Source organism: Marinobacter daqiaonensis (assembly GCF_900115285.1).
GTDB lineage: Bacteria > Pseudomonadota > Gammaproteobacteria > Pseudomonadales > Oleiphilaceae > Marinobacter > Marinobacter daqiaonensis.
Map to the genome: position 1 here is coordinate 698,326 of NZ_FOYW01000001.1, position 57,671 is coordinate 755,996.

The 57,671-nt window shown below is 59.9% G+C and carries 47 protein-coding genes, 1 tRNA gene and 1 pseudogene (1 of these 49 running past the window's edge); 21 read left to right on the forward strand and 28 right to left on the reverse strand.

What is annotated here, in order from left to right; genetic code table 11:
- Positions 1–100: 100 nt before the first annotated feature.
- A complete protein-coding gene (locus BM346_RS18495; RefSeq protein WP_455236431.1) occupies positions 101–541 on the reverse strand; it encodes an AMIN-like domain-containing (lipo)protein in 441 nt (146 codons plus the stop codon).
- 328 nt (positions 542–869) lie between these two features.
- Here BM346_RS18495 and BM346_RS03225 point away from each other — a divergent pair, with 328 nt between their 5' ends.
- The gene (locus BM346_RS03225) at positions 870–2,945 is read left to right on the forward strand and encodes an NAD(+) synthase (RefSeq protein WP_092008847.1); all 2,076 of its coding nucleotides are present in this window, start codon (positions 870–872) and stop codon (positions 2,943–2,945) included.
- Positions 2,946–3,319: 374 nt separating this feature from the next.
- Positions 3,320–3,850, forward strand: coding sequence for an outer membrane protein assembly factor BamB family protein (locus BM346_RS03230; RefSeq protein ID WP_092008848.1), 531 nt, complete (start codon positions 3,320–3,322; stop codon positions 3,848–3,850).
- A 1,329-nt stretch (positions 3,851–5,179) separates the two neighbouring features.
- On the opposite strand, the pseudogene BM346_RS18435 reads toward BM346_RS03230, so the two are convergent.
- A pseudogene (locus tag BM346_RS18435) lies at positions 5,180–5,254 on the reverse strand (PEP-CTERM sorting domain-containing protein); the annotation flags it as partial.
- An 857-nt stretch (positions 5,255–6,111) separates the two neighbouring features.
- On the opposite strand from BM346_RS18435, the gene BM346_RS03250 reads away from it, so the two are divergent.
- Positions 6,112–6,330 (forward strand): hypothetical protein, encoded by a 219-nt coding sequence (locus BM346_RS03250; protein WP_092008851.1) that lies wholly within the window; start codon positions 6,112–6,114, stop codon positions 6,328–6,330.
- Here BM346_RS03250 and BM346_RS03255 read toward each other — a convergent pair.
- From BM346_RS03255 to BM346_RS03300, 9 genes are all read right to left on the reverse strand, one after another.
- The gene (locus tag BM346_RS03255) at positions 6,321–7,526 is read right to left on the reverse strand and encodes an efflux RND transporter periplasmic adaptor subunit (RefSeq protein ID WP_092008852.1); all 1,206 of its coding nucleotides are present in this window, start codon (positions 7,524–7,526) and stop codon (positions 6,321–6,323) included. The genes BM346_RS03250 and BM346_RS03255 overlap by 10 nt on opposite strands.
- A gap of 8 nt (positions 7,527–7,534) precedes the next feature.
- Positions 7,535–9,898, reverse strand: coding sequence for an ABC transporter permease (locus BM346_RS03260; RefSeq protein ID WP_092008853.1), 2,364 nt, complete (start codon positions 9,896–9,898; stop codon positions 7,535–7,537).
- Complete coding sequence (locus BM346_RS03265) at positions 9,895–10,620, reverse strand: ABC transporter ATP-binding protein (RefSeq protein WP_174805189.1); 726 nt, start codon at positions 10,618–10,620, stop codon at positions 9,895–9,897. Before BM346_RS03265 ends, BM346_RS03260 begins: the two co-directional genes overlap by 4 nt.
- Positions 10,621–10,866: 246 nt before the next feature.
- The gene (locus BM346_RS03275; protein WP_092008855.1) at positions 10,867–11,754 is read right to left on the reverse strand and encodes a crotonase/enoyl-CoA hydratase family protein; all 888 of its coding nucleotides are present in this window, start codon (positions 11,752–11,754) and stop codon (positions 10,867–10,869) included.
- Positions 11,755–12,048: 294 nt separating this feature from the next.
- Positions 12,049–12,789 (reverse strand): type 2 periplasmic-binding domain-containing protein, encoded by a 741-nt coding sequence (locus BM346_RS03280; RefSeq protein WP_092008856.1) that lies wholly within the window; start codon positions 12,787–12,789, stop codon positions 12,049–12,051.
- 393 nt (positions 12,790–13,182) lie between these two features.
- Positions 13,183–13,728, reverse strand: coding sequence for a PEP-CTERM sorting domain-containing protein (locus tag BM346_RS03285; protein WP_092008857.1), 546 nt, complete (start codon positions 13,726–13,728; stop codon positions 13,183–13,185).
- A gap of 823 nt (positions 13,729–14,551) precedes the next feature.
- Positions 14,552–15,226, reverse strand: coding sequence for a DUF389 domain-containing protein (locus tag BM346_RS03290; protein WP_139229896.1), 675 nt, complete (start codon positions 15,224–15,226; stop codon positions 14,552–14,554).
- 11 nt (positions 15,227–15,237) lie between these two features.
- Positions 15,238–16,056, reverse strand: coding sequence for a hypothetical protein (locus BM346_RS03295; protein ID WP_139229897.1), 819 nt, complete (start codon positions 16,054–16,056; stop codon positions 15,238–15,240).
- Between the two features lie 80 nt (positions 16,057–16,136).
- Positions 16,137–16,487 (reverse strand): hypothetical protein, encoded by a 351-nt coding sequence (locus tag BM346_RS03300; protein ID WP_092008860.1) that lies wholly within the window; start codon positions 16,485–16,487, stop codon positions 16,137–16,139.
- Positions 16,488–16,845: 358 nt separating this feature from the next.
- Here BM346_RS03300 and BM346_RS18195 point away from each other — a divergent pair, with 358 nt between their 5' ends.
- From BM346_RS18195 to BM346_RS03310, 3 genes are all read left to right on the forward strand, one after another.
- Positions 16,846–17,391, forward strand: a complete 546-nt coding sequence (locus BM346_RS18195) for a hypothetical protein (protein ID WP_227663043.1) — start codon at positions 16,846–16,848, stop codon at positions 17,389–17,391.
- Positions 17,392–17,462: 71 nt separating this feature from the next.
- Complete coding sequence (locus BM346_RS18200) at positions 17,463–17,879, forward strand: hypothetical protein (protein ID WP_227663044.1); 417 nt, start codon at positions 17,463–17,465, stop codon at positions 17,877–17,879.
- A gap of 222 nt (positions 17,880–18,101) precedes the next feature.
- Positions 18,102–18,377: a hypothetical protein gene (locus tag BM346_RS03310; RefSeq protein WP_139229898.1), complete on the forward strand. Its 276-nt coding sequence runs from the start codon at positions 18,102–18,104 to the stop codon at positions 18,375–18,377.
- 92 nt (positions 18,378–18,469) lie between these two features.
- Here the strand turns inward: BM346_RS03310 and prpF are convergent, their stop codons facing one another.
- The 5 genes from prpF to BM346_RS03335 form a co-directional block, all read right to left on the reverse strand.
- A complete protein-coding gene (gene prpF, locus BM346_RS03315) occupies positions 18,470–19,648 on the reverse strand; it encodes a 2-methylaconitate cis-trans isomerase PrpF (protein ID WP_092008862.1) in 1,179 nt (392 codons plus the stop codon).
- 170 nt (positions 19,649–19,818) lie between these two features.
- Complete coding sequence (acnD, locus tag BM346_RS03320) at positions 19,819–22,431, reverse strand: Fe/S-dependent 2-methylisocitrate dehydratase AcnD (RefSeq protein ID WP_092008863.1); 2,613 nt, start codon at positions 22,429–22,431, stop codon at positions 19,819–19,821.
- A 184-nt stretch (positions 22,432–22,615) separates the two neighbouring features.
- Complete coding sequence (gene prpC, locus BM346_RS03325; protein ID WP_092008864.1) at positions 22,616–23,746, reverse strand: bifunctional 2-methylcitrate synthase/citrate synthase; 1,131 nt, start codon at positions 23,744–23,746, stop codon at positions 22,616–22,618.
- 44 nt (positions 23,747–23,790) lie between these two features.
- Positions 23,791–24,678: a methylisocitrate lyase gene (gene prpB, locus BM346_RS03330; RefSeq protein ID WP_092008865.1), complete on the reverse strand. Its 888-nt coding sequence runs from the start codon at positions 24,676–24,678 to the stop codon at positions 23,791–23,793.
- 293 nt (positions 24,679–24,971) lie between these two features.
- Entirely contained in the window at positions 24,972–25,652 is a 681-nt protein-coding gene (locus tag BM346_RS03335) for a GntR family transcriptional regulator (RefSeq protein WP_092008866.1), read from the reverse strand.
- 344 nt (positions 25,653–25,996) lie between these two features.
- Here BM346_RS03335 and galU point away from each other — a divergent pair, with 344 nt between their 5' ends.
- Positions 25,997–26,842: a UTP--glucose-1-phosphate uridylyltransferase GalU gene (gene galU / locus BM346_RS03340; protein ID WP_092008867.1), complete on the forward strand. Its 846-nt coding sequence runs from the start codon at positions 25,997–25,999 to the stop codon at positions 26,840–26,842.
- Between the two features lie 19 nt (positions 26,843–26,861).
- On the opposite strand, the gene BM346_RS03345 is transcribed toward galU, so the two are convergent.
- Both BM346_RS03345 and BM346_RS03350 read right to left on the reverse strand, forming a co-directional pair.
- Positions 26,862–27,278, reverse strand: a complete 417-nt coding sequence (locus tag BM346_RS03345) for a helix-turn-helix domain-containing protein (protein ID WP_092008868.1) — start codon at positions 27,276–27,278, stop codon at positions 26,862–26,864.
- Positions 27,279–27,339: 61 nt separating this feature from the next.
- A complete protein-coding gene (locus BM346_RS03350) occupies positions 27,340–28,119 on the reverse strand; it encodes an enoyl-CoA hydratase-related protein (protein ID WP_092008869.1) in 780 nt (259 codons plus the stop codon).
- 158 nt (positions 28,120–28,277) lie between these two features.
- Between BM346_RS03350 and BM346_RS03355 the strand changes: the two genes are divergently transcribed.
- Positions 28,278–29,093: a RibD family protein gene (locus BM346_RS03355; RefSeq protein WP_092008870.1), complete on the forward strand. Its 816-nt coding sequence runs from the start codon at positions 28,278–28,280 to the stop codon at positions 29,091–29,093.
- Here the strand turns inward: BM346_RS03355 and BM346_RS03360 are convergent.
- Genes BM346_RS03360 through BM346_RS03375 form a run of 4 tightly spaced genes read right to left on the reverse strand, consistent with a single transcriptional unit; the run spans position 29,041 to position 33,346 of the window.
- On the reverse strand, positions 29,041–30,021 hold the full coding sequence (locus BM346_RS03360; protein WP_092008871.1) for a lysylphosphatidylglycerol synthase transmembrane domain-containing protein: 981 nt from the start codon (positions 30,019–30,021) through the stop codon (positions 29,041–29,043). The genes BM346_RS03355 and BM346_RS03360 overlap by 53 nt on opposite strands.
- Positions 30,018–31,934 carry a glycosyltransferase family 4 protein gene (locus tag BM346_RS18360; protein WP_092008872.1) on the reverse strand — a complete coding sequence of 639 codons (1,917 nt, stop codon included), beginning with the start codon at positions 31,932–31,934 and terminating at the stop codon, positions 30,018–30,020. The genes BM346_RS03360 and BM346_RS18360 overlap by 4 nt, the downstream gene beginning before the upstream one ends.
- Positions 31,921–32,319 (reverse strand): 6-pyruvoyl trahydropterin synthase family protein, encoded by a 399-nt coding sequence (locus BM346_RS03370; protein WP_092008873.1) that lies wholly within the window; start codon positions 32,317–32,319, stop codon positions 31,921–31,923. Before BM346_RS03370 ends, BM346_RS18360 begins: the two co-directional genes overlap by 14 nt.
- 37 nt (positions 32,320–32,356) lie before the next feature.
- Entirely contained in the window at positions 32,357–33,346 is a 990-nt protein-coding gene (locus BM346_RS03375) for a zinc-dependent alcohol dehydrogenase (RefSeq protein ID WP_092008874.1), read from the reverse strand.
- Positions 33,347–33,458: 112 nt separating this feature from the next.
- Here BM346_RS03375 and BM346_RS03380 point away from each other — a divergent pair, with 112 nt between their 5' ends.
- The 4 genes from BM346_RS03380 (at position 33,459) to BM346_RS03395 (ending at position 36,070) form a co-directional block, all read left to right on the forward strand.
- Positions 33,459–34,196, forward strand: coding sequence for a CDP-alcohol phosphatidyltransferase family protein (locus BM346_RS03380; RefSeq protein WP_092008875.1), 738 nt, complete (start codon positions 33,459–33,461; stop codon positions 34,194–34,196).
- 13 nt (positions 34,197–34,209) lie between these two features.
- Positions 34,210–34,833, forward strand: coding sequence for a YceI family protein (locus BM346_RS03385; protein WP_092008876.1), 624 nt, complete (start codon positions 34,210–34,212; stop codon positions 34,831–34,833).
- Positions 34,834–34,924: 91 nt separating this feature from the next.
- Positions 34,925–35,917, forward strand: coding sequence for a DMT family transporter (locus BM346_RS03390; protein WP_092008877.1), 993 nt, complete (start codon positions 34,925–34,927; stop codon positions 35,915–35,917).
- A gap of 76 nt (positions 35,918–35,993) precedes the next feature.
- A tRNA-Val gene (locus BM346_RS03395) sits at positions 35,994–36,070 on the forward strand.
- Between the two features lie 230 nt (positions 36,071–36,300).
- Here BM346_RS03395 and BM346_RS03400 read toward each other — a convergent pair.
- Both BM346_RS03400 and BM346_RS03405 read right to left on the reverse strand, forming a co-directional pair.
- Positions 36,301–37,983 (reverse strand): class I SAM-dependent methyltransferase, encoded by a 1,683-nt coding sequence (locus BM346_RS03400; protein ID WP_092008878.1) that lies wholly within the window; start codon positions 37,981–37,983, stop codon positions 36,301–36,303.
- A gap of 96 nt (positions 37,984–38,079) precedes the next feature.
- Complete coding sequence (locus tag BM346_RS03405) at positions 38,080–38,718, reverse strand: metallophosphatase domain-containing protein (protein ID WP_092008879.1); 639 nt, start codon at positions 38,716–38,718, stop codon at positions 38,080–38,082.
- A 280-nt stretch (positions 38,719–38,998) separates the two neighbouring features.
- Between BM346_RS03405 and BM346_RS03410 the strand changes: the two genes are divergently transcribed.
- Complete coding sequence (locus tag BM346_RS03410; protein WP_092008880.1) at positions 38,999–40,084, forward strand: phosphotransferase family protein; 1,086 nt, start codon at positions 38,999–39,001, stop codon at positions 40,082–40,084.
- 24 nt (positions 40,085–40,108) lie between these two features.
- Here the strand turns inward: BM346_RS03410 and BM346_RS03415 are convergent, their stop codons facing one another.
- The 4 genes from BM346_RS03415 to BM346_RS03430 all read right to left on the reverse strand — a co-directional run bounded on the left by BM346_RS03415 (position 40,109) and on the right by BM346_RS03430 (position 49,094).
- Positions 40,109–40,573 carry an acyl-CoA thioesterase gene (locus BM346_RS03415; RefSeq protein ID WP_092008881.1) on the reverse strand — a complete coding sequence of 155 codons (465 nt, stop codon included), beginning with the start codon at positions 40,571–40,573 and terminating at the stop codon, positions 40,109–40,111.
- Positions 40,574–40,685: 112 nt separating this feature from the next.
- On the reverse strand, positions 40,686–43,964 hold the full coding sequence (locus tag BM346_RS03420; RefSeq protein WP_092008882.1) for a carboxyl transferase domain-containing protein: 3,279 nt from the start codon (positions 43,962–43,964) through the stop codon (positions 40,686–40,688).
- A gap of 76 nt (positions 43,965–44,040) precedes the next feature.
- Complete coding sequence (locus tag BM346_RS03425; RefSeq protein ID WP_092008883.1) at positions 44,041–45,747, reverse strand: AMP-binding protein; 1,707 nt, start codon at positions 45,745–45,747, stop codon at positions 44,041–44,043.
- 47 nt (positions 45,748–45,794) lie between these two features.
- Positions 45,795–49,094: a carboxyl transferase domain-containing protein gene (locus tag BM346_RS03430; protein WP_092008884.1), complete on the reverse strand. Its 3,300-nt coding sequence runs from the start codon at positions 49,092–49,094 to the stop codon at positions 45,795–45,797.
- A 223-nt stretch (positions 49,095–49,317) separates the two neighbouring features.
- Between BM346_RS03430 and BM346_RS03435 the strand changes: the two genes are divergently transcribed.
- From BM346_RS03435 to BM346_RS03470, 8 genes are all read left to right on the forward strand, one after another.
- Complete coding sequence (locus BM346_RS03435) at positions 49,318–49,968, forward strand: TetR/AcrR family transcriptional regulator (protein WP_092008885.1); 651 nt, start codon at positions 49,318–49,320, stop codon at positions 49,966–49,968.
- A 71-nt stretch (positions 49,969–50,039) separates the two neighbouring features.
- On the forward strand, positions 50,040–51,110 hold the full coding sequence (locus tag BM346_RS03440; RefSeq protein WP_092008886.1) for an ABC transporter ATP-binding protein: 1,071 nt from the start codon (positions 50,040–50,042) through the stop codon (positions 51,108–51,110).
- The gene (locus tag BM346_RS03445; protein ID WP_092008887.1) at positions 51,107–52,111 is read left to right on the forward strand and encodes an ABC transporter ATP-binding protein; all 1,005 of its coding nucleotides are present in this window, start codon (positions 51,107–51,109) and stop codon (positions 52,109–52,111) included. Before BM346_RS03440 ends, BM346_RS03445 begins: the two co-directional genes overlap by 4 nt.
- 66 nt (positions 52,112–52,177) lie before the next feature.
- On the forward strand, positions 52,178–53,761 hold the full coding sequence (locus tag BM346_RS03450; protein ID WP_092008888.1) for an ABC transporter substrate-binding protein: 1,584 nt from the start codon (positions 52,178–52,180) through the stop codon (positions 53,759–53,761).
- 114 nt (positions 53,762–53,875) lie between these two features.
- Complete coding sequence (locus BM346_RS03455; protein WP_206675737.1) at positions 53,876–54,811, forward strand: ABC transporter permease; 936 nt, start codon at positions 53,876–53,878, stop codon at positions 54,809–54,811.
- On the forward strand, positions 54,808–55,686 hold the full coding sequence (locus BM346_RS03460) for an ABC transporter permease (RefSeq protein WP_092008889.1): 879 nt from the start codon (positions 54,808–54,810) through the stop codon (positions 55,684–55,686). The genes BM346_RS03455 and BM346_RS03460 overlap by 4 nt, the downstream gene beginning before the upstream one ends.
- A gap of 38 nt (positions 55,687–55,724) precedes the next feature.
- The gene (locus tag BM346_RS03465) at positions 55,725–57,371 is read left to right on the forward strand and encodes an AMP-binding protein (protein ID WP_092008890.1); all 1,647 of its coding nucleotides are present in this window, start codon (positions 55,725–55,727) and stop codon (positions 57,369–57,371) included.
- Positions 57,372–57,378: 7 nt separating this feature from the next.
- Positions 57,379–57,671, forward strand: the start of a protein-coding gene (locus BM346_RS03470; RefSeq protein WP_092008891.1) for an AMP-binding protein. Its footprint extends 1,369 nt past the window's final position; the window shows 293 of its 1,662 coding nt (coding positions 1–293); its start codon is at positions 57,379–57,381; its stop codon lies beyond the right edge, outside the window.

Genomic DNA, 57,671 nt, shown 5'->3' on the forward strand with positions numbered 1-57,671 from the left:
GCAGGCTGCAGTAATCGGGTTCGTAGTCCTGCATCGTGATTCTCCCGCACCACAGGTACAAAGGTAACGGCTGACTGGAGCGTAGCGCACAGGCAAGTGGCTATCGGTTGCCATGCCCAACGCCATGGCGCAGCCTGACAACGAGGCGCGGTGGACTGCCCAGCTCAACGACCTGGTAGCGATAGGGCGACTGGACGCCGAAGACCCATGTCACAACAGCCTCGAAATTGCACGTCAGCTCCAGCTCGGAGAGCACGGGCAGATCTGGCCTACGCTCCCGATCGGCGACTGTGGGCTGACCCGCCTCGGTGTACGCCCTCGCCGGGTACAAATGAACCTCGAGCCAGCCATCAACGGCCAGGTGGGTCACCCTGCCGAAGCCGCACTTCCGAACAGGTTGGTCGATGTACTCAGTGTGATACCCCGGGACCCGCTCATCGAATTCAAAAACGACCTGATCGAAGCCTTCGTGGGTGCCGGTACGGATGGCGACGGGTCTCTTTCCTTGAACCCACCGCCGCAGCCGGCCACGGCGAGACAGATGGCGAGCATCGCGGCACTTTTTCGTGGGGTCTGCATACCCCTTCCTTGCTCGACTTGCAGCGTCTTCAGGCTCCCCGGCGACCTGCCTGAGTCGTCAGCCCGATCTGCCAGCTCAACCCCTTCGCCTGAAAATAAGGGCGCGGGAGGGGAAACAAACCCTTCCCGATTTCCCGCTCCCTTCCTCCCATCAACCATGCATCTCGCTCAGACGCCTTTACTTTCAGTGATTCCTGCCCTTCCTCATTCAGTTTACAGGGCTGGATTTGTGGTATCCGCCAAGTCATGCTATTGAACTCTAAAGTTCTCTTCCATGACTGAAAGTGACCATGCAGCAATCATTTAATTCCATATACACCCATGGGTTTATCCGCGCAGCGGTCTGTATCCCCTCCGTGCGGGTGGCCGATCCGCAGTTCAATGCCGAGCGGACCCTGGAGCTGGCCCGCCGCGCCTCTGATCTTAAGGCGGCGATCGCCCTGTTTCCCGAGTTGGGTATTTCAGCCTATTCCAATGATGACCTTTTCCACCAGGACGCCCTTCTGGATGCTACTCTGGAGGCCGTCAGCCGCCTGATTGAGGAAAGCCGGTCGCTGACGCCGGTGCTGCTGATAGGCGCGCCCCTGAGGTTCGAGGGCAAGCTGTTCAATTGTGGTGTGGTGATCCACCGGGGACAGGTGCTGGGCATTATTCCGAAGAGCTACCTGCCCAACTATCGCGAATTCTACGAGAAGCGCCAGTTCAGCGCGGCCCGGGCTGCGGTGGGACAGGAAGTGCGCTTCCTGGGCGAGAAGGTGCCTTTTGGCAATGAGCTGATCTTCAACGCCGTCAATCTCAAGGGTTTCTCCCTGCATGTGGAGATCTGCGAGGATGTATGGACGCCCATTCCCCCCAGCACCTATGCCGCCCTGGCCGGCGCCACCGTGCTGGCCAATCTCTCGGCGAGCAACGCCACCATCGGCAAGGCCAAATACCGTCGCGACCTGTGCGCTTCCCAGTCGGGCAAGTGCATCGCCGCCTACCTCTATTCCGCCGCCGGGCCTGGTGAGTCCACCACCGACCTGGCCTGGGACGGCTACGCGCTGATCTACGAGAATGACGAGATGCTGGCCCAGGCCGAGCAATTCTCGGACGAGGAGCAGGTCATCGCCGCCGATATCGACCTGGAGCGCCTGGCCCAGGACCGCATGCGGATGACCAGCTTCAACGACGTGGTCACCGACCACCGTGACCGGGTCCGGGCCATCCGCCAGATCGATTTCGAATTCCAGGTACCCACCGGAGAGATCGCCCTGATGCGGGACGTGGGCCGCTTCCCCTACGTCCCCACCGATCCCGCGGAGCGCGATGAGCGCTGTTTCGAGGCCTACAACATCCAGATCCACGGCCTGATGAAGCGCATGAACAGCGCAGGCCTGGAGCGGGTGGTCATCGGGGTTTCCGGCGGACTGGATTCCACCCACGCGCTGATCGTGGCCGCCAAGACCATGGACCGGCTCGGGCTGCCCCGCAGCAATATCCTGGCCTATACCCTGCCCGGCTTCGCCACCAGCGACAAGACCCTCGAAAACGCCCTGGGTCTGATGGAGGCGCTCGACGTCACCGCGGAAGAGATCGACATACGACCTTCCTGCATGCAGATGTTCGAAGACCTGGGCCACCCCTTTGCTCAGGGCGAGGAGGTCTACGACGTCACCTTCGAGAATGTCCAGGCCGGCCAGCGCACCTCTCACCTGTTTCGGCTGGCCAATCATCACAATGCCATGGTGCTGGGCACCGGCGATCTGAGTGAGCTGGCCCTGGGCTGGTGCACCTATGGCGTCGGTGACCACATGTCACACTACAATGTGAATGCCTCGGTGCCCAAGACACTGATCCAGCATCTGATCCGCTGGGTGATCAATTCCAGACAGTTTGAGGAAGACACACGCGATATCCTGCAATCCATCCTGGATACTGAGATCTCACCCGAGCTGGTGCCGGCGCCGGAGGACGATCGCGACCGCCCCGTGGACGAAAAGCCCATCCAGAGCACTCAGGACAAGATCGGCCCTTACGATCTGCAGGACTTCAACACCTACTACATCACCCGCTACGGCTTCCGCCCCAGCAAGGTCGCTTTCCTCAGCTACCACGCGTGGAGCGATAAACGGCGTGGCTCCTGGCCGGACCTATTGCCGGTGGAGAAGCACATCGAATACGACCTGCCCACCATCCGCAAATGGCTGGAGGTGTTCCTGTACCGCTTCTTCAAGATCAGCCAGTTCAAGCGCTCCTGCGTGCCCAACGGACCCAAGGTGGGTTCCGGCGGTTCGTTATCTCCCCGCGGTGACTGGCGGGCACCCAGCGACTCGGAGGCGCAGGTGTGGCTGGACGAGTTGCGGAGAAACGTGCCGGAGTACTGAGTTCATGCTGCGCCCACCCCTCCTTTCTGCCTGGGGGCTTCGACCGCTGGACAGGACAAACCTACCGGCGCCGGCGCGAATGGAGCGATGGCGAGATTCTGACACTCGGGAGCCTCTCCTTTCGGCTGTGCCGGTCCTTATTTATTTCATGCGCTCGATATCGCAGGTGCTAAGTGTTCGAAAATGTCGACATTGTTTACACTTCGGTTCCACCGCATTTTTCAACCGCTTCAATCCAGACGTAAAACACATCATGGCGCGGACGTTGCTGAAACTTTGTCCATATCCCGGCTACCGTGTTGGTGAAAGTCATGAACTCCCATTTCTCAGGTTTCAGTCTTCGAGGCTCCAGTCGTTGGCCGGTTTAATTCGTCATGCTGAGTGGGCTGTTGGTGCCATCCGTCACTCAGGCCGGGTTGCTCTGGCAGACCCTGACCGAAGGGGATATTGATTCATCGCCAACCGTGAGTGATGATCATCTTTTTGTCGGGTCCGGCGATGGGTTTATTTACTCTCTGGATGCCTTAACCGGACAGGTCGTTTGGCAATCGGCAACCGGTGGCCCGGTGGACTCCAGCCCGACGCAGAATAATGGATTGCTCTACGTCGGTTCGGGGGATGGCACCTTAAACGCTCTGGACACCCAGACTGGTCAAACTGTCTGGACCACCAACACCGGTGGTGCGGTCGTTTCTTCCCCGGAGGTCGTAGGCAACGTGGTCTACTCCGGTTCGGGTGATGGCTCCGTCTATGCGATGAATTCGGCCACGGGGGAAATTCTCTGGCAAACCCCCACTGGCGGCTCTGTGGACTCCTCACCGACGGTGGTCGACCGCATTGTGTATGTAGGTTCGGCCGATGGCAGCCTCTATGCGCTGGATACCACCACCGGCGCCATCGTATGAGTTACTTCAACCGGTGGCGCGATTAATTCCAGCGCCGCCTTGTACGATGGCTTGGTGTATGTGGGCTCCGGTGACGGCCAACTATATGTAACTATATGTGCTGGATGCGTTGAACGGGCTGGTGGAGCAGACGTTTCAGACCGGCGGCGCCATTGATTCGTCACCGACCATTGCCGGAAATGTGGTGTATTTCGGGTCGGACGACAACATAGTGTATGCGCTGTCCATCGAATCCTCCGTCGATGTGTCTGAGCCGTCAGGCCTGGGCTTGGCAATGCTTTCTACTGCGGCTTTAGTCTTGTCACGACGCCTGCGTTCTGCCCCGTCGAAGGCACTTGGCAGGCGCAGACGATTGGCCGAACACTTCTGTGTCCGAACATAAATCTGTCCCGGTTCCTCCAAAGGCTTTCGATCAGGTCGAAAGAATGAACGGCCTTCACCCGCCAGGTAATCATGACAGGCTTGCCAAAGATCGCTCAGACATTGTTCCTCATGGACAGACACTTCTATAAACCTGCGCCCCATCGGGGCGGCACTTGTTAATTTTCTGTGGCGGGATCAATTTGACCGGCTTATTAGCAATTCAGGTTGTTGTCCACAGGATAATAGCACCTAAGGGCAATGAAACAGCAGCCATTCTAACCGGCCACAATATAAACTCTCTTCTATAAACTGGCGTTGTCTTAGGTTTAGGAACCTGCTTCCAAAGCCCCCATAGATAAAAGTTGAGCGCAACTTCAAAAATGAGAAATACAGTCGCCACCCAAAGTCCAATAAGATTGAAAATGTGCACACTTCCGATAAACCACACGCATACCTGAACATCATGCCCGCTAAAATCCGTGCTGTATTTTGCGTCTAGGAGGCCACCGGTTATGAGCGCGAATACCGAAAGCATCGCAAATCGAAGTGCACTATAGTGCCGAATTGCAGCATGAGTATCTGTAAAATCTCGCAATTTACACTCCGATTGGTTAACACTTGGGCTCAGCGACTGGTTTGGAGGCGCAACGCACCGGAAAGAAACTTGGCTTCGATAAATACGCCAGGCTTTTCACATACTGTCCATCCCGGCACCTGTTCACCTCCAGATAGGGATTTGAACGTGAACATGGTCTAGCCCTCCACCAACAGTAAAGGCAGGGTGATGCATTAAACGGACCATTGAAGGACCCTAAAGAAAATCAATCAGTTGCAAATAGAAGATATCCAGAGTGTAAAGAAAATCGACTCGCCAAGCATGGCCTACCCCAATGGACAGACACCTCTATTCAGCCTTTTTTAATCATAAAAATCCCCGGCAATAGCCGAGGCTTATAAAGATAAAAACTATGACTTTTTCTTTCTCCTGGAAATCCCGATTGCTGCCAGCCAAAGTGCAAGCAGAGCAATTGATGCCGGCTCTGGAACTGATGCCGAAACGAATTGAAGATTGGCCCAGAATTACCGGGCTGGCCCTTATAAAATATTAATCTAGAACTCATATCGTTTGCTGAACCATCTACCAAACCAAGCCAATTCAAGGCAGAATTAAAATATACGGTGCTTGAACCAAAAACAAATTCATCAATACCAAGATTATCTGCAAGAATATAATATTCTACGCCCGCAAGCAGGTCGAAACTCGTTTTTGCGTACCTCGCACCATCTATCGTACCGGCAACAAAGGTACCACTCTTGTACCTTAAGATAACGCAGATGAGCCTACTAAATTCTGGATTGAGCGGTCAAAGATCCCTATATTGTGCGCTGAAGAAATGCCGTCAGACCCGAAATCCCAAAGCCCTAATCCTGTCACAGGTATATCTTGGTTGAGGCTAAATGAGTAGCCTGTAGCATTAGGAAAATCCCCTAAGAATCCTCCTCCGAGATAATCAGCTGCATGTGTTGGTACTGCGTTAGCATTCCCACAAAAACGTTAGCAGAAAATCTTAATTTTTTACAGATTTAACTAAAAAATGTTTTATCAGTAATTACGCCATATCCATTTTTTTACTGATTTTCATACTTTTTAAAGTAAACCCACATACCGTGTCACTAACTTGTGCAAGTTATCTCGACAGGTTTTTACCTAACGCTGGGCTAATCAGCGCCGGCGCGATAGCGGAGGGAACCAAAGGCGGCGCGTTTTTTTGCCTACTGCTCATGGACAGACTCTTCCATCCAAATGACCACAACAGCCTACTAACATGACTCTTGAAGGTTCGCGCCAATGGTGATTCGATAGCGAAAGGAAGTCTTTACCGTTGCTGAGGACTAGCATGTCCCGCCCGGGAGAACAGCAGATTTCGCTAGCCGATACGCCCTACTGCCACGTCGCCTCCCGCTGCGTGCGCCGGACTTTCCTGTGCGGTATCGACCATCAGACGGGCCAAAGCTACGAACACCGCCGCCAATGCATTGAGCAGCATATCCGGATGCTGTCTTCCATCTTCACCGTGGAGCTCTGCGCCTACGTCAACCACTACCATCACTGGTAATCACGCAGGTCCATCTCAACATCCACGCCGCTGGAAATGCGATCGCCGGGATGCGTTATGACCACCTCACCCCCGGAAAGGCCTTCCGTCACCTGGGTCCACAGGCCACTCCGGCGCCCCGTGCTCACGGTTTTCAGAACGGCCCGGCCACTCTCTGAAACAAAAACAGCCCAGCTGTCGTCACGCCGGAACAGGGCACTGGAAGGCACCTGCACCACATCCTCGCCTTCCCACAGAATGAAGCGTGCCTCCACCCGGAAGGCGTCCCCCAGTTCCGGCCACTGCTCCCTGGGTGATGTAATCTCAACCCTCACCGGTACCCGCTGCTCATCAACACCGAGAGCGGACACCCGGGTATAGCCCGCGGGCTCCACGCGGAGCACTCGCCCCTCGAGTTCATCCTCCCGGCCCCAGCGGTCCAGAACCACACGCATGCCGGACTTTACCTGCACGGCGTCCATGGATAGCAGATCCACGCGCACCTCGAGTGTGCTGAGATCCCCGATCTCCAGGATTTCCTCGCCGGCCTGTACCGGCCCCTCGCAACATCGGTAGACACGAGTAACGGTACCGCTGATGGGTGCCCTCACGGCCAGGCTCGGCTGTTCCACCGGGGCGCGCTCGCCATCCGCAATCTCAACCACCGCCCGGGCCGCCTCCAGCTCAAACCTCGCCACTTCAACGGCGTGGCGGGCGGAGCGCTCCGCCGCTCGGGCCGACTCACGCTGACTCCGCCGCCGATCCCGCTCCTCGGCAGAGATCGCGCCTCGCTCATGCAGGCGCTGGGCGCGCTCGTATTCCTTCTGCGCCAGCTCATGCTGCGCCACCCGGGCCTCGAACTCCGCCTCGGCGGCCTTCAGGCGAGCCCGGGCGGCGGACACCCGCTCCCTGGCCTGCTCGCGGGTCCGTGCGTCGAGAGCCGGCGTAGGAAGGGATTCAAGCTCAAACACCGTATCACCGGCCTCAACCCGATCCCCCGGATCGAGCTCGACGCGACGCAGAAAACCACTGATGGGGGCGGAAACATGATGCGGTTCGGGAAGGTGCGTTGCACCCTCATCCTCGACGTACTCGGTGAATGGTCCCCGACGGACCTCGGTAGCACTGACCGGAACCGGCGAGGGTTTAAGGGCGAGAATCAGAAGGCCCACCAGCACAAGGCCCGCGATGCCGATCAGAAGTTGCTTTCGATTCATGGTGGTCTCTACTCAGCGGTTTTCAGTGCATCAATCATATTCAAACGGTAAAGACGTCGCGCGACGAACAGCAGCGACAGGATCGCGGCAAGCAGCACACCCGCCGCGGCAAAAGCGTAGGTCTGATGGGTAATCACGAAGGGCACCCGGAAAAGGTCCATGCTGATGCTCTGATTCAGCAGCCACGCCAGCGCTGTCCCCAATCCCCAGCCGATGGGAATCGACACCAGCGTCAGAATGCCGATCTCACCAATGAGGATCCAAGCCACTTCCGCCCGCGTGAACCCCAGGACCCGCAGGGTCGCCAGCTCCCGGGCACGCTCCGCAAACGCAATGCGCGCGTTGTTGTAGAGCACGGCGAAGGCGATGGAACCCGCCAGCACCAGCACGAATCCCATCATGAACAGCATCGTATGCTCAATGTAAGAACTGATGCTGGCACGCGACTCACTGATCATCCCCACACTGGTGACCAGCGGCATGTCCCACAGGCGGTCGAATAACGCCTCTTCGCGGCTCTCGTCGGTAAGCAGCCAGGCACCGGTCACGGCGGGCCCCTCGCGCAACAGCCGATTCAGTGCGCCGCGCTCCATGTAGGCGCCCATCCCAACCGGCTCATTGACGGTGCCGGCAACCGGCACCGTCAGTGTCCGGCGCTGGCCCTCCATCACCTCCACTTCGACCGTCTCCCCGACCTCAACGCCCAGGTACTCGGCTAGATACCCCGTCAGGAGCAGCCCGTCCGCCGGCAGAGTGATGTCACGGTAAGAGGTGTCGATGAGTCCACGCAGCCCACGACTCGCATTCATACCCTCAATGGCCGTGCGGTACTCCCGGTGCCCGTGCCTGAGTCGGATCGCTACATCCCGAAAGGTCTCTACTGCCTTGACGCCCGGCTGATTCAGGAGGCTGGTCTTAACCTTCGGAGCAACCGTTTCCGAAAAATAGAGATTGGTGTCCGCCTTCTGGACCAGCCGGTACTGGGTATCGATCAGGTGGTCCACCGCACTGAACTGGAAGCTGCCCACCAGAATCAGCGCCCCGGAGAGACTGATGCCAAGCACGGAAAATGACGCCTTCAACCGGTGTCGGCTGAGGTTTCGGATGATGATGCGGGTGGACTGGCTCAGCCAGCCCCAAAGCACCGAACGCTCCAGTGCTGTCTGATGGAAGGCCTCCGGCGCGGGAGGGCGCATAGCCTGGGCGGGCGGCAGCCGTGCAGCCCGGCTCACGGCGCGGAACGTTCCCAGCCCCGCCGCGGCTCCGGCTATGGCGACACCCAGCAGTATCACCCTTGGCTGAAGCCGGAAATCCATGGCCGGAAAGCGAAAATACTCCATGTACATCCTGGCCAAACCGCTGGCTGTCCACCCGCCAAGTACCACCCCAAGGCCACACCCGATAACCACGATCAGAGCGGTCAGGAGGCCGTAATACCATGCAACATCCCGATTGCCGTAACCAAAGGCCTTGAGCACCGCAACCTGCTGCCGCTGCGTGTCGATGATGCGGGCCATCAGTACATTCAGAAGGAACGCGGAGACGCCGAGAAAAATCGCGGGCAGGACCGTAGCGGAAACCCGCAGCTGATCCAGCTCCTGGGACAGAATACGCTGGGAGATCTGATCCTCACGGTTGTAGGCGCCCAATCCACCATAGGGCGCGAGTATCCCATCCACCGCATCCATCACTGGCCCGGCGGATGCCCCGGATTGCAGGCTCAGCACCAGGCGATTGAAGGCCCCGTCCATATCAAAAGAAGCTGCCAGAGCGCGCCGGTTCATCCAGAGAACGCCGAACCGCTCGTAATCCGGCAGCAGGTCACCCGGACCCAGCTGATAGATGAACTCGGGAGACAGGGCCACACCGCTGACGCTGAGGGTCTTCAGGCGTCCATTGATAATGGCGGACAGGCTATCCCCCGCCTGCAGGCCGTGGGCCTCGGCGAAGGGCTCGCTCAACACGACCTGGTCACTGCGCCCGGATTCGGGCAGCGCCCCTTCCCGCAGGTGGAGGCGGTTCAGGTCGGGCTGGCCCCCATTGGGCACGGAAAGCACCTGGCCCCGCACCGGATCACCGAATCCCGGCACTTCCAGCCGCACCGGGGCCTGAACCATGGTCTGAACGAGGTTAACACCCTCAACCTCCCGGATCTGCTCGGAAACACGCTCCGGCGCACGCTTGAGGTCAACAAAGACATGAGCGAAATTGAAGTCCTCGTAGAAGCGATTCCTGGACAGCGATATGGCGTCCAGCGCGGTGACCAGCATGACCAGGGTCATCACCCCCGCCGCAATGACCACGGCAATGGCGGCAACCTGCCCCCTGAGCATGGTCAGGTCCCTGACGAGCTTCAGCCTGAGCGTCCTCACCAGTGAAGCTCGCCCGGCGCCGCGCGCCGTTCGTTCACATGGATACTGGCCACCCGTCCATCACTGAGCTGGATGACCCGTTCCGCCATCTGACCAATTATCACGTTATGTGTAATGACAACCGTGGTAGTCCCCAGCTCCCGATTCACATATTCGAGCGCCTCGAGAACGCGCACCCCGGTTTTCGAGTCCAGAGCCCCAGTGGGCTCATCGCAGAGCAGGACATCGGGACGCTTGGCAATCGCCCTGGCAATGGCAACGCGCTGCTGCTCACCCCCGGAGAGCTGGGACGGAAAGTGGTCCATCCGCCCTTCCAGACCGACCATCGACAGGGCGTCTTCCGGTGTCATGGGGTTGCGGCTGATCTCGGTGACAATGGATACGTTCTCACGGGCGGTAAGACTGGAGATCAGGTTATAGAACTGGAAGACAAAGCCCACATGGTCTCGCCGAAATGCAGTGAGTGCCTTGTCAGAGGCCCGAACCAGGTTCTGATCTCCATACATCGCCTGCCCTTCCGTGGCACAGTCCAGTCCGCCAAGAATGTTGAGAAGTGTGGACTTGCCGGAGCCTGAGGCTCCCAGCATCACGCTGAGCTCACCGGCATACAGATCCAGGTCCACGCCCCTGAGGGCATGGATCTCCATCTCGCCCATCACATACACCTTGGTCAGCCCCCGGGTGGAGAAGACCACCCGCGATGACCCAGTTGAATGCTCCATCATGCCTCCCTGGTTTGCCAGTATGCCCCACCGTCCGGGTATGATGGGCCTGGCGCCATGATTCGAAGCCTCATCTATGACACGCTCATCCTCAAGCTCACCACCCGCTGGCACACCAAAGTGCCGGAGCGCCTTCCGGAAGGCACCGCGCTACTCGACGTGGGTATTGGCGCGACCCCTGCGACATGCCCGCAGCGGACAGACACTTCCTATCCAGATCGTACACTTCCCATCCAGATCACATAATCACTCAAATACCGGCTCATCCCACCAGGGATAGAAAGACGGCATATCGCTCGATACCCGGTTGGGGAATACCGCCGGCCGCTTCTCCAGGAAGGACGTTACGCCCTCACGGGCATCGCCGGACTCCCCGCGCGCCTGGATTGAGCGACTGTCGATACGATGGGCGTACATGGGATGCGGTGCCGCCGACATCCGCCAGAGCATCTGCCGGGTCAGCGCAACCGAGACCGGTGCGGTGTTGTCCGCGATTTCCCGGGCCAGGGCATAAGCCGCCGGAAGCAATTCGCCCGGCTCGTGCACCGAACGCACCAGACCATGCTTGAGCGCCTCCTCGGCCCCGAAGATCCGGCCCGTCATGCACCATTCAAGTGCCATTGGCATGCCTACCAGGCGGGGCAGAAACCAGGAAGAAGCCGCTTCCATGGTAATGCCGCGTCGGGCAAAGACGAACCCGAAGCGGGCCTCGGTGGAAGCGAGCCTGAAGTCCATCGGCAGCTGCATGGTCGCGCCGATACCCACGGCAGCACCATTGATCGCGCCAATGACAGGTTTCAGGCTCTTGTAGATACGCAGGGTGTTGGTGCCTCCCCCGTCACGGTAGACTTCACCCACCTTCAGGGATTCCCGCGAAAGATCCCCGGATCGGGCGTTTCGGTCAAAGGTGGAACCACCCGATGAGAGGTCCGCACCCGCGCAGAAGCCCCGGCCGGCACCGGTGATGACCACCGCTTTGACGTTGTCGTCGGCATCGGTTTCATCAAAAAGCGCCAGCAGTTCCTCCCGCATTGTGGAGTTATAGGCGTTGAGCTTATCGGGACGGTTCAGGGTAATGGTGGCAATCCCCTCGTCTACGGAATACAGGGTGGTTTCAAGCGATGGTATAGGCATGGGCTCTCCTTGGGTGGTAAGTGAAAAGGGGGGATTTCCCCGCAAAAAGAGGTGGTGTACAGATATCCTAGTTGATTCGCTGCGGTCGGACCTTATCAAGGTGTGGGCGCATCACCATGCACCACAAACGACACGGGATAGATGTCCGCAAACCACTCGCTTCGTCGACAGGTAGACTGACCCCGGTGAGGAGTCCATACCTGTCCTTCTTTGGGTTCGGTTTTCACCTTGCTCCTCATGACATGGAGCAAACGGTCTGAGTGTCTTACGAATGGCTTTTTGGCCGCGGCTGCCCTATTTATCCGGCTGAATCGAGACGCGCCGGTCCGGGGGCGGCAGTTTTGGCAGGATGGCCTCCGCGTCAACCTCGTGGGTAGCGAAAAAAGCTTCTGCTGCCTCAATCAGAACCGCCTGGGTTTTGAGGATACCAAGATAGACCGGCCATTCGGCGTCGATCAGTTCCGTGCTGTAATGGTCCGGATCGACTTCAGTCAGCCGTGCCAGAAACCGGAACTCCATTTCGTTCATGACGGTGTAATCGCACCGTTCGTGCAGAAACATGCCCAGCATCTGCTGGGCATTGTACGAGTCATGGCGGACCAGGTCGGTACCGATCCGTCGCTCGAGTCGATCACTGTAGACAAACCATTTGCGCAGACAGATGCTGCCCTGCAGATCATCGAAGGAGTCCGGTTGTCGGGCAGGTTGCGCAAACACACGGTCACGCCAGGTTAACACCGGCCCTACGGCGTGCATCCGGTCCGGCAGCGGCATCCATAGCGGGTTGGCGAAGACCGCGTTGGCTGTTCCATGTTCCAAGGCCCAGGCCTGGCGTTTGCGCGGCATCGGGCGAAAATTGGCTGCGATACCGGTCTGCAGGGCGAACTCATTGATCACCTCGACCAGAATGCCTTTGTCAAGGTTATGACCATAATAATATGGCAGAAAGCCCTCGTCCGAGCCCATAATCTGGAGCGTTTGGGACCAAACTGGAAGAGACCAGAATGCTGCGATGATCAGCAGCCCTATTCTCATTGGATCCTCCTCTCAATGATCGATCGGGGCCGTCCGACGCTTGTCCGACGTTGCCTTGGCCAGATAAAAACACGGAACTTGACTGCTCTTCACCAAACAGCCTGCATCTAACCTAACCTATGGCGCGAGAAACCAGAACACGGAATTTCCAGATTTTGCAGTATTTTTCGGGGAGGAAAGAAGAGCTGAAGTGAGAGTCTGAAAGCGACTCCCTCTCAACTACCTGAATCCTTCATAAGCCTTGGCTATTTCTTTTATCTATGCCTGTCTCTGATATTGTAAAGCGGGGCCCCCACCATAGGCAGGCTCGGGGCCCGCACCTCCCGGGACATCGGCGCTGAATCTCTGCCCCCGTTCTGCTGGAAACAGGCAGTGCTCCGGATGACCAGCTGGCTAGGCCGCTCGCGGAGCGGACAGGGATACTCGGCCCCGAAGCAGTCCTAACGCGGCCAGTCCCAAGGCCAGCAGCAGCAAAGTGCCAGGCTCAGAAACTTCATTTTCCGGTGGTTCCGCGACTGCGGCCACAGCGTCGAATGAATGCCCGAGGTAGGTATACTCCACATCATTTATACCAGGGCCATAGCAGGCTAAATCAAAATCATATATTTCGCAGGTTGTGTCCACCGGGTAGCCGGCCGGGTCGTACCAGTACGCGTAGAACGAAGTGATATTGATGGCCGTTTCATCCTCTCCAATGTAAAGTCCGAGATTCATGTTGTCCGGGAGGACGTCGCCAAAAGGATTGCTGCTGGCGACAACGCCACCAAACGCTTCAAAGGGACCGTAGAAAGGGTCGTAAACCTGATCGTCGAACGTAAAGACAATAGAATTACCGCCGCTGTAGTTAACGGTAAGGCTATTGAGCAAAACGCCGGCTGAGAGCTGGCCCGCGACGCCAAGACTTAAAGCTAACAACAGATATCGAAAGACGTTTTTCATGGGTTCATCCTGAATTTCTTGGTTGTTTTAAAAGAACGGTCAGGGGTGTTAACCGTCCCCCTTCCCAGACGTCATTTCTTGGGGGTTATCCAGATCAGCAAGAAGCAGGCCTTGAAGATTTTTATGTATACATTACAGGTAGTCTGCTAAGCGGGGCTCTACTGATTGTTCTTGGTGTGTATAAAAACCTGACAGGATGTGAGAGCTTTGGGATCGAGCCCTTTAAGCTCTGTGACGTGCCTGTTCTGTTTGATTCTAAAAGGTCATTCCGAGTACTTCAGAGCAGATTAGACCTCCTCGCCATCAGCAAGGAGGCCCTAATCAGAAACCTCTTCTTTTAGAATGCCTGTACCGGGTTTTCCAGTGTCTTATCTATGCCTGTCTTATCTATGCGGGTTCAACCCCGCCAGGGCCGAAACGTATTTCGGCGACCGGTTATGAGTCGTAGAACTCACCAACTTTTCAATGCTCCATTTTCGACAACATGCCCAGATGCCACTACCAATGTCACCACATTGACGGTCATCTCCTGCGAACTGACCTGTGAAGCATGCGCCCACAATCCGATAACGTTTTTGTCTTCACATTTCAGACCGCGCTTCACAATACAGTTTGCTATAGGCATTTGTTCAATTCGCTTTATCGCCCATCTCTTAACGCTTGCGGCATAAGCGCCCATGGGATGGAGCCGAAGGCGCAATGTAAAGGGCGTCGCCGTGCCTGCATTGGTTAGGTTGTCCGGACTCTGTCTTCTGAATATGGTACTGATTGCTTTATGAATGCCTGTCCTCGTTTGGTTTCTTCGTTTAGTTTCCTTAACGCTTTACCCTTCCTTCCAAGTTTTCCATTCTCCCTCGCTGCCATTCGCTTTAGACTCGGCGGCATCGGTCCGGCCCGGCCGAATCGCGACGAGAACAAGCAGACCAAGCGCGATGATCACGAGGATGTTAACCGCAAGGAGCACGAAGCCACCGATTGCGCGGCCAAAATCGCCAGAATACGCCGCGAGTGCGCCGGCGGCGCCCGCAGGAATGAGCGCAATCGCGGCGACGACCCCGATCAGCGCATCCTGCTTGCGCTTGATCACGGCGACCGTGCCCCCGGCCCCGGCGGCCACCGCGGCAATGATGCTGTACCAGCCGGTACGGACACGCTCCTCGAGCAGCGGTTTCGAGACGAGGTTCGAGGCGCTCGGAAGGATGTCAGCGACATTGCACAACCACGTGGTCACAACCGCGGCGGCGATCGCCAGCGCCAGCCCCCCAAACAGCACGAGGAGTGCGCGCCCCGCAGTCCGGGGGTAGCCACCCGCAATGCTGAACGAGACAGCGGCAAGCAGCGGGTAAGCGGGCGCCACGATCATGGCGCCGAGTAGTAGCGGAACCGAATCGGTGAGGAGCGCGATCGCGGCGAGCACGCCGGAAAGCGTCATGAAGATGTAGTAGGCGTAATCGCTCCTGGCTTCGGAGATCACGCCACGGACGAGATGGTCGTGCACGATCGAGGTCCTCACGATGGCGGCTCCAGCGGGACGACTCTCAGTGCGCTGACAAAGAGAGCGTTATCGCGCAACCGCGCGGCCATGTCGGGCGAAACCATCAACAGGTCCTCGATCTCCTGTCGGCTGCGCAGCAACCGGATCACACCGTAGATCCGCACCACCTGGCCTGTGCGGATCGAGGTAACGCCCTCGGCCTGGCGCCGTGTCATCTCACCGAACAGCGTGACCGGTACGCTCGTGCCCTCATCACCAACGAGGAACGTATGATCGCCGAGCACGTCCAGCACCTTGACCCTGTCGAGCACCACCTCACGCGCCTGGAGCGCCTCGGGGTCAAAGACCTCAAACTGCGACACCGCGCTGATCACACGGGGAATCTGCACGCGCTCGCGGATGGGCAGTGGCGCCACGCGAAACGCGCTGATGTAGACGTCATGATCCCGCAGCTTATGTGCTTGGTCCGCGCTCACCGCCCTCTCGTCCACCAGCTCCTCGATACTGCGCAACATCCGGATCACCCCGTAGATCCGGACACGATCGCCCGCCTCGAGTGTCACCGAGCGATCATGCTGCCGGACGGTCAGCTCGCCAAACAGGATTGCGGGTACGGTCTGCCCGTGGTCCGAAATCAGGAATACCCGCTCTCCGATCATTTGATCGATCTCGACGTCCCCAAGGATCACATCCTTCGCAATCAGGTTAGCCTTCACTTTTTCGCCGCCGATTTCGCGCACCGACGTAATCGGGCCCTGATGCGGAAACATGCCGGGACTGCCGATTACAGTGCGCGTGTGATCAAGCGTGTGCGCCCACAACATCAACGCCACAGCCCCCCCGAGAAGGACGAATGCGATGATGAAAAGCTGCCAGGCCGGCGGACCCGGCTTGTTAAGCGGGGGTTCCAATCTCACGACGTTGCCGGCCGCAGGCGTCGGATCAGAGCAGTAGCGGCCGTCGCGAGCCTGTACTCGCTTTCCATAAAAGAGGCAAGCTGCTCTGATATGCCCTCGCCCACTCTCCAGGCCAGGTTGATTGGCGCCGTCAGGGTGGTGCCGCCATGCTTATCGACGCGCTTTACGCTGTTGAAGGCAAAGCCTGGAACGAGGTAAGTCGGGGCCTGAACCGTTTCATCCGCGGATACGCCACAACCATCTTTAAAGAGTTCATTTCGCGTTGCGGCCGGGAGCCCCGCGAGAGTGGACTTTCCAGCCGAAACCGGAGCCTCGAAGAACATGTAAATCGGGTTTTTGGACGACATGTTGTTACCCTTCTTCCCTTCACTTTCATATTAGCACGACATCAGCAGATCCGACCTGCTCGTCTTGATGTCGAATTCCACAGTAAACATGCTCGATATGTTGTGGGAGCCACGCCTACCTCAAACATGACCACATGGTCTGGTTTCTGGCGGGATCTTTAGCAACGAGTATATTTTGGCCTGGTGGGAGGGTAGAACAAGGAAAGGAAGAACAAGGAAAGGACGCACACCTGCCATACCTGCCATCAAAAGTAAGAACATTCCTGTTCGCGGGACCGCCGCTAACAACGACTCTTGAAGGCTACAGCTGTTAATGGTCCGATAGCCAATGGACTCACTATCGTTGCTAAGGACCAGCATGCCCCTCCCACGAGAACAACAGATCTCGCTTTCCGATAATACTCCGTACTACCACGTCGTCTCCCGCTGCGTGCGACAGACTTTCCTGTGCGGTATCGACCATCAGACGGGGCAAAACTACGAGCATCGCCGGCAGTGGATTGAGCAACGAATCCGCCTGCTGTCGTCCATCTTCACCATCGACCTCTGTGCTTACGCGGTGATGTCCAACCACTACCATCTGGTGGTCAAGATCTGCCCGGAAGAAGCCGACGATTGGAGCGATGACGAGGTTCTGGAGCGGTGGACCAGCCTGTTCAAAGGGCCGCCGCTCGTACAGCGTTACCAGTCCGGTGAAGATCTTCACGAGGCGGAGCAGGATTTCGTCAAACGAATCATCAGCGTCTACCGGAAACGACTGACCGACCTGAGCTGGTTCATGAAGTGCCTGAACGAGTCCATAGCAAGGAAGGCAAACCGGGAAGACGACTGCACCGGGCACTTTTATGAGGGCCTTCCATGGCCCTCACCCCTTCGGGGCCAGCCTCCGGCTGTTCCAATTTGATCCAGTCAAATTGGTGGGAGTCGAGATTCAAGTCCCAGGCATTACTATCGGAGCAAGCAGTACTGAGCCGTATGGCCTACGTCGACCTGAATCCGGTCAGAGCAGCGATCGCAGAAACACCGGAGACCTCGGACTACACCAGCATCAAGGAACGACTAGTGCCCCGGTTCAATCTGTCCGACGCAATCCAGGCCCAGAGCGAACAGCTATTCCTGAAGCAGTTTCCGCTGCCCCTGAAGCCGCTACTCCTTTTCGAAGGTGTCGTCAGGAACGAACCACAGCTGGGGATTCTGTTCTCACTGAGCGACTACCTGGAGCTGGTGGACTACACCGGGCGGATCCTCAATCCCAACAAGCGCGGACATATCCCGGAGGATCAACCACCGATTCTGAAACGGCTGGGGCTCAGTACCGACGAGTGGCTTGTCGAAGCCACCGAGTTTGAGGCCCGCTATCGGGATAACCGATGGGCTCACCTGGACCGGTGACGATCCGCAGCCTGATGTAACAACTCTCTCCTTTCCTACACCTTACTGGCGACTGCCAGGGGCGGGACTTGGTCTGAAACCGGCCAAATGGCTGAGTTTTAAGCTCAACCTGTCGCTAATAGCGCATCCTGAGCATTTCGTTCCAATTTACTACCCCTCGCCAACAGCCAGAACCACACACAGGAGCTTCTTCTTTTGGATGTGCCTGTCCTAGATTCCCGTGTGGCAGAAGGCAAGCCCCGTCCGTGTCCGTGGGACGGCGTTGGCGGGCGATTGGTCTGGTATGCATACGCTGTCGCGTTACCGGAATTTTTCTTCAACGATATGAACAACCGGCAGCTGATGACATCGGATGTAAAAAAATATACGACAAGCGCTGACCGGCTCCGGGCCTGGGCCTTCATGATTGCCGGCCACGGTTTCGTGCTTCTCGTGTTCACGGCTGTTATTTTGATTTTGGGTGACAGCCTGTCGCGGGTTCTATCCGGTAGCCCGTGAAAACCAGCCACAAAAAAGCCGCCAGGCCCATGAGGGCAAGGCGGCAACACGTCAGGAGACCAGTCCTGAATCACCTCAAAACCGGAAGGGGCCTAAAACGAATCCCCAGGCACCCTCACCCAACCTTCCATGAGTACCCGCGCACTCCGACTCATAACCGCCTTCTTGGCCGTCCACTCGCCGTTAACTTTTTTAGCCTCAGCCCCAACCTGCAACGTCCCGGAAGGATGCCCAAAGGTCACGGAAGTCCGATCCCCTTCCCCGGCCGCCTCGTTCACCAGCGTGCCAGGCACCGCCGCCGCCGTAGCAATCGCCACAGCCGCCGTCCCCATCATGGCATGGTGCAGTTTCCCCATGGACAGGGCCCGCACCAGCACATCAACCTCACTGGCTTTAATTTCCTTACCGGAAGAACTCACGTAGTCCTTGGGCGCTGAAACAAACGCCACCTTGGGCGTATGCCCCCGGTTAGCCGCTTCCTCAGGCGTCTTGATCAGCCCCATCTTCACCGCCCCATGGGCCCGAATCATCTCGAACTTCGCCAGTGCCTCGGGATCACCGTTAATGGCCGGTTGCAGTTCGGTGCCCTCGTAGCCGATGTCTTCGGCATTCACGAAGATGGTGGGTATGCCGGCGTTGATCATGGTGGCCTTGAAGGTACCCACACCGGGCACCTCCAGCTCATCCACCACATTGCCGGTGGGGAACATGGCACCCTCGCCATCCGCCGGGTCCATGAACTCCACCGCCACTTCCGCCGCCGGGAAGGTGACGCCGTCCAGTTCGAAGTCGCCGGTTTCCTGCACTTCGCCGTTGGTCATGGGCACTTTGGCGACGATGGTCTTGGCGATGTTGGCCTGCCAGATGCGGACGGTGGCGATGCCGTTGTCCGGAATCCGGCTCTTGTCCACCAGGCCGTTGCTGATGGCGAAGGGGCCGACGGCGGCGGAAAGGTTGCCGCAATTGCCGCTCCAGTCCACGAAGGCCTTGTCGATGCCCACCTGGCCGAACAGGTAGTCCACGTCGTGGTCCGGGCTTTCGCTTTTGCTCAGCAGCACGGTCTTGCTGGTGCTGGAGGTGGCGCCGCCCATGCCGTCGATCTGCTTCTCGTAGGGGTCGGGGCTGCCGATCACGCGCATCAGCAGCCTGTCCCGGGCCTCGCCGGGCTGCTGGCAGCGTTCCGGCAGGTCGTCGACCTTGAAGAAGACGCCCTTGCTGGTGCCGCCGCGCATGTAGGTGGCGGGTATTTTTATCTGGGGTATGTTGCTCACTTTCGGGTTACCCTCCAAAGACTGTTTTTAGCCACGGAATCCACGGAAAACACGGAAGAAAAGCGAAAAAAATGGGTGGCGGGTAACCTCGATTCCGGAAGATACCCGCAGCCAAATCCTTTTGTTTTTAATCCTTTTTCCGTGTTTTCCGTGGATTCCGTGGCAAATTATTAAGCCGCGCTGGTGGACTCCAGGAAGTCCTGGGCGAAGCGTTGCAGTACGCCGCCGGCCTTGTAGATCTGGACTTCCTCGGCGGTGTCGAGGCGGCAGGTTACCGGGACCTGTTCGGTGGTGCCGTCCTTGCGGTGGATGACCAGGGTCAGCTTGGCCCTGGGGGCCGGGGTGCCTTCCACGTCGTAGGTTTCGGTGCCGTCGATGTTCAGGGTCTTGCGAGTGGTGCCTGCCTCGAACTCCAGGGGTATCACGCCCATGCCCACCAGGTTGGTGCGATGGATACGCTCGAAGCCTTCCGCGACGATGGCTTCCACGCCCGCCAGGGCCACGCCCTTGGCGGCCCAGTCACGGGAGGAGCCCTGGCCGTAGTCGGCGCCGGCGATGATGATCAGCGGCTGCTTGCGTTCCATGTAAGTTTCGATGGCTTCCCACATGCGGGTGACCTTGCCTTCCGGTTCAATCCGCGCCAGGGAACCCTGCTTCACGTTGCCCTGCTCGTCCCGCACCATTTCGTTGAACAGTTTGGGGTTGGCGAAGGTGGCGCGCTGGGCTGTGAGGTGGTCGCCCCGGTGGGTGGCGTAGGAGTTGAAGTCTTCCTCCGGCACGCCCATTTTGTGGAGGTATTCACCGGAGGCGCTGTCCATCAGGATGGCGTTGGACGGCGACAGGTGGTCCGTGGTGATGTTGTCCGGCAGCACCGCCAGGGGGCGCATGCCCTTGAGGGCCTTCTCACCCATCATGCCACCTTCCCAATACGGCGGGCGACGGATGTAGGTGCTCTGGGGCCGCCAGTCGTAGTTCGGGCTGGTGTCGGCCTGGGCGTCCCGGGTGATGTCGAACATGGGAATGTAGGTGCTGCGGAACTGCTCCGGTTTTACGCTGGCCTTCACGATGGCGTCGATTTCCGCATCATCCGGCCAGATGTCCTTCAGGGTTACCGGGTTGCCATCCTGGTCGTAGCCCAGGGCATCTTTTTCGATGTCGAAGCGGATGGTGCCGGCGATGGCGTAGGCGACCACCAAAGGCGGTGATGCCAGGAACGCCTGCTTGGCATAGGGGTGAATGCGGCCGTCGAAGTTCCGGTTACCGGACAGCACCGCCGTGGTGTAGAGGTCGCGTTCCATGATTTCCTTCGCGATCTCCGGGTCCAGGGCGCCGCTCATACCGTTACAGGTGGTACAGGCAAAGGCCACAACGCCGAAGCCGAGTTGCTCCAGTTCCGGCAGCAGGTTGGCTTCCTCCAGGTACATCTTCACGGTCTTGGAACCCGGCGCCAGGGAGGTCTTCACCCAGGGCTTGCGGGTCAGGCCCAGCTTGTTGGCGTTACGGGCAATCAGGCCAGCGGCCACCATGTTGCGGGGGTTGCTGGTGTTGGTGCAGCTGGTGATAGCGGCGATGATGCACGCGCCGTTCGGCATCTTGCCTTCTTCTTTTTCCCACTCGCCTGCGATACCCCGTTCTGCCAACTCGGAGGTGGGCAGGTGCGCGTGGGGGTTGGAGGGGCCCGCCAGGGTGCGTGTCACTTTGGACAGGTCGAACTTAAGCACGCGCTCGTAGTCAGCGTTCTTCATGCTGTCGGCCCACAGGCCGGTGTGCCTGGCGTAGGTCTCAACCAGGGCAATCTGATCGTCTTCGCGGCCGGTCAGCTTGAGGTAGTCGATGGTCTGGCCGTCGATGTAGAACATGGCGGCGGTGGCGCCGTATTCCGGGGTCATGTTGGAGATGGTGGCGCGATCACCCACGGTAAGGCTGTCAGCGCCTTCACCGTAGAATTCCAGGTAGGCGCCGACCACTCGTTCCCTGCGCAGGAATTCGGTGATGGCCAGAACCATATCGGTACTGGTGATGCCCGGCTGCAGTTTACCGGTCAGCTCGACACCGACGATGTCCGGCAGGCGCATCATGGAGGCGCGGCCCAGCATCACGCTCTCGGCTTCCAGACCGCCAACACCCACGGAAATCACGCCCAGGGCGTCCACCATGGGGGTGTGGCTGTCGGTGCCAACGCAGGTATCCGGAAACGCAACGTGCCTGCCTTCCCCATCGGGGCGGTTCTGGATTACCGGGGACATCTTCTCCAGGTTGATCTGGTGCATGATGCCATTGCCCGGAGGAATCACGTCCACGTTCTTGAACGCGGTCTTGGTCCAGTTGATGAAGTGGAAGCGGTCGTCGTTGCGACGGTCTTCGATCTGACGGTTCTTTTCGAAAGCGTCCTTCTCGAAGCCGGCATGCTCCACAGCCAGGGAGTGATCCACGATCAGCTGGGTGGGCACCACCGGGTTAACCTGGGCCGGGTCACCGCCCTTCTCCTTGATGGCGTCCCGCAGGCCGGCCAGGTCCACCAGGGCGGTCTGGCCAAGGATGTCATGGCAGACGACGCGTGCAGGGTACCAGGGAAAGTCCATGTCCCGTCTGCGCTCGATCAGCTGCTTGAGGGAGTCGGTCAACATCTCCGGATCGCAACGGCGAACCAGCTGCTCAGCCAGGATCTTGGAGGTATACGGAAGTCCGTCGTAAGCGCCGGGCTGGATGTCTTCCACGGCCTGGCGGGTATCAAAATAGTCCAGGTCGGTGCCTGGGAGGTTCTTGCGGTATTGGGTGTTCATCTTGGGGGGGCTCTCTGAGAAAACTTTTATAGCCACGGAATCCACGGAAGGACACGGAAAAAGGACAAAGACAAAAAAGAATCTGGCTGCGGGTACCTTCCCATTTCGCGGTTACCCGCAACCCATTATTTCTTTTTTCGCTTTTCTTCCGTGTCTTCCGTGGTTTCCGTGGCAAATACAGGTTTTAGGGGCGCTCGTCGATGGGCACCCACTTGGAATCCGCCGGGCCGGTGTAGTCGGCGCTGGGGCGGATGATGCGGTTGTTTTCCCGCTGCTCCTTCACGTGGGCGGTCCAGCCGGAGACCCGGGACATCACGAAGATGGGGGTGAACAGCTCCGTGGGGATGCCCATGAAGTGATAGGCGGAGGCGTGGAAGAAGTCGGCGTTGCAGAACAGCTTCTTTTCCCGCCACATGACTTCCTCCATGCGCTCGGAGACCGGGTACAGCACGGTGTCGCCCACTTCGTCCGCCAGCTTCCTGGACCACTTCTTGATGATGGCGTTGCGGGGGTCGGACTCCTTGTAGATGGCGTGGCCGAAGCCCATGATCTTTTCCTTGTTCTCCAGCATCTTCAGCAGGCCTTTCTCGGCCTCGTCCGGGCTGTTGAACTTCTGGATCAGTTCCATGGCCGCTTCGTTGGCGCCGCCATGGAGCGGGCCCCGCAGGGTGCCGATGGCGCCGGTGACGCAGCTGTGGATGTCAGACAGCGTGGAGGCGCAGACCCGGGCGGTGAAGGTGGAGGCGTTGAACTCGTGCTCCGCGTACAGGATCAGGGAGACGTTCATCACCCGCTCGTGCAGCTCGTTGGGCTTCTCGCCGTGGAGCAGCTCCAGGAAATGGCCACCGATGGAGTCGATGTCGCTGTCGGTCTCGATGCGCACGCCCTCGTGGGCAAAGCGGTACCAGTAGGTGATGATGGACGGGAACACCGCCAGCATGCGGTCGATACGGTCATCCTGCTCGTCGAAGTCCTTCTCGGTCTCCAGGTTGCCCAGCATGGAGCAGCCGGTACGCATGACATCCATGGGATGGGCGTCCTTGGGGATCTGCTCGAGGACGGTCTTGAGGGCGTCCGGCAGTCCGCGCAGGCTCTGCAGCTTCTGCTTGTAGCCATCCAGCTCCTTGCGGTTGGGCAGCTTGCCCCGCAGCAGCAGGTAGGCAATTTCCTCGAACTGGGCGTTCTCGGCCAGATCGTTGATCTCATAGCCGCGGTAGGTCAGGCCGGCTCCGGATTTGCCAACGGTACACAGGGCGGTTTCACCGGCAACCTGGCCACGCAGGCCGGCGCCACCAAGTTTCTTTGCTTCAGCCATGGGTCATCTCCTCATCGAATTCGTTCTTGGCGGTCGTTAGTTGTTCAGTTCTTTTTCTGGGCGAAGAGTTCGTCCAGCTTCTGCTCGAAATCGTGATAGTTCAGGAAATCGTACAGCTCGGCGCGGGTCTGCATGATGTCCACCACGTCCTTCTGGTCACCCTTCTCCAGGATGTTCTCGTATACCAGCAGTGCCGCCTTGTTCATGGCGCGGAATGCACTCAGTGGGTACAGGACCATACCGGCGCCGGCTTCGGCAAGCTCTTTCTTGTTGTACAGAGGGGTGGCACCAAACTCGGTGATGTTGGCCAGGATGGGCACGTCCAGGGCGTCGGCGAAGGCCTTGTAGTCGTCCAGTTCGTGCACCGCCTCGGCGAAGATGCCGTCAGCACCCGCTTCGATGCAGGCCCGGGCCCGGTCGATGGCGGCTTCCAGTCCTTCCTTCTGGAAGGCATCGGTGCGGGCCATGATGAAGAAGTCGTCGTCCTGACGGGCGTCCACGGCGGCCTTTATGCGGTCCACCATTTCTTCCTTGGAGACGATCTCCTTGTTGGGGCGATGGCCGCAACGCTTCTGGGCCACCTGATCCTCGATGTGGATGGCGGCAACGCCGGCACGCTCCATCTCGCGGATGGTACGGCCAATGTTGAAGGCACCGCCCCAGCCGGTATCGATGTCCACCAGCAGCGGCAGGTCGGTGGCCGCGGTGATGCGACGGGCGTCTTCCACCACGTCATTCATGGTGGTGATGCCCAGGTCCGGCAGACCGTAGGAGGCATTGGCCACGCCGCCACCGGACAGGTAGATGGCCTGGTGCCCCACCCTCTCGGCCATCATGGCGGAGTAGGCGTTGATGGTGCCGACGATCTGCAGGGGCTGGTTGTCGGCAAGGGCCTGACGGAAACGTGCGCCGGCGGATGTTGGTTTGGTCATGGTGCTCTCCTCGGTTTAAAGATTTTTGTTAGCCACGGAATCCGCGGAAGTACGCGGAAAAACGACGAAAAAGATTGTTTTGGCCACAGAATCCACGGAAAACACGGAAGAAAAACGAAAGTAAAAATGGGTTGCGGCTAACCTGAGAACTGGCAGCTACCCGCAGCCAAATCCTTTCTTTTTTCATTGTCATTTTCCGTGTCCTTCCGTGGATTCCGTGGCAAATCTTCTTTCTTTTCCGCGTTCTTCCGTGGATTCCGTGGCAAATCCTGTCTTTTCATTCCGGCGGCCCGTCAGATGTTCAGCAGGCCGTCGCTGATTTTCTGTTCGATGTTCTTTCTGGCGGCGTTGATGTGGCGTTTCATCAGGAACTCCGCCAGTTCGCCGTCCCGCTGGGCGATGGCTTCCACGATACGGCGGTGCTCACCCAGGGCGCGGTGCGGGCGGCCGCTGGAGGTGCTCAGCCGGTACCGGTACATGCGCACCATGTAGTAAAGATCACCCAGCAGCATTTGTGCGAGTTTGGTGTTGCGGCTGCCGGTGGCGATACGGTGGTGGAAGTCGTAGTCCCCTTCCGCCTGGTAGTAGGCCTGGCCCTGGGCCTGCTCGATCATGGTTTCGTGGCTGTCGAGGGTGGCCTGAAGGTCGGCGATTTCCTGGTCGGTCATGCGCTCGGCGGCCTGGCGGGCGGCGAGGCCTTCCATCACCTCGCGGATATGGTACAGCTCCATCAGTTCCTGGGCGCTGACGGAGACCACCTTCACGCCGGCGTGGGGACGGCGCACCATCAGGCCCCGGGACTCAAGGCGGCCCAGGGCTTCCCGCAGGGGGCCCCGGGTCAGGTTGAAGCGGGCGCACAGCTCCACTTCGCCGATTTTCTCACCGGGAGCCAGGTCGCCCTTCACGATGGCCGTTTGCAGACAATCAAAGGCTTCATCGGCGCGAGTGAGGGATTGAGGTGCTGCAGCTTCCATATTGTTGTTAACAATAATGACCTTGATGGACTGAAAAACTACGCCTGATAGGTCATATTGTCAACAATACCAAGGTATGGTTCCGGCCTTTTGTCAACATTCCTGAGAATGCACCATGCTGGTGCCCGCGCCCTGTCCGCGGTGGGATGGGTGCCTTTTGACGGTTCAGCCCCGCCCATGGAGAAATCGTAAAATTTCCGACACCGGCATGTGTTTCCATTCATGGCAGTAACTTGGTTACACTTGGCATGCTTTCTGATTGCCCCGGTTTCAGGGGGGCCGATGCCCTACAATCTTTCAGGACACACCCTCAGGGTGGCGATACCACTATAAGGACGACATACATGATCAAGAAATGCCTCTTCCCGGTGGCCGGCTACGGCACCCGGTTCCTGCCAGCCACCAAGGCCATGCCCAAGGAAATCCTGCCCATCGTCAACAAACCGCTGGTCCAGTACGGGGTTGAAGAAGCGGCAGACGCGGGAATTCACGAGTTCGGTTTCGTCACCGGCCGGGGCAAGCGGGCCATTGAGGATCATTTTGATATCAGTTACGAGCTGGAGCACCAGATTGCCGGCAGCGGCAAGGAAGAACTGCTCACCTCCATCCGCGACCTGATCGACAACAACTCCTTCGCCTTTACCCGCCAGAGCGAGATGAAGGGGCTTGGCCACGCCATCCTGACCGGGCGTAACCTGGTGGGGGACAACCCCTTTGCGGTGGTGCTGGCCGATGACTTCTGCGTGACCAACGACGGCGAGGACGGGGTTCTGACACAGATGGTCAAGCTCTACAAGCAGTTCCGCTGCTCCATCGTGGCGATCGAGGAAGTGCCGGAAGACGAGACCCACAAGTACGGCGTCATCGCCGGTGAAACCATGAAGGACGGCCTGTACCGGATCACCGACATGGTGGAGAAGCCCGCCCCGGACAAGGCACCCTCCAACCTGGCGATCATTGGCCGCTATATCCTGACACCGGACATTTTCGAGATCCTCGAGAACACCAAGCCCGGCAAGAATGGTGAAGTGCAGATCACCGACGCCCTGCTCGAGCAGGCCAGGAACGGCTGTGTCCTGGCCTACCAGTTCAAGGGTACCCGGTTTGACTGTGGCTCCATCGACGGCTTCGTGGATGCCACCAATTACGTCTACGAGAACGTCTACAAGAAAGGTGGAAAGCAGGGCTAACCGGGAAAGGCAGCCGCCCTCACCGGCCCAGTAACTGCAGGATCATGCGCCGGTTCTCCGCGGAACTCTTGCGGAACCGGCGCAGCAGTTCCGCCTCTTCCTCCGAGGGCTGAACCCGCCGCACCTCACGCTCCAGCTCGTCCAGGGCCCCGCCCAGCTCGTCGGTGTTGGAAAACGCCAGGCCCGGCAACTCCAGCTGGCCGGGATTATCGAGGGTCTCCGTGTCCAGCAGGGACTCCAGGGGCACTTCCAGGTGACGGCACAGGTCTATCAGCTCGTCCACCGCCGGGTACATGCGCTGGCGGGGGTCCACCTGCTCCCAACGGCTCACCACAACCTGGTCGACACCACACAGTTCCGCCACATCGCGGCGGGAGAGCTGCCGGTTCTCCCGGGTCTCCTTCAGCCTCTGCCAGAACGTTTCCATATAGCGCATTCGAAAGACTCCCCGCTGGCCCTGGGGCCACTGATGTTCGCCCCGACACGTGAACCGCTGTCTACTTTACCCCGTTACCGGGCATTCCGCGATGCTCAGCCGGACTGGTGTCCGGTCCGGCGTCTTCGGCGAGAATCGCCTGCCAGTCACGCTCCGCCGCGAACCCGGTTTCCAGCGGCCGCATGCGGGCATGTTCCACCAGCTGGCGCACCGCCTGCACCACCTGCGCCCTGACCGCCTGGGCCGGGGTCAGCCAGGTCAGGGCCTCCACCACCGGTGAGCCCGGGCTGACGGCATCCACCAGCCCTGCCGCCAGGGCCTGCTGCGCGGACCATTGCAGGCCGCAGAGCATCATGCGCTTGGTGGCCGACTCCCCCACCAGGCGCGGCAGCAACTGGCTGCTGCCCCCCATGGGCACGCGCCCCTCCCGGGGGGCATCGAAGCCGAACAGCGCATGGGCCGACGCCACCCGCAGATCACAGCTCAGGGCGAGGGAGATGCCTTCGTCCCGGGCCTGGCCATTAACGGCGGCCACCGTCAGCGACGGGTAGCGGCGCAGGGTGGAAAAAGCCTGGCTATACAGTCGCGCCAGCTGGGTCAGAGAAACACGGTCATCCGCCACTGCCGAGTCCAGTGTACCGCCACAGAACCAGTCAGGGCCGGACCCGGTTATCACCAGCGAGGGCGGCGCCGCCTCCCGGGCCAGATCCGCCAGCACCTGGTGCAACTGCTCCAGGGTATCGGCGTTCCAGCGGTGCTCCGGGGGGTGATTGATGGTGAGCACGCGAATGCTGGCCGGCGCATCGGCAAGGTGGTCACGGGCATGGGTAAGCTGGATCACGGTGACGGGTTCCTCGTGGACGGGTTAGCTCAGGCCGCGGCCAATCCGCTGGCACTGCCGGTTTTATATCACTAGAGTGAATCAAAACCCTGTTTCAACGTAAGTGTTTCACAGGGCGGCGACGCGTTCCAAACCTGATCCACCAGTTTGAGGTAACAATGACTCCAGAGCAGGCCTGGCAGATGATTCTTGACCAGCGGCAACGGCCCGGCTCCCCGGCCGGCGCCCATTGGACGGAGGACGAGGCGGCAGGTGAGGACGAGTACGCCAGGCAGCTGCTGCGGCTGTTCCGGCCACTGGTTTCTCCCCTGCCCCGGGGCCATTCGGTCATTGCCCAGCTCGGGCAGAGCCTGGACGGGCGTATCGCGACCGTAACCGGCAAGTCACGCTACATCAATGGCGAGGACGGGCTGGTGCACCTGCACCGTCTGCGGGCGGTGTCCGACGCCGTGGTGGTGGGCTCGGGTACCGCCAGCGTCGACAACCCCAGGCTTACGGTGCGCCTGGCCCAGGGACCCAATCCGGTGCGGGTGGTCATCGACCGGCACCGCCGCGTTCCGGACGGCCATAACCTCTTCACCGACGGGGTCGCGCCCACCCTGCGCCTGGTGGCCGGTGTCCCGGGCCGGACACCAAAGCTGCCGCCGCTACCCATCCAAGGGGTCCACGAGATTGCCTGCCTGACGGAGGATGACGGGCCCATTGATGGCGAGGAGGTATTGGCGGTGCTCCGGCAGCTTGGCCTGAAGCGGGTGTTTGTCGAAGGCGGCGGACAGACCGTTTCCACCTTTCTCGGCGCCGGGCTGGTGGACCGGCTCCACGTGCTGGTGGCCCCCATGATTATCGGCAGCGGCCAGCCGGCGTTCTCGCTGCCGGAAATCGACAGCCTGCGGGACGCCCTGCGCCCTGACGCCCGCATGGTCAATCTGGGCAGCGACATGCTGTTTGATCTGGACTTCCGCGCCGGCGCCTGAGCTCCCGCCCCCGGTAACCCCAGCCCCCCAGCGCGAAGACCAGGCCCGGCAGCGCCGACACCAGCACCACCACGCCATAGCTCACGGACAACGCCACACCCTGCTGGGGGTCCAGCCCGGCCAGCGGCCAGATCAGGGCCGCGGCACCCTCACGGACACCCCACCCCGAGACTGTCAGGGGCACCAGCATGGCCATCAGCAGCACGGTACACAGGGCCATCAGCAGGCCAGGCGCGGTCACTGCCGTGTCGAGCCCAAGGCCCATGGCCAGGCACCAGAACACCAGCAGGTAGCTCACCATCACCAGTAACGACGACACCATCTGTACCGGCAGCGCCGGCCAGCGCAGCAGGGCCGCTTCCAGGTCGCGGCGGAACGCCCGCCACAACCGCTGCAGCCGTGGTCCGCGACTCACCGACCAGAGCAGCAGGCCCACCACCATCAGGCCCGGCAGCAGGAACAGCCCGGGCATGGGCGGTGCGGGAAGGGGCAGCCAGAACAGGATCAGCAGCCCTCCAACCAGGAATAACGCCAGCTGGCCGGAGAGGCGCTCGATCATCACCCCATGGATTGCCACCTCGGCCCGGCCGGTCTGCCGGCTGTGACGAAAGGCCCGGCCGGCGTCCCCGACCACGCCACCGGGCAGAAGCTGATTGATGGCAACTGAGAGGTAATATTCACCCACCGCCCGCGTCAACGATAGCGTCACTCCCAGGCGCCGGAGGGTATAGCGCCAGCGCCAGGCGGACATCACCACCTGCAGCGGAGTCACCAGCAGAGCCGCCAGCACCCAGCCCGGCGCGACCTGGCGAAGCTGTTGCCAGACGCTCGCCGGCTCCACCAGCCAGATCACCGCTGCCAGCAGGGTGGCGGTCAGCAACCAGCGCAGCCGGGACCGGCGCCCCGAGTGCGGTGCTCTGTCACTCAACAGCCCGGCTCCCCGAAGACGTCCTGGTGGTCCACCCGGATGGCGAGTTCCCCCCGCCGGACCTGGTCGGTGCGCGTGCTGTGCCACTCGTCCAGCCAGCCCGGCTCGCCGGTGCCATCGCCACCGGCCTGCTCCCTTGCCGCCTGGACCCAGCCCGCGATCAGGGCCAGTTGCAGGGCCTGATGGTCCCCGCCCAGTTGCCAGGGGCTCGACTCGACAGTGACCCGGTAGCCCAGGGCCCGGAGATGACCGGCCAGGCAGTCCGTTGCCCGGGGCCCCTGGGCGCTGCCCAGGCCCTTGTCGCCATGCTGGTGGGCGTTGACCAGATCCCTGAGCGCCTGGTCCCGGGGGTGAGCCGGCGTGAGCTCAAAATGCCCGGCGTAGGAGAGCACGATCAGTAACGCCGCCTTGCGACGGGCAGCGCAGGTTGCCAGGGCATCGAGCCAGTCTTCGGATACCAGGTCGATCAGGGCGGAGGCAGTGATCAGGTCGGCCCAGGCCGGCAGGGCTACATCGATCCCGGCCACGGTCAGCCGGCCCAGGTGGAACTGGCTGGTGGCCTCCGGCGGCAGCGAACATCGGGCAACTTCCAGCAGGCCGGCATCCTGGTCATACAGATGCCAGCGGGACCGGGCGGTCAGGTTCTCGCTCAGCCGGGGCGCCAGGTACCGGCAGTTGGAGCCGGTGCCGGTTCCGATGTCCACCAGGATCGGATCGCCGACGCCGCGACCCGCCAGCCAGTCGATGGCGAGACGGGTCAGGGTCTCGCTGCGTGCCTGATGGTCCGCCGGTTCCCGCAGTTCCAGCCAGTCGGCGTCAAAGACGCTGGCGTTGCGGTCTTCGGGCGCGGTCGCCGACAGGGCCTGGATGCACTCCCGGGCGCAAAGGCCCCAGGACCTCAGCCGGGAACGGCTGACCCATGCGCCCTCCCGCTGTTCCTGCAGCAGGGCGGGCCGCATGAGCCGGGCCGCCAGCAGTCGCGCCAGTGCCCTGGTGTCGTTGTGGGGATAAACCACGCAACCGGGCCGGTCGGCGGTTCTCGCCAGGGCACCGCCGTCGGAGCTGATCACCGGCAGGCCCCGGGCGAGGGCCTCGTCGATCACCATGCCATAGCCTTCGTGCTCGGATGGCAGCACGAACAGGTCCGCCTCCTGGAACGCCCGTTCAAGGCCTTCGCCGGACAACTCCCCGGAGAGGGTGACCCGGCCGTTGAGATCGAAATCCGTGATCCGCTGGGCCACGTGCCGGGCGTAGGCCGGGTCGCGGTCCGGGGAGCCCGCCAGTTCGCAGTACCATGAGGGCTCCTGAATGGTAGCCAGGGCCTCCACCAGGCGATGCTGGGCTTTACGGGGAGAGAGGTGGGCGAGGCACAGCAGGCGCAGGGGCCGGCCCGGCTCCGGTGCCTGCCGCGGCCCCGACATCGGCGGCAGGTGGACCCCCGGCTCGATAACGGTGATATTCGACCCGGCAACCCCATAGCGATCAAGACCGTCGGAGGTGGTGCGACTGGTGGTGATGACCCGGTGTACTGCCGCCAGGGCCCGGCGCTCGGTATCAAACAGGTACCGCGCATCCTGCGCCGACAGGCCGGCCTCGTCGGCAAGGGGGTGATGCACCAGGGCAACCAGGTTCAGGCGTTGACCGTGACGACTCGCCGGCCCCGGGCAGCCTCCCAGGGCCAGTCCGTCCACGATAACCGTGGCGCCGTCCCGGTGGCTGGCAAGGACCGCGTCCAGGGCGGCTGTTGCCTGGTCGTCCGCCAGGGGGAAGCGGCCTTCCACGCTCTGGATAGTCGCCGGCTGGCCATGGTGATTGAGGGCGTTCACCAGTTCCCGGACGTAGCCATAGCCCCCGGTGCGCTGTTCCGGGTCGCCGGGGACAACAAAATTCCAGGCCGGCTCAGAGCTGGCCACGGTAACTGGCCCAGGCAATGTGGGATTCCGCCAGGGTGACCTTGATGGCGGTCAGGGCTCGGGCGCCTTCCCCCAGGTCCCCGTTCTTCACGGCCTGTGACATCCGGTCGAAGATGTGTCGGGCCATGAACTCGGTGGTGGTGTTTCGTCCCCGGAATTCCTCCATCTCGTCCAGGTTCTGCATGTTGATATGGGCCAGGACCTTTTTCAGCACGTCACTGGCCAGGCCGATGTCCACCACCAGATCATCGTCATCGAGCTGCTCCCGCTCGAAGCTGACATCCACCACGTAGGTGGCACCGTGGAGTTTCTGGGCCGGACCGAAGATCTGGCCGGTAAAGCTGTGGGCAATCATCACGTGGTCGCGGACAGTCAGGGCATACATAGGCGTGTTCCTTGGTTGCTAATACCGGTTAAGGGCGTCACTGGTAACGGATTCGGTGGCACAGGGTATCGGACGGTCCCTTGGCCAGTTCCGCCATCACACCTGGCAGCTCGTCAAAATCGCTTTCACCGGTGATCAGCGCATCCAGGGTCTCATCCGTCAGCAGGGAGAGCGCCAGTGCCATGCGGTCCCGGTAGCTCCAGCGGGGCGCCTGGGCCGGGCTGATCTGGCCGACCTGGCTGGAGCGCAGGGTGAGCCGGCGCGAATGAAACGACCCGCCCAGGGCCGCCTCCACCGCTGTCTCACCGTACCAGCTCATTTCAATGATACGGGCTTCATTACCCGACAGGGAGAGCGCCGTCTCCAGCCCGGAAGGATGACCACTGGTATGGAACACCAGATCGTGGTCGTCCGATCCTCCGTGGGCGTGCCAGTCGACACCCAGCTCCCGCAGCACCGCTTCCCGGGCCGGGTTGGGGTCTATGGCAGTCACCCGGGTGCCGGGGATGCGCCGGGCCAGCCAGGCCACCAGGCAGCCCACCACACCACAACCCACCACCGCTATGCGGTCACCCACCCGTGGCGTGGCGTCCCACAGGCCGTTGATGGCAGTTTCCATGTTGGCCGCAAGCACCGCGCGCTCCGGGGTCACCCCGGACGGCAGCGGCGTGACGGCGGCCGCGGGTACACGATAGCGCCGCTGATGCGGAAACAGACAGAACGCCGCCCTGCCCCTGAGATCCTCAGGGCCCCCAGTTACGCGCCCAACGGACATGTAGCCGTAACGGACCGGCCCGGGGAAATCGCCCTGCTGGAACGGCGCCCGCATCCGTTCGTACTCCGATGGCGGCACCTGGCCGTTGAACACCAGCGCTTCGGTGCCGCGGCTGACGCCGCTGAACAGGGTGTCCATTTCCACCCAGTCGCGGGCGCCGCCGGTCTCGTCGAGCCGGCCCGGGGCGATCTCCCCTGTACCGTCGCCCGTGGACCAGAAGGCCGGCGATATTTCCGTTGACGCTGGGGCCATAGTCACTCCATGCTAAACAATATTTTATGAACACTCCGGGACAACCTGCTGAACCACTTCGGGTTCTGCAGGGTATAAGGAATTACAGCATAGCTTACGACAGGAGTCGGGTATGGATTCCTCACAACCGGAAGGCGGATTTTACCGGGTGCCCTGGCTTGACCTGACCCTCGGCGCGGGTTTGCTCGCGCTGCTGCTGGCGGCCACGAACGCCGTGATCGGCCTTCCTCCCCTGTCGACAATCACCGCTTTGCTGCTCTTCCTCGGCCTGTCCGCCCTCATTTCTCTCGGCTTGCACCTGTCCCGCAGCCGGTTCGGCCCTGCCGACCGTGTGACCCTGTTGCGGGCTGTCCTGGTTCTGTTCCTGGCGAGCCTGACGTTTTTCCCGGAGTTTCTCGATCGTATGGCCTGGCCCTATGCCCTCCTGTGCCTGGTGGCCCTGCTGATGGACGGCGCGGATGGCTACGTGGCCCGCAGGACCGGCACCGCCAGTGACTTCGGTGGCCGCTTCGACATGGAACTGGATGCCTTCTTCATCCTGATTCTCTGCATCGCGGTAACGGTGCTTGAAAAAGCCGGGCCCTGGGTGCTGCTGATCGGGCTGATGCGGTACGGCTTTGTGGGGGCCGGACTGATCCTGCCGTGGCTCAACGGGCCCCTGCCGGAGAGCTTCAGGCGCAAGACCGTCTGTGTCTGGCAACCGGTTACGCTGATGGTGGCGATCCTGCCACCGACTCCTCACTGGTTCGCAACTGCTACGCTTTTACTGGCACTGGGCCTGCTGGTCTGGTCCTTTGCCACGGATGTCTGCTATCTCCATCGCGAAGCGGGCACCCCCCTTACTCACTGAACAGGAGGCTGTGATGAACAAGCAACGGAAGACGCCCTACACCCTGATGACCGGTCTTCTGGCCGCGGTTGTCGCCCTGGCAAGCCCGGCGGCACTGGCCGAGGTCGAGTCCTACAAGATCGACGACGAGCACTTCTCACTGACGTTCGAGGTAAACCACCTGGGCTATGCCTCGGTGATCGGGATGTTCCTGGAGGCCAGGGGCGAGTTCGACTATGACGCCGAAGCCCGTGACGTACCCTCCGGAAAGGTGGTGGTACAGAGCGAAAGCGTGTTCAGCAATCACGAGAAGCGGGATGAACATCTGCGCAAGGACGATTTTCTCCATGCCAGCAAGTACCCGGAAATCACCTTCGAGGTGACGGATTTCGAGGCCACCGGCGACAACACCGGCAACCTCACCGGTGACCTGACCCTGCTGGGCAAGACCCGGCCGGTCACCCTCGATGTCACCCTGAACAAGGCCGCCGAATACCCCATCGGCCATGAGGAATACACACTCGGCATTTCCGCCAGCACCACCATCAAGCGCAGTGACTGGGGCATGACCTATGCCCTTGATCCGCTGCTGGTAGGCGACGAGGTGTACCTTCGCTTCGAGTTCGAGGCCATTCAACAGAACGGTGGCTTTTTCTGAGAGGAGCCTCCTGTTCGCGGTTTGTACGATTATCAAGGGCGTGATGAGCATGCTAAACTTCGCGCCCTGATTTTCGGACGCCCCCATTACCATGACGCTTTCAGATAGCCACAAGTCGGACCTCCTGCTCGTCGTCGTCACCCTTCTGGCCGCCCTGAGCTGGGCGTTCTCCAAGGAAGCGGTGTTGCTGATGCCGCCGCTTCTGTTCATGGCCATGCGCTTCCTGATCGCCGGAGCCATCCTGGCGTTGTTCGCCCGACACCGGCTCAAGCGGCTGTCGACGGGTCAGGTGCTGAGGGGCGCGAGGGTCGGCCTGGTGTTCGGTTCCGCCATGAGCTGCTGGGTCATGGGGATCTGGCTGGGGGTCAACCTGGGGGAAGCCGCCTTCATCACCAGCCTCGCGGTGGTGATAACGCCGGCCATCGCCCGGGTCTTTTTCCGGGAGGCGCAGCCGGTCAGTACCTGGATGGCCATCCCGGTAGCTATCTGTGGCCTCGCCCTGCTCTCCCTGGAAAACGGCTTCCGCCCCGAACCGGGGCAGCTGCTGTTCGTACTGGCGGCCTTCGTGTTCGCCTTTTCCTACATCCTGACGTCACGCACCGCCAATACCCGCACCGAGGTAAATCGTCGGGGTGAGACCGTCCAGAAGGAAAAGGTACCGGCCCTTCCCCTGACGGCCCTCAGCATGACCACGGCTGGGGTGGTGACGGGAATCCTGTCCCTGATTTTCGAGACCTGGGAAGCCACCTTTGCCAGCTTTACCGGCATGATGTTCTGGTGGCTGATCGCCAGCGCCACCATTGGCACCGCCTTCCGTTTCCTGCTGCAGACCTACGCCCAGAGCCTCTCGTTCCACAGCCATGGGGTGGTCATCCTGGTCCTGGAGCCGGTGTGGGTCGCCCTGCTGGCCTGGGTCTGGTTCGCCCAGACCATGTCTCCCCTGCAGATCGCAGGCTGTGGCGTGATCCTGCTGTCCCTGCTGATCAACCGCTGGACGGTGGTCTCCAAGGCGTTGCGCGGCTACCTGCGCAAGTCCGTGCGGGCCCGCCGCATCGCCCGTATCCGGCACGCGCGCGGCGCCTGAAAAAACCCCGGAAAAAGCCATGGAAAACGGTTGACCACAGCCATCGAGATCAGTATATTTCCACCCCGTTGAACACAGGACCATAGCTCAGTTGGTTAGAGCGCTGCCTTGACATGGCAGAGGTCGGCAGTTCAAATCTGCCTGGTCCTACCAGATTCCGAAAGCCCCCGTACTGTGAAGTTCGGGGGCTTTTTTGCTTTGGGGCGTCAGGTTTTTAGGCCTCGACGTTTTTCGGCGCCAGCAAATAACGAGGACGTGCAGCATATTCGGGCGCAAAAAAAATCAGTGGGTTAACCGCTCGCAGAGACAAAGGGTGAGAAACTGTTTCTTGGCTGGGTAAATGATTATATTAGCTCGAATACGGTCTCTACATAGAGACCGTATTAAACACCAAGCCACTCGGCCAGTTGAAGATTGGTCTTCAGGCGCAGGCGCTGCTGCAACATGCCTTCGAATACAGCATTGGTGGAACGGCTGTCACCGAGCAGCGGTAAAGCTGTCTCCGCCTCTGCAAAAAACCGGGATTCCATATCCGTTCCCATTAGGGCGCGCTCCCACCATTCCATAATTCTCGGCCTGGCCTGTTTCAGCAGCGAATCGGAAGGCAGCTTCTCCGACTTGGCAGCATTGGCCAGATGGGATGCAGGAAACAGATTCCACAGGTCATTATTGCTCCAGCGCGACCATGGAAAGCAGTGGTCAATATCGTAGCGCTCCCGCGATAGGCTACGACCCGTCCACATACATTCTACTCTGCCCGCGGCTAACTGTTGCTCCACCAGTTTTCGGACCAAAGACGTATCCCTTCGTCCCTCCGCCCATTGCAATGCCTGATGGTAGATCTCAATGGAATAGCGTACTTCCCAGCTTCCCATCAGGTTAACCCATTCATTGACAATGGCCGGCTCCACCCAGCACGCATACCGGCTGAAGGTATCCCATAACGTAACTGGAACCCGAAACACGCCAAACCTAGCGAGAGTCTCACGATCCAGACGTACAGCTTCTTCACGAATTCTGAACCGGCTTGTACTACCGTCGAAAACGGGCCTGTTGGTGCCTGGCCATGTTGTGAATCGGGCCGGATTTTTCAGGATATTGGATGCAGCCAGCCTGATAGCCCTTAAAACCATTGGCGCATGCTCGGCAGACAGGGATAACCCCGGCCTGAAATCCAGAGGTGACAGCCTCTCCAACTGGTAGAAATCCTCACCGGCAAAACCATAGCCTTTTCCGCCTGGCGCCTGACGCAAACGGTGGCGAAGAACCAATGGGTGATACAGCATTATCCAATACAGACCTACAGCACCAAGAGGCAGCTCTACCCAGTCATCTGAACGGTTCAGCACCAGCCCTGGCGCACTGTCCGCAAGGCGAACCAGGGTGCGAAGCAGACCAAGCTTGTATGAGGAAGATTTGTCGTCATTCACGATGATATGGCGCAGAGTCGGTAGCGCGCCGGTGCCGTCATCCGGCAGACGGTACACTGCAGTTTCCCACTGAACCTCCGGACGATCCAACTGGTCCGCGGCGACCCTTACCGCCAGCTTTACCGGTATAACCGCACGATGTCTGGCAAAACTATCCAACTCCGCCCTGCTAACGTCATGAAACACCCGCTCGCCATCACCCGGACCGTGCCGGAGAGTAATAACCAGGGTACCGGAAGGTGCCAATAGTTCCGTAAGAATACGGAATGCCCGTTCATGGGAAGACGGAGAAATATGCATCCAAACAGCAGAGACCAGGATGAGGTCAAAACGATAGCTGAGCTTACGAATCTCTGCCAGATCCGGCAGGCTGTCATCCACCCACTGGATGCTTCTGTGAGAAGTTGCTGCCTCTCCAAGTCGGCGTAATTCGCTGGCAGGTTCCACTGCCACCACATCCCATCCACGATCAGCCAGTCCCAGCGCGTCCCGACCACTGCCTGCCCCGACATCAAGGGCCAAGCCGGATTTTTCTGGCAGTAATGGTAGCCAGTCACCATGTACCTGCTCGAAGGTCAGTGACTGATATTGATTGAAGAACTTTTCCGCGTTGCGGTTATAAGGTTTGATGGACATAAAAACTACCGCTCCGTCCCATTACCGCAAGATTACGATTCAGCACCGACTCTGACTTTCTCTGTTCCGGAATGCGGAATATGCATCAACATCTTCTCATTGCGCTACATCTACCACAATCGGAGGATTTGCTGGCAGATACCGCACATTGCATGTACTGGCATTGATAAACCGGATTCGCCACTTTAAGTACTCGCCATAACCTTCGTGGATATGTCCAAAAATGTGGGCTTTCAGGTCGAGCCGGTGAATTCTCGCCAGCAGATCCTCACACCCGACATTTTCAAACTGCAGCCCTGTGTCTACCTCGTCCCCGATACCGCTTGGCGGGGAGTGGGTGATCAGTACGTCGGTATTGTCGGGGATGCGCTGCCAGTACTGATTGATGGCCTCACCCCGTTCCTGCATGAACGCCCAGTCCATGAATCTTGGGGACCATGGAGATCCCCAGAAGCGGATACCGTCGATCTCGACGCCGCTGTCCTGTAGGTAGATGGCATTGGTCAACAATTCCCTGGCGTGTTCCGGAGCTTCCTGGAACACCCAGTCATGATTGCCGGCAATGACGATCTTGTGGCGATGAGGCAGCTCACCAAGCCAGTCGTTCAAGTCGGCCACGTCGTTCAGGGTGCCCGCTCCGAGGCAGTCACCGGCGTGAATCAGAATGTCTCCCTTCGGTATGGCGGGGATCTGCCGATGCATACTGTGAGTGTCGGAAATGCAGACGAGTTTCATTGGGCTCCCTTGTTGTCAGTCCTGTCCTGTGACAGAGCCGGTGCCGGTTCGCACTGATGGCAATAATGCAGGCTGCGGATGATTCCCGTAAGAGGGATTTTTACACCAATAAGGCCTTCTCACCAATGCTGAACCTCGCAGCAAATGCCGAGGAGCAAAAAGAAGCCATCCAGGTTTCGCCAGCAATGGTGGACCCGGCCCGGGAAATAACTTAGGTTCATATCTGTAGCTGGGCCAGAAAAGACTGACCATAACAACAGGGTGTGACTCAGGAGCCACAATGAATCAGAACAACAATAACTCTGCAGCCGTCATCATTGATCCGCTTCCGGCACATCGGATCGACTCCGGGGCACTTGCCCGGTGGTTGCAACGGGAAGTCCCTGATGCTGGCAACGGTCTGACAGTGCGTCAGTTCCAGGGCGGGATGTCGAACCCGACCTACCTGCTCACCACCTCCGACGGAACCCGCTATGTGCTCCGGAAGAAGCCGCCGGGAGACCTGTTACCCAAGGCACACGCCATCGATCGCGAATTCCGGGTGATGGGGGCGCTTCAGAACACGGACGTGCCGGTTCCCGAGATGGTGGCCTATTGTGACGACCCCGGCGTTATCGGTGCGGAATTCTACGTGATGAAACATGTGGAGGGCCGGATTATTCCGGCGGACGACATGGGCTCCGTGACTGCGGAGGAGCGGACGCCGCTGTCACGGTCACTGATCAGTACCCTGGGGTCGTTGCACAGGGTGGACTGGCGACAGGCCGGACTGGAATCCTTCGGTCGTCCGGAAGGCTACCTGGGCCGGCAGACCTCACGCTGGTCCTCCCAGTACGAGGCCGCCAAGAGCAGCCTGCCGGCGGATTTCGACTATTCGGAAATGGACTGGCTGCGGGACTGGCTAATGGACCACAGCCAGGTGCCCGATGAGAGCGCGATTGTGCACGGCGACTACCGGATCGGAAACGCCATCGTTCATCCGGAGAAGCCGGTGGTGATCTCGGTCCTCGACTGGGAGCTGTCGACCATTGGCCACCCCCTGGCCGATCTCGCCTACCTGTGCCTGCACTACCACTTGCCCGGCGAACTGGGTGGAACCGCCGACCGGCCTCAGCCAGGACTGCCGACGGAACAGGAAGCCCTTGCCTGGTATTGCGAGCAGACCGGTCGCAAAGGCATTCCGGACTGGCCGGTTTTCCTGGCCTTTGCCTTTTTCAGGGGCGCAGCGATCGCTCAGGGCGTTGCCGCCCGGGCAGCCCGTGGGAACGTCAGCACCGCGAGCATGGACCCGGCCGTCGCCGGCAACCGGGCGCGGCAACTGGCGAAGGCCGGTGCCAACATTGCCCGGAGCCTGGCCGGCGCCTGAGGCCCGGATTTCCTGAAGGCGGCGTTACGCCTCAGCGGTGTCCCGAACGGTATGGATACCGGCATGATCGATGAAATCACCCTGCCCACCCCGCTCCAGCGCGTGGCGCATGATTCCGGGAATGGGCATTTTTTCCATGGTTTCCGGATGAACCGTCACGCCGATCATCTCGCCACTGGCAAGAAACTGGCCGGTGACGGCATTGTGAATGTTCATGGCCAGCGTAAACGAGGTGTTGCCAAGGTGGCTGGCCCGGACCGTGATCTCCAGCTGATCGCGATAGCGGGCCGGGGCCTTCCACTCAATGGTCAGTTTGACCACCTGGTAGTCAAAGCCACCGCCAGGCAGCTGCCCCTGATCACAGATATGGTGCAGAAACTCGGTGGCGGCCAGGTCGATGTAATCGCCATAGCGGGCATTGAAGACGACCTTCTGGGCGTCGCACTCGCCATAGCGGACCTGCATGTAATATCGGAATGGCTGTTCCATGGGTACTCCAGGTTATGTTTATTATCAGTATGAGCAGCCGGATATCGGTCAGCTGCCGCTCTGGCGGGCCCGGGCTCTGCCCCGGGCTGATGGGGGATCGGCCAGAGATCTGTTACGGACGCGCACCGAAAGCGGGCCTGCCAAGTAACTGTGGCAAGGTGCTGTAGGCATCCTCGACCCACTCACAGAGCAGACGCCGGCTCTCCCGCGGATCAATCATGTTCTGGACCCCGAACTTCTCGGCGGTGCGGAAGGGAGAGGCGATGTTTTCCATCATTCGCTCCAGCCTCTGCATTTCCTGCTCCCGGTCTTCAGCCTGGTTCAGCTGAGCGCTGAACGCGGCTTCAATGCCCCCACGGGACGGCAGTGAGCCCCAGGTGCCCGACGGCCATGACCAGCTCGGTGAGGCCCGGTGCCGGTTGACGATGCCCGCGCCGCCCACGCCAAAGATCCTGCGCAGAATCAGCTCCGCCTGGGGGACCCTGGCCTGGTATATCGCGGAAATGGCCCGCACGCCGTGGCGAATCGTTCCCCGTCGCTCAGCGGCGGAACCAATGGAGACACCGCCCTGGTCCGTGAGACTGACAAGGGGCAGGTGGAACGTCTCGCACAGGTCCACCAGCCGGGTGGCGGCCTGGGCCCCTTCGACGGACATGGTGACACCCTTGAGCGGGTTGGTGGCCAGCACGCCGACGGGATGGCCATTGAGACGGGCCAGTGCAGTGACGGTCGAGCCACCGTATTCCGCGTAAAGGAATACCGACCCCCGGTCAAAGACCGACTCCAGGATCGCGCCGATATCATAGGGCTTGCGGGAGTTGCGGGGAATGGCTTTCAGCAGGGATTCCTCGCGACGATCCGCGGGGTCGTCACAACGATGTATCGGCGGGAGTTCGTCCACGTTCCGTGGCAGATAGGACAGGAAGGCACGAATCACGTCGAAGGCTTCCTGCTCAGAATCCACCATGCGATCGACAACGCCGCTGTCCGTGTGAATGTCGGTACCCCCGAGCTCTTCGAGGGTGAGGTCCTCACCGGTACTCCCCTTGACCACAGGGGGCCCGGCGGTGAATGCCTGGCCAATGCCCCGGACCATCACGGCCAGGTGCGACATGGCAAGCCTCGCCGCCCCCAGCCCCACCGTCGGGCCAACTGCAGCGGCGACGACCGGAGCCAGGGAAAGATTTTCCACCACCGCATCCCAGCCGGGGTTCAGGGGCACATAATGGAAGCCGTGTTCCAGGGCCATTTTCACACTGCCGCCCCCGGATGCGCCATCCAGCAGTCGCACCACGGGCAGGCGCATCTGACGGGCGTAGTTCTCCAGGAAAATCTGCTTGGCGTGAATGGCGGCATCGCCCGAGCTGGCCCGCAGTGTGAAGTCGTCCACCCCCACGGTGACCCTGCGGCCATCAAGCCGGGCAGTGCCGCCGATGAAATTGGCGGGTTTGACGGTGATCAGCTCGCCGTTTTCGTCGTACTCGCCAAACCCGGTCAGGGCGCCCAATTCCGTGAAGGTGCCCTTGTCCACCAGGGCCTGTATCCGCTCACGGGCGGTCAGTTTGCCCTTGGCTTTCTGCTTCCCAACCTTGTCGGGGCCGCCCATTTCCTGGGCCAGGTCCAGTCGACGATTGATTTCGTCCACTTCCGCACCCCAACCCTCGTCCTCTTCGGTAAAGAGCGAATGGGTTGAGGTATCTTCACTGGTTGTTTGCGTACCGTTAGCCTCGATGATGGCCAGGATACTGCGTTCCCTGATCACGTCGCCGGGTTTTACGGCAATCGACCGGACCACCCCGTCGCGGGAGGCGCGAACCGGCTGTTCCATTTTCATGGCCTCGATCACCATCAGGGCCTCACCCCGGCGCACCTGATCACCAACCGCCACGTCCAGTGACACGATCATGCCTTCCATTGGCGCATGGACCGCATCGGCAGGGTCGTAATCCGCTGGCAATCCGATGGTGTCCGGGCCGGTAGCCTGGTCCGGCTCACCGGTATCGGGGGAGCCCGGCGGCGCGAGGGTACTCTGCCCCACCATGTTTTCTCGCAGGGCCTTTACGTGGTCACCGATGAAGGATGTGCTGTAGTCACCACCCAGGAATACCGGGTGGTCGAGAATGGCCCTCAGCAACGGCGTGTTGGTTGGTATATCCGCGATATGGAATTCCCGCAGGGCCGAGGACAGCGACCTGGCAGCCCCGGGGAAATCACGGCCACGGGCGATCACCTTGGCAATCAGCGAGTCGTAACGGTGGCTGCTCTGGTAGCCGGGGTAACCGTAGGTATCCACCCGGATACCGGGGCCGGACGGCGGTGAAAAGGCCCTGATCAGCCCGGCCCTGGGCACGGACGTGCCATCTTCAGAGAGTTCCTCCAGATTGACCCGGGCCTGGATGGCAAATCCCGTCGGTTCGGGGGGTACCTGCAGGCCAAGATCCGCCAGCGACTGGCCGGAGGCAATATGGATCTGTGTCTGGACCAGATCGATGCCGGTGATCTCCTCGGTCACGGTGTGCTCCACCTGCAGCCGGGGATTGGCCTCCATGAACCAGAAGCCGTCGTCCGACACCAGGAATTCAAAAGTGCCGATGTTGTCGTAGTTCACGTGGGAAGCCAGCTTCAGCGCGGCGTCCAGGATTCGTTTCCGGAGGGTCCCATCCAGCACCGGGCTGGGGGCGATCTCAATGAGCTTCTGGTGGCGCCGCTGAACCGTGCAGTCCCGCTCCCACAGGTGGGTGACCCGGCCGGAGCCGTCGCCCACGATCTGCACTTCGATATGCCGGGCATTGAGGAGCAGTTTCTCGACATACAGCTCACCGTTGCCAAAGGCCTGCAGGGCTTCGGACCGGCACCGCTCAAACGCATCCTCAAGCTCGCCAGCGTCACGTACCACCCTCATGCCACGACCTCCACCACCAGCCATGGCCTTGAGCATGACGGCACCGTGCTCCCTGGCAAATGCCCGGGCAGCCTCCAGGCTGGTGGCCTCCGAGGTGCCGGGCATCACCGGCACACCCGCGTCACGGGCCAGTTGCAGGGCTTTGACCTTGCTGCCGAACAGATCCAGGATTTCCGGGGCGGGGCCGATAAAGCGAAGGCCCTCAGTCGCGCACAGCCTGGCGAAATCGGCGTTCTCACTGAGAAAACCATACCCCGGATGTACTGCCGTACAACCCGTGCGACGTGCCACATCAACCAGGGCCTCGGCATCCAGATAGCCAGCCGCGCCCTCCCGGGGCAGCTCACAAGTCTGATCGGCGTAGGTCACGTGGAGGGAGGCGGCATCGTCCCTGGCATACACGGCGACGGTTTCCTTGCCCAACTGACGGGCGGCCCTAATGATCCGGATGGCAATTTCGCCGCGATTGGCGACCAGAATCCTCTCCATCGATTTCACCTTCGTCTGTGTTGTTTCTTATGGTTGTCAGTAGCCGGCGTCACTCCGGATCGTCGAGAGTCCGGCGTCAGTCAGACTCTTCCGCCAGCATCTGGCGGAGCTTGTACTTCTCGATTTTGTTAGTGGGCGTCACCGGCAGTGCGTCGACAATGCGGATATAACGTGGGCGCATGTACTTCGGCATCTGCCTGGCGGCAAAGGCCTCGATGTCGTTTTCCGTACAGCTTCCTGCCTCCCTGAGCTCCACAAACACGGCGATATCGTCCTCATGCCCCTCCTTCGCCGGCACCGGAACCGCCGCCACGGAACGGACATCGGGATGGTCAGTCAGCAAAGACTCCACTTCAAAGGAGGAGACGTTCTCACCGCGTACCCGGAAGTATCCGCCCATCCTGTCGATGAACCGGAACGTGCCATCGGGTTCCTCCAGAACAGCATCACCGGTGTGGAACCAGAGATTGCGAAAGGCCTTGAGAGTGGCCTCCGGCTTGTTCAAGTATTGCTGGAGCAGCAAGCCCGGGAACCTGGGCCGGAAGGCCAGCTGGCCGACATTGCCGGGGGGAAGCCGGTTGTCCTCCTCATCCAGAATCGCGACGTCCACGAGTGGTGATGGGCGTCCCATAAAGCCGGGGGGCAGCGGTTGATCTCCACTGACCACGAGGCGTCCGGAGGCCTCGGCCGAGGCCCGGAGCTGTTCCCTGGGAAGCCCCTTGTACAACTCTGGTGGGGTGCCGGTATCGTCGCCAAACTCATCAATGATGGCCATGAAACCCGCGCCGGATTCGGTCTGGCCAAAACCACAGGTGACGAAGTTAAAGCCAAAGCGCTTTGCCACCTCGTGATGGTTCGATGGCAGGGGCTGCATGTGAACCTTGTTGAGGGTGTTATTGCGGTCCTCGGGCGAGGCAGGGGCGGACATCAGCCACGGAATCATGACATCAAGCAGAATACCGGCACTGGCGCCACACTCCCGGATGCGTGACCAGAATGCCGAGGGGCTGAACCGGTTCCACAGACCCACGGTATTGCCTTTCCAGACCGCCTTCACCAGCAGCGCATAGGCCCCGCCCACGTGGTACATGGGCAGATCGCAATAGATGGTATCCTCGGAGGTCCATTGGCTGCGGCCGGCAAAGGCATACTGATTAATCCACCGGAAAGGCAGCAGAACGCCCTTCGCCGGGCCAGTGGTGCCCGAGGTGTAAATGATGGTCGCCGGATCGAACGGACCCAGTTCCGGGTCATCCAGTTTGACGTCTGTCCCTGGCACCGAATCAAGGGCATGAACCCGGGAGTTCGGCAGCTGTATCTCCCCTTCCCCCGCCCCCTTGATGCTGGCCGGGCCAACGACGACATCGGCCGGTCTGATATCGGGGCCGATTTCCTCCAGCGTCTCCCGGAAGGTGGGATCCGTGATCAGCAGCGGGGCCCCGGTATCGTTGATCTGGTAGCTGAGCAGTTTGCCCCTGAGGTTGAAGTTGATGGGCGCGTAGACTGCACCCACCTGCCAGCAGCCGAACATGGCAACGGCGGCGAGCAGGGAGTTGCTGGTCAGCACACTGACGGGGTCGCCACGGGTCACACCCAGTGACTTGAGCATCCGGCCAATGTCGAGGCTGCGTTCATGCACGTCCCGGAATGTCAGGCGCTCGCCGGTCTCACCATAGTGAATAAAGACCTTATCACCGTTTTCACGGGCATGACGTTTCAGTTGATAGAGGGCGACGTCGCCCTCGCTGACCATTTGTGCAAAGATCTCTTCTGGCTGTTTCATGTTACTGGTCCTTTTTGTTCTTATTCGCCCGTGACTTATCTGCACGTTTACCAGGTATCGATCATCGGTCGGCGACGACCAATACGGGGGCCCGGTTTCTTCACTGATTTCAGCCCCCGGAGAATCCAGCTGCGGGTTTCAGCCGGGTCGATCACTGCATCAATCTCCAGCGATACCGCCATGCTCAGGGCTTTACCCTTTTCGTACTGCTCGGCCACCAGCTTCTCGAACATCGCCCTCTGGGCCGCTTCATCTCCGGCGCTGGCAATTTCGTTGCGGTACCCCAGGCGAACCGCACCTTCCAGCCCCATGCCGCCGAATTCACCGGTGGGCCAGGAGATGTTGAAGAAAGGTGCGTGGAAGGAGCCTGCGGTCATGCCCATGGCGCCGAGGCCATAGCCCTTGCGAAGCACGACCGACAGCACGGGAATCTGCAGGCTTGCGGCAGTCACGAACATTCGTGTGGTATGGCGTACCAGCCCGGTTTTCTCGGCTTCCGGGCCAACCATGAAGCCGGGGGTGTCGCACAGACTGACCAGGGGCACGTCGTAGGCATCGCACAACTGCATGAAGCGAGAGGCCTTATCCGCACCGTTGGCACAGATGGCCCCGCCAAGGTGTCGTGGGTCGTTGGCGATCAGGCCGATGGGGCGACCCTCAATGCGTGCAAAGGCCGTGACCATCCCTGGGGTAAATTCCGGGCGAAGCTCCAGATAGCTGTCGGTATCGGCCAGGGTACCTATCAGGGCCCGGATGTCATAGGAGCGCAGGCGATTCTCGGGAATACTGGATCGCAGCAGACGCTGGTCGGAACAGCTCCACTCCGGAATCTTTCCCTGGAAATAGGACATCAACTGACGGGCAACCTGCGCGGCCTCTCGCTCATTTTCCACCAGGCAGTCGACAACACCATTGGGTACCTGGACCGACATCGGGCCGACCTCTTCGGGAGCGAAGACGCCCAGGCCCCCACCTTCGATCATGGCGGGGCCGGCCATGCCCAGGCTGGCATTTCTGGTGGCGATGAGCAGATCGCTTGAGCCGGCAAAAACCGCGTTGCCTGCGAAGCAGCGCCCGGAAACGATACCAATGCGCGGAGCCAGGGCGGTCAGTCGGGCATACTGCAGGAAGCTGGGCTGGTCCAGGCCGGCAACCTTGGTGGCATTATCGGTGTCGCCGGGGCGACCGCCACCGCCCTCGGTAAAGAAGATGACCGGCAGTTGCTGATCCTCGGCCACCTGCAGTACCCGGTCCGTCTTCTTGTGGTTCATGGTGCCCTGGGTACCGGCCAGTACGGTGTAGTCGTAGGCCAGCACGGCACACCGAGCCTGGTCTTCATCAAAGATTTCGCCGTTGACGGCGCCCACACCGGCAACCAGCCCGTCAGCCGGCGTCGACCGGATCAGGTCATCCACCTCCCTGCGCCGGCGCTGGGCAGCGAAAGTGAGCCCGCCGTACTCCATGAAACTGCCCGGGTCGCAGATGTTATCCACATTCTCCCGCGCCGTGAGCATACCCAGCCTGTGGCGTTTGGTCACCGCATCCGGTCGCGCCTCGTCCAGGGTCAGACGCTGGCGCTCAAGGAATTCCGCCAGGTCCGGGCGGATATGATCCAGGTCGATCTGTCGCTCCGCGATGTCTTCGTCCAGGCCACTGTCGCCCGGTTCGATAAAGGCAATGGCCTGGCCCTCGCTGACATAGTCCCCTTGGGCAAGCGGCAGGCCGCGGACAATACCGGCACTGGATGCCTTGATCTCGTGTTCCATTTTCATGGCTTCGACAATGGCCAGAGTCTGGCCTTTGGTGACGGTTTCGCCCTCGCCCACCAATGTCGTTACCAGCTGACCCTGCATGGGAGCCAGGGCAGGCTCAGTGCCATCCGGAGCAGCAACAGTTTCGGCCTTTACATTACTGCCCACCGGCCCTTGCGGGGTGGGAAACAACCGGGGGTGCTCCGTTTCACTTTCCGCCACCAGGCTCGCCATCTGGTCATCCACGTAACGGGTATAGATCAGGTTGGCGGCAACGTCTTCCCGGGACAGCAGGGCCTGCAGGAAAGATATGTTGGTTCTGATGCCCTCGATACGGAACTGGCATAAAGCACGGTAGGCCTTGCGAGCAGCCTGGGCGAAGTCGCCGGAGCGGCTGTGAACAATCACCTTCGCTAGCAGAGAATCGAAGTTGGGGCTCGTTGTGTAACCGCGGTAGCCGAAGGTATCCACTCGCACCCCGGGTCCGGTTGGTGGCTCGAAGGACTCCAGGGTGCCACCGCTGGGCTGGGCATTGCCGGCCGCGTCCATGGTTTCCATGTTAATCCGGCACTGTATAGCATAGCCGCCGGCTTTGGGAATCTGGCCCTGGGTGAGGTTCAGGTCGGCCAGGCTGAGACCACCAAGAACCGCGATCTGGGACTGAACCAGGTCGACCCCGGTAATCTCCTCGGTGACGGTGTGTTCAACCTGAAGTCTGGGGTTGGCTTCAATAAAGAAATAGTCGCCGCCGTTTGCATCCACCAGGAATTCGAAGGTGCCCAGGCCGGCATAATTGACCTCTCTGGCCATACGCAGCGCCGCATCCAGCAGGCGATTACGGGTGTTGTCCGCAAGAGTCGGGCTGGGAGCGATTTCGATCAGTTTCTGGTTCCGCCGCTGAAGACTGCACTCCCGCTCCCAAAGGTGGGTGGCTCCGCCCTGGCCATCCCCGAGGATCTGGACTTCGATATGTCGGGCCCGCTGCACCAGACGTTCCACATAAAGGCGGTCGTCTCCGAAAGCCGCTTTTGCTTCCCGGGCGCATGCCCGATAGGCCGCATCCACATCCTCACCCGGCTGGACAATGCGCATGCCCCGGCCACCACCGCCGGATATAGCCTTTATAACAACAGCGGCATCGCCGCTGAGACCCGCCATGAACTCTTTGACCTGCTCCGCTGTGGTGTGGTCCCTGGTGCCGGGCACAACCGGAACATCACAGCGCTCGGCAAGCTGGCGGGCCGCGGCCTTGTCGCCAAGCCTGTCCAGGGTATCCGGGTCCGGCCCGATAAATGTAATGCGCTGGTCTCTACAACGGCGGGCCAGCTCGGAATTCTCACTGAGGAAGCCATAGCCGGGGTGGAGGGCATCCGCCGCCGAGTCCCTGGCCGCTGCCATGATGGCGTCGATATCGAGATAGGCACGGGCCCCCTTACCCGGCAACAGTACGGCCTGGTCGGCGTGACTCACGTGAAGTGATGCACTGTCGTCCTCCGAATAGACAGCAACTGATGCCAGCCCCATCTCCCCGGCAGCCCGGGCAATACGGATGGCGATTTCCCCACGATTGGCAATCAGTAACTTATTGAAATTCACGGGCGCCTCTTTTTCGTTTTTTATCAATATATTGGCAGACTTTTGGGCTTCGCTTACTGACGAATGCCAGATTTTTGCTGTCAGGGCTTGACCATGCGGAGCTGAACTACCATTCTTGGACTTACTTACCTGCCAGTCAGTTTTAATCAAAAAAAACTGACTTGCAAGTAAGTCAGCAATTGGCAATGATAAGAACAACACGATTGCAGCTTCAGGAGAGCTCATGGCTTTGGCTTCACTCCCATCAAACCCGACTCGCCGGAAATCGGGGGACACCCGGGCTCGAGTGCTTGAGGTGGCCCGGCGTCTTTTCATTACGCGGGGCATTGATGCTGTCAGCTATGGGGACATTGCCAAGGAAGTCGGCTCGACCCGGGCCAACCTTCACTACCACTTCGGCAACAAGTCAGAGCTGGTAAAGGAGGTCTTTGCGGAGACTTTTCAGGAAGTACGTGCCTCTCTGGAGGCGATCTGGCTCAAGCCGGGCCTGTCTCTCGACGAACGTATTGACCTGCTCTTTGAAGATGCCAGAACACGCTTCGAAGAGTTCAACCAGCCTGGGGACGAACTCACCCCCTGGAGCCTTTCTTCCCGAGCCCGCTTTGACTTCAGCGCAGTGGACACCGAAGTGGTGGAGGGTATTGGCGAAATGTCACGGTACTTTGAGGAGTGCGTGACACATGCGGTTCGGCTGGCCATCGGAGCAGGTGAGTTTCGAGCGGACACGCCAGTGAAAGACGTGGTCCTGATGATCACGCCACTGTGGTATTTCGGTTCGCCGATTACCCAGTTCTCCGGCATCAAGCGGCTGAAGAATCATTACGAAGCCGCAAAGCGGATCATCAGGGCAGCTTATGGTGCCCGGGCCGGCTAAGACCGGCAGACACAACTCTGCGAAACAAGAACAAACAGCCTGGATAATCATACCGGGTACGTGGAGGAAACATGTTAGTTGCGAAAAGCGAGCAAAGTATAGGGGCTGCGGCCTTGGGCGGCGGTAACCCTGCTGCCTCACCAGATCCATCGCATGCGGCGCCGATACTGGACGTCCGTGGCCTGAGCATTTCCTTTCGTGGTCGCGACGGTATCACTCACGTCACGCGTGACGTGTCATTCCAGGTCGCCCCGGGTGAGCGAGTGGGGGTTGTAGGCGAAAGCGGTTGCGGCAAATCCGTAACCGGCCTTTCGCTTCTGAGGTTACTGCCAGAGCGAACAGCAATCATCAATGGCGAAATCCGCTTCGATGGCTGTGACCTGATGAGCATGAAACCCAAGGAGATACGGAAGATCCGCGGGCGTGACATCAGCATGATCTTCCAGGAGCCCATGACAGCCCTGGACCCCGTGTTCACGGTTGGCCAACAGCTCATTGAAACGCTTCGGACCCACTACCCGATGCCCTTTGCCGAGGCTCGTGACCGGTCTGTTCAGGCCCTCAGGGATGTGGGCATTCCCTCTCCAGAGCAGCGAATTGACGAATACCCTCACCAATTTTCCGGTGGCATGCGCCAGCGGGTCATGATCGCCATGGCACTGATCTGCAAGCCCAAACTCATTATTGCCGACGAACCCACGACCGCCCTGGATGTGACGGTCCAGGCCCAGATCATCGACCTGCTCAAAGAACTGAGCGAGAACACCGGGACCGCACTGCTGTTCATCACCCACGATCTTGGCGTGGTCGCCGAGACCTGTAGCCGCATGATCACCATGTATGCCGGCGAAGTGGTCGAAAGCTCACCAGTCGACGATGTGCTTCGGCGCCCCGGTCACCCCTACACTTCTGGCCTGCTGCGTTCGCTGCCCCGTCTGAGTGACCGGGGTGGGCGTTTGCCGTTCATTCCCGGGCGCGTTCCGTCACCCCACGCAATGCCAGAAGGTTGCCGCTACCAGGAGCGCTGCGCCCATGCCGGGGCAGGCTGTGATCGCTATCAGCAGATGGTCGAGATCTCGGAAGGTCGTCACGCCAGATGCCACAAGGCAGCTGATCTGGAGCTCGAGGGGGCTGTTACATGAGCACGGCAAGCCAGTCCAGTGTAGAGGACGACCGCAATATTGTTACTGTCGAGAACCTGAAGATTCACTTTCCGCTCAAAGGCGGGCAGACGGTCAAGGCGGTAGATGGTGTGAGCTTTCAGATCCGCGCCGGCGAAACACTCGGCATCATCGGTGAATCCGGCTCCGGAAAATCCACCGTTGGGCGGGCGCTGGTCGGCCTGTTGAAGCCGACGGGAGGGACGTTGCGTTACGGCGACACCGACATTTCGGCCCTCTCGGCTTCCGAGTACAAACGCCTGCGAAAAAACTACCAGATCATTTTTCAGGATCCCCACGCCGCTCTGAACCCGAGGATGACCATTCTTCAGAGTCTCGTTGAGCCGATGGAGATCCAGGGAGAAGGCACCCGGGAGTCGCGCCGGAAGACTGCTCTGGCTGCACTGGAGCGGGCCGGGCTGGCCACCGAAATCGCGCTTCGCCACCCCCACGAGCTTTCCGGCGGGCAAAAACAGCGGATCAATATTGCCCGGGCCCTGACGGTACATCCCCAGTTCATCGTGTGCGATGAAGTTGTTGCCGCGCTGGACGTCTCCGTGCGGGGATCGATTCTCAACCTGTTTGCCGATCTGCAGGAAGAGCTTGGGCTGACCTACGCCTTTATCACCCACGACATCTCGGTGGTTGCCCATGTCAGCCAGCGAGTCGGGGTCATGTACCTGGGCAACATGATGGAACTGGGGCCAACGGATGCGGTGATTGAGAATCCACTGCACCCCTATACCCAGGCCCTGCTCTCGGCCGAACCCCGGCCGGTCCCCAGTGACATGCGGGAGGACCGCCGAATCCGCCTGGAAGGCGAGATTCCCAGCCCGGTCGCGCCGCCATCCGGTTGCCGGTTCCGGACCCGATGTCCCTTTGCCACTGAAAAATGCAAAACGGAAGTTCCACAGTGGCGGGAAATCGTCAGGAATCACAGAGTTGCCTGTCATTACGCGACGCCCGACGGACGAATTGGATGATCGTGCAGACAGTCACCAGCAAGCACCTGAAACACAAAACAACCACAAAAAAAGGGAGCTACCCCCATGAAAAAGAAAGACAATCCTGTTGTTGCAGAAGCAGAAGGCTTCACCCTCCGGCGCCGCGAATTTCTTGGAATGCTGACCGGCGTTGCGGCTGTGGCCACAATGGCAGGCCCCTCGGCACTCATGGCCAAAGTCATGGACAATGGTGGGATTCTTCGCGTCGGTGCGCCGGCCAACCCCTCAAGCATGGACCCGGCTACCGGAGGCTCCGGCTCCGATCATGTCTTTCTGTTCCCGGTATTCGCCACCCTGGTCGAATGGGACTATGACACTCTGAAGGCTGAACCCGGCCTGGCAAAAAGCTGGGAGTATCCAGACTCGAAAACGCTGGTCCTCAACATTCGAGAGGGCGTCAAGTTCCATGACGGCACTGAACTGGATGCTGAGGCGGTCAAGTTCAACCTTGACCGGAGCCGCACTGACCCGCGGTCCAATATTCGTTCGGACCTGGCCTCCGTTGAGAAGGTGGAGGTTACCGCACCTCATGAGGTCACGGTTCATCTCAAGAGCCCGGATACCTCGTTGCCGCTGGTGCTTTCCGATCGCGCCGGCATGATGGTGTCGCCAAGCTCCATTAAAAAGTTTGGCGAGGAGTCTGACCGCAACCCGGTCGGTGCCGGCCATATGAAGTTTGTCGAATGGAACGACGGCGACCGGATCATTCTTGAACGTAACCCTGATTACTGGAATAAAGAACGCCCACTGCTGGACGGTATCAACTTCCGTATTATTACCGACAGCTCGACGCGCTTACGCTCTGTGATGTCGGGGCAGAATGACGTTGCTTATCAACTGGAGGGCCGGCAAAAGCCGCTGATCGAACGGGGCGGATCCGTTGAAGGCGTCTACGGTGCAACAGTTTATTGCTTCCAGATTTATCTGAACCACGCGAGTGGTCCGCTGAGCAATGTGAAAGTCCGCCAGGCGCTGAACTACGCCATCAATCGTGAAGCCCTGGTTCGGGCGTCCATGCATGGCGCCGGCGAACCTGCCTACATGAACCTGCCCTCTTCTCACTGGGCCTATGACGCCGATGTTGCCGAGCTTTACAGCTATGATCCGGACAAAGCGCGTAAGTTGCTGGCCGAAGCGGGCTATCCGGATGGCATCGAACTGGACATGCGTGGTTATAACGACCAGGGCTCGGTTCAGCGACAGGAAATCCTCCAAGGCATGCTGGCGGACGTCGGAATTCGTGGCACCTTCAAGACAGGAACCGTTCCAGACATGTCCGCAGCCTATTTCGCCCGCGGCGAAGGGGATTTCCTTGTGTCCGCCTGGACTGGCCGGCCCGACCCATCCCTGACTTATGCACTGCTGTATGCCGGCGACTCCTACTTTAACGCTGGCAAGGTTGAGCCTCCCGAAGGCCTTATGGAAGCGATCCGGGCTTCTCGCAGCACTGCGGATCTGGAAGAGCGGAAAAAGGCCTTTTCAACAGTCCAGAGAATCGTGATGGAAAACGCACTGGTGGTCCCCCTCGCCTTTAGGGAGGACATCATGGCGGCGGTGCCGAAGGTAGAAAACTTGCAAACCAATCTTCTTGGTAAGCCCAAGTTCAAACACGTCTATCTGGAAAGCTGAAGTCGTTGATCGGATGGGCAGGAGTGTCGACCTTGTGCATTGCGACCTCCTGTTCAACCGATGCCTGTCATTCTTCACATCGGGCCGATAATAATGTCTCGGAGTAAACAGCTCATGTTGTTGAATCGCCTGGTGCAGGCGATTCCGATCATGATTCTTGCCACCTTCCTCGTATTTTCACTGCTGCAACTTGTGCCCGGTGATATTGCCACCACCATTGCAGGAGAAAACGCCAGCGAGGAGCGGATCGAGGAAATCCGTGAACAATATGGTTTGAATCAGCCCTTTCTTATCCAGTATGGCAACTGGCTATTGAATGCCGTTCAGGGTGACTTTGGAAAGTCATTGCTCAGCGGCGAGCCAGTGCTTGAAACCATAACCAGGGTCTTCCCGAACACACTGTTTATTGTTATCTACGCGGTGGTTCTCTCGGTGGTCATTGGTTTGCCTCTGGGCATTCTCGCGTCCAGCAAACCGAACTCCAAGCTTGATGGCGCCATTATGGGCTTTTCTTCTCTTGGTGTGGCCGTACCCAACTTCTGGCTGGGTATGGTTCTGGTCTCAATTTTTGCCCTGGGGTGGAACTGGTTTCCCGCCACCGGCTTCGTACGCCCCGGTGAAAGCTTCACCTCCGCAATCTGGTTCGCAACCCTGCCGGCGATTGCACTGTGTACCAACGGTATTGCCGAGGTCGCAAGACAGCTCAGAAGCTCGCTGGTGGAAATTCACAGCTCGCAGCACGTCCGTACCCTGCACGCCAAGGGACTCTCGCCTACCGCCATTCTCTGGAAGCACGGCCTGAAAAACGTCAGCGTGAACCTGCTTACTGTTATCAGCCTGCTTTTTAACAAGGCACTGGCAGCTACGGTCGTGGTTGAAACCGTCTTCGCCATTCCCGGCATGGGCAACACGATTGTGAAAGCCGTTCTGGAAGGTGACTTTCCGGTGGTTCAGGGTGCCGTGCTGGCCATGGTGGTGACGGTGATTGTGGTGAATCTGGTGACTGACCTGCTCTACACCGTACTGGATCCGAGGATTAAACAGGTATGACTACTCACGCACTTGATATGGCGGTCAAAGAGGATTCGCTGTTCAGCAAGTTTGGCCAGTGGTGCCGGCGCGATAAGCGTGGATCAGCGAGTCTGCTGGTGCTGTTGGTGATTATCGGAATTGCCGTCTTTGCGCCCTGGGTTGCGCCATACTCGCCAACCGAACAGGACTACAGCAAGATGCTGATGGAGCCGAGTGCCGCACACTGGCTTGGCACAGATGACCTTGGCCGGGATGTGCTGAGCCGGTTGATTCACGGTGCCTCGAAGTCGGTATACGCCGCCTTTCTGGCAGTGGGTATCGCTCTGCTGATCGGGGTTCCCGTGGGACTGCTCGCCGGGTTCCTGGGAGGCTGGGTCGATGTATGCATCAGCCGGGTCATTGATACGCTACTTTCGTTTCCGGCTATCGTGCTGGCGGTGGCCGTAACCGGTGCCATGGGGATTGGCCTCACCAACGCCATGGTATCGGTGGGTATCGTGTTCTCCCCCCATATCGCCCGATTGATCCGGGCCAGAACACTGGTCGTCAGGGAAGAGCTCTATGTAGATGCCGCCCGCTGCTTCGGTGCATCGACAACCCGGCTACTGGTCAGGCACGTAACCCCGAATGCCATTCAGCCCGTTATCGTTCAGTGCACCCTGCTACTCGCCGTTGCGTTGCTGGCTGAAGCCAGCCTCAGCTTTCTGGGGCTCGGCGTTCAGCCACCGGAGCCCAGTTGGGGGCAGATGCTTGCCCGGGCATACATGTACATGGAGATTTCCCCCGAGCAGATGTACGCCCCGGGCCTGATGATCATGGTCACGGCACTGACCTTCAATACTCTGGGTGAATCCTTGCGGGTAGCACTGGACCCGACCATGAAAGGTCTGTAGTGCCCGGAACTCAATCACAAGAACAAAGGAGTATTAGAATGGCTCTCTCCAATGCAAATTTTTCGGAAGCGGCACAACAGGTGACCTATCGCAATGGCCCAAGGCCAATGCACGACTACCTGCTGCTCAATGCCAGCGAAGCGCCAGATCAGGCCGCGTATATCTTCTATGGCCGTGAGGTCACCTGGGGTGAACTGGCGGAATCGACCCGGCGGCTTGCCGGCTTCCTGCGAGCCAGTGGCATTGGCAAGGGCGACCACGTCGGCCTCTATCTTCAGAATTGCCCTCAGTATGTGATCGCCCATTATGCAATCCAGATGCTCGGTGCCGTGATCACCCCTCTGAACCCGCAATACAAAGCGGCAGAAGTGGAATACCAGCTGAATAACGCTGAAGCCAGGGCGGTGATCTGCGGCACGGATCTATACCCCATGGTGGACGCCGTGCGGACCAGGCTGGACAACCTGGCGCTGGTGGTCACTACCCGGTATGCCGATTACCTGCCCCATGAGCCAACCTTGCCAGTACCGGAGGATATGGCGGGAGCGCAGGCCACACCCGAAGGCACCACGGACCTTGTGGTTGCCATTGAACAGTCCCGGCCTATCGACAAACCAGAGTCGGTCGACTTCGAAAACGATATCGCGCTGATGACCTTCACGTCCGGTACCACCGGTCGTCCCAAGGGCGCGATGTTGCCGGTGGGGGCCGCAACCTTCAAGACCGCGGCACTGTTTCAGGCCAACGGCCTGGACCAAGCCACGACTTCATTGGCAATTGCGCCTTTCTGTCATATCGCCGGTATGTGTCTCGGTGTCTATGCCGGAGTCTATGGCCGCTGGACGACGGTGATTCTGCCGCGCTTTGATCCGGAAACCACCGTCAAGGCTATCGAAACCTACAAGGTCGACATGTGGTACAGCATCGCCCCAATGAATCGGGCAATCCTGGGCCTACCGGACATTCAGTCCCGGAACCTGACGTCGCTGCGTTTCAACCCCGCCACCAGTTTCGGCATTCCCGTAACCGAAAGCCTGTCGGATGAATGGAAAAAACTGACCGGCTGCCAGATGCATGAAGCATCCTATGGCCTTAGCGAAACCCACACCATGGATACCTACATGCCCCGGGATGCAATTCGGTGGGGCAGCTGTGGTAAACCCATGCCAGGCAACGACATCCGGATCATCAATCTGAAAACGGGTGAAGAGCAGCCCGCCGGTGAATCCGGAGAGATCATTGTAGGCAACCCCTACGTGTTCAAGGGCTACTGGCAACGGCTCGATGCCACGGATGAAACCCTGCGCAATGGCTGGGTTTATACCGGCGACGTCGGTTATTTCGATGACGATCACTATCTGTTCTTTACCGGCCGGATCAAGGAAATGATCAAGTCTTCCGGCTACAGCGTGTTCCCTGAAGATGTGGAAGCTCTGATGCTCAATCATCCCGCCATTGCCCAGTCAGCCGCCGTGGGCGTGCCCGACGAAAACCGGGGCGAGAGCGTCAAACTCTTTGTGGTACTCAAGCCGGATTACGAGGGCAGGATAACCGAACAGGAAATCATCGACTGGGCGAAGGAAAACATGGCCGCCTACAAGTACCCCAGATACGTCGAGTTCCGGGATTCACTCCCTGCCACGGGAGCCGGCAAGGTGCTTCGACGGCTGTTGAAAGAGGACTGAGGTTCCCATGAGCGAAGAAGCAACAGTACAACAGCACGGCTACTGGCCTCCCGGTCTGCCCAGGGAGGTGGTTTACCGCGGCGGCGAAAAGCCGATCCACGAGTACCTGTTTGACAACGAGCGGGAGATCCCTGATCGGGTCGCCTATATATTTTATGGGCGGGAAGTGACCTGGGGTGAACTGGGGCAATCGGTACGGAAAGTTGCGGCCTTTCTGAAAGAGAAAGGTGTCGGCAAAGGGGACCGGGTAGGGCTTTACCTGCAGAATTGCCCCCAGTACCCGGTGGCCCATTACGCCGT

Excerpts from the sequence above, each read along its gene's own strand:
- BM346_RS03225 (WP_092008847.1), top strand. The coding sequence starts at position 870 with ATGCAGCAATCATTTAATTCCATATACACCCATGGGTTTATCCGCGCA.
- BM346_RS03230 (WP_092008848.1), top strand. The coding sequence starts at position 3,320 with ATGCTGAGTGGGCTGTTGGTGCCATCCGTCACTCAGGCCGGGTTGCTC.
- BM346_RS03250 (WP_092008851.1), top strand. The coding sequence starts at position 6,112 with ATGTCCCGCCCGGGAGAACAGCAGATTTCGCTAGCCGATACGCCCTAC.
- BM346_RS03255 (WP_092008852.1), bottom strand. The coding sequence starts at position 7,526 with ATGAATCGAAAGCAACTTCTGATCGGCATCGCGGGCCTTGTGCTGGTG.
- BM346_RS03265 (WP_174805189.1), bottom strand. The coding sequence starts at position 10,620 with ATGGAGCATTCAACTGGGTCATCGCGGGTGGTCTTCTCCACCCGGGGG.
- BM346_RS03275 (WP_092008855.1), bottom strand. The coding sequence starts at position 11,754 with ATGCCTATACCATCGCTTGAAACCACCCTGTATTCCGTAGACGAGGGG.
- BM346_RS03280 (WP_092008856.1), bottom strand. The coding sequence starts at position 12,789 with ATGAGAATAGGGCTGCTGATCATCGCAGCATTCTGGTCTCTTCCAGTT.
- BM346_RS03285 (WP_092008857.1), bottom strand. The coding sequence starts at position 13,728 with ATGAAAAACGTCTTTCGATATCTGTTGTTAGCTTTAAGTCTTGGCGTC.
- BM346_RS03300 (WP_092008860.1), bottom strand. The coding sequence starts at position 16,487 with ATGTCGTCCAAAAACCCGATTTACATGTTCTTCGAGGCTCCGGTTTCG.
- BM346_RS18195 (WP_227663043.1), top strand. The coding sequence starts at position 16,846 with ATGCCCCTCCCACGAGAACAACAGATCTCGCTTTCCGATAATACTCCG.
- BM346_RS18200 (WP_227663044.1), top strand. The coding sequence starts at position 17,463 with ATGGCCTACGTCGACCTGAATCCGGTCAGAGCAGCGATCGCAGAAACA.
- acnD (WP_092008863.1), bottom strand. The coding sequence starts at position 22,431 with ATGAACACCCAATACCGCAAGAACCTCCCAGGCACCGACCTGGACTAT.
- prpC (WP_092008864.1), bottom strand. The coding sequence starts at position 23,746 with ATGGCTGAAGCAAAGAAACTTGGTGGCGCCGGCCTGCGTGGCCAGGTT.
- prpB (WP_092008865.1), bottom strand. The coding sequence starts at position 24,678 with ATGACCAAACCAACATCCGCCGGCGCACGTTTCCGTCAGGCCCTTGCC.
- BM346_RS03335 (WP_092008866.1), bottom strand. The coding sequence starts at position 25,652 with ATGGAAGCTGCAGCACCTCAATCCCTCACTCGCGCCGATGAAGCCTTT.
- galU (WP_092008867.1), top strand. The coding sequence starts at position 25,997 with ATGATCAAGAAATGCCTCTTCCCGGTGGCCGGCTACGGCACCCGGTTC.
- BM346_RS03345 (WP_092008868.1), bottom strand. The coding sequence starts at position 27,278 with ATGCGCTATATGGAAACGTTCTGGCAGAGGCTGAAGGAGACCCGGGAG.
- BM346_RS03355 (WP_092008870.1), top strand. The coding sequence starts at position 28,278 with ATGACTCCAGAGCAGGCCTGGCAGATGATTCTTGACCAGCGGCAACGG.
- BM346_RS03370 (WP_092008873.1), bottom strand. The coding sequence starts at position 32,319 with ATGTATGCCCTGACTGTCCGCGACCACGTGATGATTGCCCACAGCTTT.
- BM346_RS03375 (WP_092008874.1), bottom strand. The coding sequence starts at position 33,346 with ATGGCCCCAGCGTCAACGGAAATATCGCCGGCCTTCTGGTCCACGGGC.
- BM346_RS03380 (WP_092008875.1), top strand. The coding sequence starts at position 33,459 with ATGGATTCCTCACAACCGGAAGGCGGATTTTACCGGGTGCCCTGGCTT.
- BM346_RS03385 (WP_092008876.1), top strand. The coding sequence starts at position 34,210 with ATGAACAAGCAACGGAAGACGCCCTACACCCTGATGACCGGTCTTCTG.
- BM346_RS03390 (WP_092008877.1), top strand. The coding sequence starts at position 34,925 with ATGACGCTTTCAGATAGCCACAAGTCGGACCTCCTGCTCGTCGTCGTC.
- BM346_RS03400 (WP_092008878.1), bottom strand. The coding sequence starts at position 37,983 with ATGTCCATCAAACCTTATAACCGCAACGCGGAAAAGTTCTTCAATCAA.
- BM346_RS03405 (WP_092008879.1), bottom strand. The coding sequence starts at position 38,718 with ATGAAACTCGTCTGCATTTCCGACACTCACAGTATGCATCGGCAGATC.
- BM346_RS03410 (WP_092008880.1), top strand. The coding sequence starts at position 38,999 with ATGAATCAGAACAACAATAACTCTGCAGCCGTCATCATTGATCCGCTT.
- BM346_RS03415 (WP_092008881.1), bottom strand. The coding sequence starts at position 40,573 with ATGGAACAGCCATTCCGATATTACATGCAGGTCCGCTATGGCGAGTGC.
- BM346_RS03420 (WP_092008882.1), bottom strand. The coding sequence starts at position 43,964 with ATGGAGAGGATTCTGGTCGCCAATCGCGGCGAAATTGCCATCCGGATC.
- BM346_RS03425 (WP_092008883.1), bottom strand. The coding sequence starts at position 45,747 with ATGAAACAGCCAGAAGAGATCTTTGCACAAATGGTCAGCGAGGGCGAC.
- BM346_RS03435 (WP_092008885.1), top strand. The coding sequence starts at position 49,318 with ATGGCTTTGGCTTCACTCCCATCAAACCCGACTCGCCGGAAATCGGGG.
- BM346_RS03440 (WP_092008886.1), top strand. The coding sequence starts at position 50,040 with ATGTTAGTTGCGAAAAGCGAGCAAAGTATAGGGGCTGCGGCCTTGGGC.
- BM346_RS03445 (WP_092008887.1), top strand. The coding sequence starts at position 51,107 with ATGAGCACGGCAAGCCAGTCCAGTGTAGAGGACGACCGCAATATTGTT.
- BM346_RS03450 (WP_092008888.1), top strand. The coding sequence starts at position 52,178 with ATGAAAAAGAAAGACAATCCTGTTGTTGCAGAAGCAGAAGGCTTCACC.
- BM346_RS03455 (WP_206675737.1), top strand. The coding sequence starts at position 53,876 with ATGTTGTTGAATCGCCTGGTGCAGGCGATTCCGATCATGATTCTTGCC.
- BM346_RS03460 (WP_092008889.1), top strand. The coding sequence starts at position 54,808 with ATGACTACTCACGCACTTGATATGGCGGTCAAAGAGGATTCGCTGTTC.
- BM346_RS03465 (WP_092008890.1), top strand. The coding sequence starts at position 55,725 with ATGGCTCTCTCCAATGCAAATTTTTCGGAAGCGGCACAACAGGTGACC.